The following is a 57671-nucleotide window of genomic DNA, read 5'->3' on the forward strand; positions in this document are numbered from 1 at the left end:
CTACGCTGTGGCACACGGCCACCGCACGATCTTCGGTTGTCCTCACAAACCATCGATGATCAACGCGGTGGCCGTCCTCATGCCCACGCCACGCCCATGGCCGAAGCCAAGTGACGTTGGAGTACTAGGAGACCACCCGGCCCGCTAGCCACCCGGCGGCCTCGATCAGCTCCCTTTCCCTCGATCGGCTCGACGAGCCCCCGCAGCATTCGCAGCGACCGACCCCGAGGTCGGTGCGACCGAGCGCCAGGTTTCCCCGTTTTGGACGGCGACCGTGACCTCGACTCCAGGAGACGGCAACAGACGGTTGCCGAGCAGCCCGGGATTCGGCTCGATGCGCTGGCCGGCGACGAGGTCGAGCCGGAAGCGCTGGACTATGCCGCCGACCACGGACCGGAACGCGTGCCGTGCCAGCGACTTGCCGATGCAGGACCGCTCGCCGGTGCCCCAGGGCTGGAAGGCGCCGGGCCGGTAGGCCGACCCGCCGAGGAAGCGCCGCGGGCGGAACTCGAGCGGGTCCTCGAACGACCGGACGCTGCGCTGCGTCACCCAGGGCACCAGGAGCAGAGGCGCGCCGACCGGCAGTAGATGACCACCGACCTCGAGCGGGCTGATGGTCCCCTTGAACTCCCAGGCCGCCGCCGGATACAGCCGCATCGCCTCGTTGAGCACCGCCTCCAGGTACGGCAGGCGGCGGGCGTCCTCGGGGCGAGGTATCCGGCCGTCGAGCGTTGCGTTTAGCTCGTCGACCAGTTCGCGGGCCGGCCCGGGATTGAGCGAGAGCAGCAGCAGCGCCCACACCATCGCCGACGCCAGCGAGGTCAGGCCCGCGAAGTGCAGTTGCAGCACGAAGTCGCGGACCAGCGCAGGCTCCGGGGACAGGCCCGCATTCTCGACCTCCGCCAGCACCGCCTGAGCCAGCGAGTAGCGAGTCGGCTGGACCCGGCCGGTCGCGATCGCGGTGATCCGGGCGTCGATCGCCGCTCGGCCGGCCTGCAGCTCGGCACGCCGCGCGAGCCCCGGCACCGGAAACGGCAGGTAGGTGGTGGCGATGCGCTGGGGAGTCGACTCCAGGACGTCGATGTAGGTGTCGACCGCAGCGTCGACCTCCGGTGCGGCGGCCGCGATGTCCACACCGAACATGTACGTCTTGAAGATGCGGCGGGTGAGCGCCGTGATCTCCGGCAGCAGGTCGAGCCGGGTGCCGGGCCGCCAGGTGTCGACCAGCCGCTGGGTCTCGTCGATCGCGATCGTGACATAGGAGGCAAGGGAGTGCTGGCCGAGGGCGCGGTGACAGATGCGACGGTACCGCGCATGCTCCTCCCCCGTCGAGTTGAGCGGCCCGCGGCCCTGGATGTCGTCGCGCGGTTGCATTTCGACGCCGGCGGCGCCGGTAATCTCGACCCCTCCGCCGAGGGCCCTGTGGACCGCCTCGACCTCGTCCGGGCCGAACACCGCGATCACCCGGCGGCCGTTGAGCGGCAGCGCCACGAGGTCGCCATAATCGCGGTGTGCCCGTTCGAGAGACCGCAGGGGACGGCGCAGGAACGACCATTGCTGGCGCGGCAACATCATGGGGTGCGGGCCTGGAATCTGCACTACGGCCATTCTTCACGTCCACTCCACCGGTTGAAACAACGAATTCTGTCACGGGTCGGCGATCGGCATCCCTCATAACGGCACACGCGGTCGGTGACCCCACTATGGAAAGCGACCGGGTCGGGCCTGCGTAGTTCCATGGTGACGCGCCGGCATGCGCCTGTCGAGTCCTCGCGTGCGCGGCGCGGCGACTGCAACGATTAACTTTACTCATTGGCGAATCTCAGATATGTGAGCGCGCTATCACAGACCGCATACGGCCGGTTGACGCGCCGTTTGGATGCTGCTATTCTTCGAGTGAAGTCGATCTCTCTAGGGGATCGATTAACCCCAATGCAGAAACACCAACGTCATCACCGGGGGTCTCCGTGTCCAACGTGAAGTTGACAAACGCAGCCCGCCTCAATGGCTCAGCCAGAATGAGAGCCGACGACACCGCGCCCGAGGCAAAGGCCATTCCACAGCTGCATCGGCGACAGATACTCGTGACTCGGGTGGGCCTCGAGATTCCGTCGGACACGACATTTGACGGCTGGAAAGCCGCCGGACAGCAGCTGTCCCGGATCGTCGACTCGTCCGCGTGGTGCCTCGGCGACTGGCTGGTCTACGGCAAGAACCGGTATGCCGACCGCTACCTGCACGTCATTCAGCTCGCCAACCTCGACTACCAGACGCTGCGGAACTACGCGTGGGTGGCCCGGCGGTTCAGCATCGAGCGCAGGCGTCCGTCGCTCAGCTTCCAGCACCACGCGGAGGCGGCCTCGCTGCCCCAGCCCGAGCAGGACCAGTGGCTGGACCAGGCGGAGGAGCACGGCTGGTCGCGCAACCAGCTGCGCCGGCAGATCCGGGTGAGCCGCGCCGGCGAGCTGCCGTCGACGCCGAGCAACGCGGTGCTGCCGCGACTGTACGTTCCGGGCGAGCGGTTCCGGCGCTGGCGGGCAGCGGCCGACCAGTCCCGCATCGAATTCGAGGCGTGGATCCTCGACGCCCTGGACACGGCCGCCACCCAGACGCTCGCCGCCGACGATTCCGACGCCGGCGAGGAGCCCGCAAGCGCGTGAACTTGGCGCCGGGCGGCCGGTGCGCCACGACGGCAATCCATGTGTCGCCAGCCATGTCTCGCCAGCGAGACAGGAGCGCGCCCGCCCAAAGATCAGGCCCGGAGGTGTGCTTTGCCCGACACGATCGACGACACGGCCGGCGTACCGCAGATGCGTGCCGGCTTGAGCCCGGCCCGAGCCGCGCTGCTTCGGCGCTGGACGCAGGGCCGCTCCGCGACGGAGGTGGTGGTGCCCCGCCGCCGCGGCACCGGGCCCGCCCCGCTGTCCTTCTCTCAGGAGCGGCTCTGGATCCTGGACCGGTTGCTCGGCGCCGGTCATGCGTACAACACGATCCCGCTGGTCGCCCGGCTCCGCGGGCCGCTCGACGTGACGCTCTTCGAGCGGAGCCTGGCCGCCGTCGCCGCCCGTCACGAGGTGATGCGCAGCCGGATCGAGCTGGTCGACGGCGAACCGGTGCAGGTCGTGCTGCCCAACGTGCCGATCGTCGTGGACGCGGTCGACCTGCGCGCGGTGCCCGACCCGGCCGCCGAGGCGCTGCGGCTGGCCCGCGCCCAGCGCGGCGAGTCCTTCGACCTGGCCACCGGCCCGCTGTTTCGCACCCGGCTCTTTCGGGTGGCGGACGACGAGCACATTCTGCTGCACCTGATGCACCACACCATCTCCGACGGCTGGTCGGACGACGTCCTGATCCGGGAGATCGCCGCGGTGTACCGGGCGCTGGCCGACGGCCGGAGTCCGGATCTTCCCGCGTTGCCCATCCAGTACGCCGATTATGCGGTGTGGCAACGGCAACGGCTGACGGGTGAGCACCTCGACCGGCTGCTCGGCTACTGGCGCGATCGGCTCGAGGACGCGCCTCGCGCGCTGGACCTGCCCACCGACCGTCCCCGGCCGGCCGTTCAGCGCCTGATCTCCGACACCCGGACGGTACGGGTGCCGGCCGGCGTCACCGGGCGGCTGAAGGCGCTCGCCCGCGAGGCGGACGCGACGCTGTTCATGGTCGTGCTCGCCGCGGTGGACGTGTTGCTGGCCCGCTACAGCGGGCAGACCGACATCGTCGTCGGCTCGCCGGTGGCCAATCGCACCCAGTCTCAGACCGAACGCCTGATCGGCTGCTTCGTCAATACCCTGGTGCTGCGCTGCGACCTGGACGGCAACCCCACGTTCCGCCGGCTGCTGGGCCGGGTCCGGCAGGTGGCGCTGGGCGCGTACCACCATCAGGAGTTGCCCTTCGAGCGCCTCGTGGAGGAGCTGCAGCCCGACCGGGACAGCAGCCGCAACCCGCTGTTCCAGGTGATGGTCGCGCTGCAGAACAGCCCGCCGGCCGACCTGACGTTCGGCTCCTTCCGGCTCAGCCCGATCGAGCTGGACAACGGCGTGGCGAAGTTCGACATCACGGTCGACCTGCGGGAATTCGAGGGCGAGCTGGTCGGGCGCATCCAGTTCGACGCCGACCTGTTCGACCCGCAGACCTGCGACCGGATGTCCGCGCACCTCGGCACGCTCCTGGCCGGTATCGCGGCGGCGCCGGACACGGCGATCGCCGACCTGCCTCTGTTGGACGAGGCGCAGCTGGACCTGTTGACCCGGCAGTGGAACGACACCGCCGCCGACCACGACCTGGAGCCGTTGCACCGCACCATCGAGCGATGGGCGGCCACCCGGCCCGACGCGATCGCGGTGACCGCCCCGGACGGCCAGCTGACCTACCGGGAGCTGAACGCGCGCGCGGAGCGGCTGGCCGCGCGGCTGCACCGGGCCGGTGCCGGCCCGGACGTGCTGATCGGGCTCTGCGTGCAGCGGTCGGTGCTGCTGCCGCTCGGCATCCTCGGCATCCTCAAGGCCGGAGCGGCGTACCTGCCGCTGGATCCCGCCCATCCCGCCGAGCGCATCGAGTACATGCTGCGGGACGCCGCCGTGCCGCTGGTGGTGAGCACCACCGGGAACGCCGGCCTCCTGCCCCGGTCGGGCCCGCCGGCGATCCTGCTGGACGAGGTGCCCGAGCAGCCGCTGCCGGCCGTGCCGGTCGCGCCCGCCGGCGGTCCGGCCGGGCTGGACAACCTCGCCTACGTCATCTACACCTCGGGCTCGACCGGGCGCCCGAAGGGCGTGATGATCTCGCATCGCGCGGTGGCGAACATGATCCGTTCGACGCTGGACGAGATCGGCACGGTCGACGGCGATGCCGTGCTGCAGTTCGCCACGGTGTGCTTCGACGTGTCCGTGCTGGAGATCTTCGGCGCACTCTGTTCCGGCGCCCGGCTGGTCGTCCCAGACGGCGAGACGGTGCTCGATCCGGCGGCGCTCACCGGGCTGACCCGGCGCGAGCAGGTCACCGTCGCCGACATTCCACCGGCCGTCCTGCACATGCTCGACCCGGCCGCGATGCCGTCGCTACGCATCCAGTTCATCGGCTGCGAGGCCTTCGGCGGCCCGCTGGCCACCCGATGGCAGCAACCGGGACGGCGGCTCATCAACGGGTACGGGCCGACCGAGGCGACCGTGATGATGACGCTGATGGAGCTCGACCAGCCGTACGAGCGGATGCCGCCGATCGGTCGTCCCATGCCGAACCATCAGGTTCACCTGCTCGACCAGGGGCTGCGTCCGGTGCCGGTCGGCGTGCCGGGCGAGCTGTACATCGGCGGAACGGGTCTGGCCCGCGGTTACCTGAACCGGCCCGGCCTGACCGCCGACCGCTTCGTCCCGGACGGTTACGGCGGCACGCCCGGCGCACGCCTGTATCGCACCGGCGACCTGGCGCGGCACCGGGCGGACGGGATCCTCGAGTTCGTCGGCCGGGCCGACCGACAGGTGAAGATCCGCGGCCTGCGCATCGAGGTCGGCGAGATCGAGGCCGTGCTTGAGCAGCACCCCGCGGTGTCCCGGGCCGTGGTCGTGGTCCGCGAGACGCCGGCCGAGTCCAAGCACCTGGTGGCGTACGCCCAGCCGGAAGCCGGCGAGCCGGCAGGGCCGGACGAGCTGCGCGACTGGCTACGCCGGCGCCTGCCCAGCTACATGGAACCCAGGCTCATCGTGCCGGTCGACGAGCTGCCGCTGATGCCCAGCGGCAAGGTGGACCGGGCGGCCCTGCCCGACCCGGACAAGCTGGCCGCACCGGCCGACCGGCCGCACACGCCGCCGCGCACCGACCTGGAACGCACCCTGCTGGAGCAAGTCTTCGGGGTCGTCCTGGGCACTCGGGACATCGACGTGAACGAGAGCTTCTTCCAGCTCGGCGGCAACTCGCTGCAGCTCGCGCACCTGCAGTCGCGCATCGTCGAGACGCTCGGCGTGGAGATCCCGTTGCGTACGCTGTTCGCGACCCCGACCGTGGCCGCGCTCGCCGGCCACCTCGCCGATCTGGTGCCGGCGGACCCTACGGCGCCGGCGCGGGACCTGGCCGACGGCGAACGGGTTCCGCTCACCGCACAGCAGCGGTGGTGGTGGCGCACGGCGGGGCGCTACAACAAGCCGATGGCTGCCCGGCTGCGCGGCTTCGTCGATCCCGAGGCGGTGACCGGGGCCGTACGCCAGGTGGTGGCCCGGCACGAGACGCTGCGCACCACGTTCGACACCGACGGACCGGAGCCGGTCGGCGTGGTGCACGCCGACCTTCCCCCCGACGTCGCCGAGGTGGATCTGTCGGACGCCGGCTGGAGCGCCGTCGCCGAGGCATTCGCGGCGGAGGTCGCACACATCTTCGATCTGCGGCACGGCCCACTGGTGCGGCTGCGGCTGCTCCGCCTGGCCCCCTACGACCAGCTGATCGTGGTCACCGTGCACCCGCTGCTGTGGGACGGCTGGTCCCGTGCCGTGCTCGCGCACGAGCTGCTGTCCTTCGCCGACGCGGTCGCGGTGGACGAGCCACCTGCCGCGCTACCGATCCAGTACCGGCATTGCGCTTACGGGCAGGCGGACGAGACGGCGAACGCCGAGTCCCTGGCGTACTGGACCGGCGTTCTGGCCGGTGCGCCCGCTCCCCTGGCGCTGCCCGGGCGCGAAACCGCGACGCCGGCCGCCGCCCCCCGGCCCGGCGCGACACACCGGTTCGCCGTCGACGAGAAGGTGACCGCCGCGCTGGACGGCGTGCAGCGCGAGACCGGCGCGTCGATGTTCGTGCTCACGTTCACCGCCTTCGTCGTGACCCTCTCGGCGATGACCGGTGAGCAGGACGTGGTGGTCGGCGTGCCCCTCGCCAACCGGGTCCGGCCCGGCACGGCGGGACTCGTCGGCAACTTCGTCAGCACCATGCCGCTGCGGATCCGGCTGACCGGGCTCGTCAGCCTTCGCGACGTGCTCGACCAGGTACGCGAGCGAGTGGTCGAGGCGTACGCCCACCAGGAGGTCCCGGCCGAGGCGTTGTGCCTTGCCCTCGACCCGGACGGCGCCCGCCTCCCGTTCGGGATCACCTTCGATCTGCTGACCGAGGCGACCCGGTTGCGGCCCGCGCCCGGCATCGACCTGACACCGGTAGAGCTGGACACGGCGTATGCGGACTTCGACCTAACGCTCGCCATGGAGCGGCGGCCGGACGGTTTGCACGGCACGGTGAGCCATGCGACGGACGCCTACCCGGCCGCCACCGCGGTGGAGCTGGCCGACCGGTACGGCACGGTGCTCAGCGCGCTCGCCCGCGATCCGCGTACCGGTATCGCGGAGCTGCACGGCGCCGCGCGAGCCGTCGTGCCGGAGCTGTCCACATGAAAGACTCGCCGCATGGCAGAACTGCACGATGTCGTCGTCGACTGCGAACACCCTGCCGCGCAGGCCCGCTTCTGGGCCGCCGCCCTGAACGGGTACCGGGTGGCCCCGTACGACGAGGCCGAGCTGAAGCGACTGCGGGAGAACGGCATCGACGACCCCGAGGACGATCCGAGCGTGCTGGTGGAGTCGGACCCGGGAGTGCGCCCGCGCTTCTGGTTCCAGCTCGTTCCGGAGAAGAAGACCACGAAGAACCGGGTTCACGTCGACCTGCGGGCCGACGACCGGGCGGCCGAGGTGGCCCGCCTGGTCGGCCTTGGCGCGTCGGTGATCAGCGAGTTCGACGTCTGGACGTTGCTGGCCGATCCGGAAGGCAACGAGTTCTGCGTGCGCGACTGATCGTCACCGGCTGCCGGTCCGTCCGCCGCGCGTATGCACAGCGGCATCCGAGGAGGAAGCGATGGACGAGCAGGTGGAGCACGAGTCCTACCAGGTCGTGCGCAACGACGAGGAGCAGCACTCGATCTGGCCCGAGCAGCGCCCGCTGCCGGACGGCTGGCATCAGGTCGGGTTCGCCGGCGGCAAGGACGCCTGCCTGGCCCACATCGAGCAGGTTTGGACCGACATGCGGCCGCTGAGCCTGCGCCGGGCCATGGCCGCGGCGCCGGCGCTGCCCGCCGGGGAGCCCGCCGACGACGGGCCGGACCTGCTCGACCGGCTCTCCGCGGGCGAGCACCCGGTGGAGGTGGTGCTCCGGCCGCGGGCCGACCCGGCCCGCCTGCGCGACGCGATCGACGCCCGATACGTACACCTGCGGTTCTCCGGCACGAACGGCGGCACCGAGCTGGGCGTGCGGCTCACTCCGGAGACCGACGCGTCCGCGGCGGACTTCGCGGCCGGCACCGGCACCGTCACCCTCGTCGGCACGCTGACGCTCGATTTCCGGGCGGCCACCTGCCGGGCGCTGGTCGACGTCGGTACGCTCGCCGGGCGGGGAAGTCTGCAGGCTGCCTGATCCGCGACGCGCGACGGCGCCCCGGCCGCATCGGCCGGGGCGCCGCTTCGTGCATGCCGGTCAGGCGGACGGTGAACCGGCAGTGGCGCGACGCACCGCGGCCGCGAACGACAGCAGCCGGTCGTCGTCGAAGATGAGGCGCAGCGAGAGGTCGACGCCGTACCGCTCGCTGAGCCTTCTGGTCATTCTCGCCGCGAGCAGCGAGTCGCCGCCGAGCTCGAAGAACCGGTCGTGGCGGGCGATCGGATGCACGCCGATCAGGTCCTGCCACACCTGGGCCACCGCTGTCTCCGTCGCACCGTGCGGTGGCTCGCCGGCATCCGGGATCACCTCGGGCACCGGCACCGCTGCGAGCCCGACGCGGTCCACCTTGCCGCTCGCCGTCCGTGGGAACGCATCCAGCGTGACGAACGCGGCCGGCACCATGTATTCCGGCAGCCGGCGGCGCAGGGCCGCGCGGAGGGCGCCGGTGTCCGGGTCGGCCTCCCCGGGCCGCCATCGCAGGTACGCCACGAGCCGCCGGTCGGGTGCGTCGCCGTGCCCGGTCAGATGGACGACCGCCTCGGCGATCCCGGGCACGGCCAGCAGGGCGGACTCGATCTCGCCCGGCTCCACCCGATGTCCACGGATCTTGACCTGCTGGTCCAGCCGCCCCAGCACGTCCAGCCCGTACGGCGTCCACCGGCCCCGGTCCCCGGTGCGGTACTGGCGTTCTCCCGGCCGGCCCGCCGGGTCGGGGACGAAGACCGAGGCGGTGAGGCCGGGCCGGCCCAGGTATCCCCGGGACACTCCGACGCCGGGGGACACGATCTCGCCGACGACGTCCGGCGGCACGGGTACGAGGTCACGGGCGAGCACCACGATGCGTGAGCCGGGCAGCGGATAGCCGGCGGTCACCACGGACACCTCGCGGTCGAGCTCCGTCCAGGTCGAGCAGAAGCTGTCCTCGGTCGTGCCGTACAGGTTGATGACCCGTCCCGGCCCGCGGGTCCAGACGCGCCGGGCCAGCGGCGCGGAGAGCGGCTCGCCGCCGAGGGCCACGCTGCGTACCCCGCCGGGCCACCCGTCGATGTCGAGCAGTGCGGCCATCGCGGACGGCACCGTCGTCACCAGAGTCACCCTGTCCCGGTCCGGCAACGTGGGCAGCTCGAGCACCGACTCGGCCAGAACCACGGTGCCACCGGCCGTCAGCGGGGCGAACAGCTCGAACAACGACAGGTCGAAGACGAGCGAGGTTGCGCCGAGGACGCCGGCCATCTCGTCCGCGCCGAACGCCTGCCGGCCCCACGCGATCCTGGCGAGCGCCCCGCGGTGGGTCACCCCGACGCCCTTCGGCCGGCCGGTGGAGCCCGACGTGTACAGCACGTACGCCAGCTGGTCGACGCTGAGCAGGGCGGGATCGTCGAGCGCCAGACAGGTGCGGCCCGCCGCGGCCACCGCGTCGTCGATCGTCACCACCGGCACGTCGTAGGCGTCGAGCCAGGTCGCCGTGTCGGCGTCGGTGAGCAGCAGCCGGGCGCCGGCGTCGGCGAGCATCTCGGCGCGGCGTTCAGCCGGGTCGCTGTCGCGAAGCGGCAGGTAGGCGGCCCCGGCGGCGAGAACGCCGAGCATGGCGACCGGCAGGTCGACGGTGCGCCGGTGGCAGATGGCCACGCGGTCCTCGACGCCCACCCCGAGGCTGCGCAGCCCGGCCGCCAACCGGCGCACCCGGCGCTCCAGCGCCCCGTAGCTGAGCGATTCCTCGGGCGCCGCGACCGCGATCCGATCGGGGTAGCGGGACGCCCCCGTCAGAATCGCCCCGTGCAGCCAGGGCGAGCCGAGATCGGGCACCTCACCGCCGTCGCACCAGCCGGCCAGCAGCGCGCGGTCGGCCGCGTCCATCAGGTCGAGGCGCTCCAGCGGAACGTCCGGGGCGGCGACCCCGGCGGCGCAGAGCCGGAGCAGCTGGTCGGCGAGGCGGTCCATGGTGGACGCATCGAAGAGGTCCGCGTCGTATTCGAAGGCGACCTCCAGCGGGCCGGGCCGGGCCGCAGCGCCGATCAGCACGCTGAGATCGAACTTCGCGACACCGGTCGGTATCGGCGTGACCTCGGCGCGCACGCCGTCCAGCCAGAACTCGGCGGTGGCCGGCTGCTCGCCGAGCATCACCTGGAACAGCGGGTTGGCCAGGGCCGGGTGACCGGCCCCGGTGGCCTGGACGACCTCGGCGAACGGGACGTCATCGTGCGCGATCGCCTCGAACAGCTCGGCCCTGGTGCGGGTGAGCATGGCGCGCAGCGACGGCATGCCGGTCAGATCGGCCCGGAAGACGACGGTGTTCACCAGGGCGCCGAACACCTCGGCGGTGCCGCTCGCCCCGCGGCCGGCCACGGCGACGCCGAGGCCGAAACGGTGCTGGCCGGCGCGCCGGCCGAGCACCGCGCTCACCAGCACGGTCACCGCCATGGAACGGGTCGCGCCGGTCTCGGTGCACAATGCGTCGAGCCCGGCGAGCGCTTCACCCGCCAGGGTACGGCGCACGGTTGCGGCGCGACGGGACGCGACCGCCGGCCGGGGGCGGTCGGTGGGCAGCGCAAGCTCGGGCAGACCGGCCAGCCGGTCCCGCCACCAGTCCAGCTCAGCCCCGGCTTTGCCGCGCGCGGTCGATTCGGCGTGCTGCCCCGCCGCGATGGCGACGCTCGAGCCGGCCGGCGGCAGCGGACGGTCCGTGGCGTACGCCCGGCCCAGGTCGCGGGCGAGCAGATCGAGCGACCAGCCGTCGCAGATCGCATGGTGCGCCACGAAGATCAGGTGGTGGTCGCCGGTGGGCGCGCGCAGCAGCCGTGCCCGCCACGGCGACGCGGCCGTCAGGTCGAACGGGGCGGTCGCCGCCTCCGCCGCCAGCCGGGGGATATCCGCCTCGTTCGCCTCCTCGACGGGAAGGTGCACCGGCGCCGCCGGACCGACCCGCTGCCTGAGGTTCCCCTCCCGGGTCTCCAACCGCACCCGCAGGCCGTCGTGCCGGTCGACGACCGCCCGCAGCGCCCGCTCCAGCCGACCGGGGTCGAGCGGCCCGCGCAGGCGCACCTGCCCGGCGATGTGGTAGGCCGGGCTGTCGGGAGCCAGCGCCTGCAACAGGCACAGCCGCTCCTGGGTCGGCGACAGCGGGTAGAAGGCGTCGTCCGTGGCCGGTGCGGGGGCGACCGGCGACGCGCCCGCCTCGTCCAGTCGCGCGGCCAGCCCGGCGATGGTCGGTTGGTCCAGCAACCGGCCCAGCGGAAGGCGCACCGCCGTCCGTTCCTCGACGGCGGTCAGCAGCCGCATCGCGAGCAGGGAGTGCCCACCCGTCATGAAGAAGTCCGCGTCCGGGTCCGGGTCGGTGACGCCGAGCAGGTTGGCCCAGATCTCGGCGACGGTCCGCTCGGTCGGCGTGCGGGGGGTCCGCCGCGCCGGAACGTGCTCCGCCGGCACCGGAACCCGGGCCAGCGCTTCCCGGTCGAGCTTGCCGCGGGCGTTGCGGGGCAGCGCGTCCAGCGCCAGCCACCGAACCGGCACCATGGCCGCCGGCAGCGCAGCGGCCACGTGGGCGCGCAGTACGGCGGCGTCGGCGTCGCCGACGACGTACGCGGCCAGCGCGGCATCCGGCTCGCCGGCCCGGTGCACGACGACGGCGGCCTCGCGCACGCTGGGATGGGCGCCGAGAACCGCCTCGATCTCGTCGAGCTCGATCCGCACCCCGCGCACCTTGACCTGCCGGTCACCGCGGCCGAGATAGATCAGGTGACCGTCGTGCCGCCGGCGGACCAGGTCGCCGGTGCGATAGGCGCGGGTGCCCGGCGCGCCGGCCGGGTCGGGGCCGAACCGGTCGGCGGTCGCAGCGGCGTCGGCCAGGTAGCCACGAGCCACCTGGGCGCCGCCGAGATACAGCTCGCCGGGCTCGCCCGTGCCGGCCGCCCGGCCGCCGGCCGCCCGCACCCGGGCGCCGACCGCGGGCAGACCGGTGCCGATGGTGACCAGCCGGCGATCGGCCGGGTCCTGTTCGGCGACGGTGGCGTAGGTGGTGGCCTCGGTCGGGCCGTACAGGTTGACGATCCGGCCGACATCGGCGTGTGCCAGGTCGCGGACCAGGGCGGCGGGCAGCGGCTCGCCCGCCAGGTTCACCGCGCCGACGCCCGCCGGCAGGCCGTCGGCGACCAGCTGGGCGGCGATGGAGGGCACCGTGTTGAGCAGGGTCACGTGTTCCCGCTCGGGCAGGCGCGATAGTTGCAGGGCATCCTCCGCGATGATCACGGTGCCGCCCGCCGCCACCGTAACGAGGAGCTCGAATACGGAGAGGTCGAACGTGAGCGGGGTGCCGGCCAGGACGCCGGCGAGCTGGCCGGCCGGGTATGCCCGCACACCCCAGCCGATGAACGCGGCGAGGTTGCGCCGGGTCATCGCGACGCTCTTTGGCCGGCCCGTCGACCCGGAGGTGAACAGCACGTGGGCCAGTTGCTCGGGGTGCGGGGCCGACCCGGCCGGGGACCCGCCGCCCGCGGCGTCGCCGTCGTCGAGCAGCAGCACGGGCCAGCCGGCCGGCACCTGGCCCACGGTGGCCCGGGTGGCGAGGGCGAGTGCGAGGCGCGCGTCACGCCGGATCGCGTCCAGCCGGGCGGGCGGCAGCGTGAGGTCGACGGGGCAGTACGCGCCACCGGCCCGCAGGATGCCGAGCAGCGCGACGAGCAGCTGCGGCGTGCGCGGCACGGCCACGCCGACGCAGACCTCGGGACCCACCCCGCGCGCGGCAAGGCGGGCGGCAAGACCGGTGGCCTGCCGCCAGAGCCCACGGTAGGTGAGCGCCGACGGTCCCTGCCGCACGGCGACCGCGTCCGATCGGGAGTGCTCCCGGATGCGGTCCAGCACGTCACGGAAGGGCCCGGCGGCCGGCAGCGGCTCGGTGCCGGCGCGCGCTACGGTCACCGGCGCAGACGGGTCGGCCAAGGCGCTCCGGAGCGTGGCGACGTACTCGTCGAGCATCGCCGCGGCCGTCGCCTCGTCGAACCGGTCGGCGTCGTACCGCAGCGCCACGACGGTGCCCGCCTCGGTTTCCCCGACCTCCACTGTGAGTTCGACCGCGCTGCCCGTCGACGGCAACGGCAGCGTCTCGGCCCGCAAACCGCCCAGGTCGAGCAGCACGCCGGGCAGGCCGAGGGCGAGGCCCACGGTGCCCGCCGGGGCGAAGGCGGGCGGGCGGTGGTAGACGAACAGCACGTCGAAAAGCGGGTTCCGCCCGTCCCGGCGGGAGGCGCCCGCAGCCTCCACGATCTCGGCGAACGGCAGCGCCTGGTGGTCGAGGGCGGCGGTCACCGCCCGGTGCGCACGGCGCACCAGCTCGGCGAGGCTGCCCGCCGCCCCGTCGAGGCGCAACGGCACGGAGTTCGCCAGGAAGCCGACCACGCCGCGCAGGGCCGGTGTCCCCCGGCCCGCGACCGGCGTGCCGAGCACGACGTCACCGCCGCCGGCATAGCGCGCCAGCTGCGCGGCCAGCGCGGCGACCAGCACGGTGTACGCGGTGGTGCCCAGCCTCGTGGCCGCGGCGGCGAGCGCGTCGCCCGGCAGGTCGCCGGCCGTACGTCGGACGACGCCGACGTGCTCGGCCGACATTCCGCTCGCCGGGTAGTCCGCCGGGAGGGTGGCGTGCCCGGCCTCGTAGCCGTGGAAGGCAGCGGCCCACCATTCGCGCAGCCGCTCCCACGCCTCGACGTCGCCCGGACCGGGCAGCCGGCCCGGCTCGGGCAGCACCGGCTCGGCACCGGAGCGCAGCGCGCGGTAGATCTCGGCGAACTCGGCGAGCAGCAGCGCGGCCGACCAGAGGTCCACCGCCGCGTGGTGCACCGCGACGGCGAGAATCCGGCCGGCGTCGGTCTCGACGAGCGCGGCACGCAACAGCCCTGCGGCGGCCGGGTCGAAGGGGGCGTTGGTGACCTGGTGGACCGCCGCGTCGACCGCTTCGGCCCGGCGCCCGCGCAGGTCGATACGTCTCAGCACCGGTGACGGCGGCGGCTCGCCGGCCGCTCCGGCGGTCGTGGCGCGCAGGGCGGGATGCCGGTCGAACAGCAGGCGCAGCGTCTGCTCCAAGGCGTCCGGATCCACGTCGCCGCCGAGCCGGAACGCGCGGCCGAGCACGTGCATCGTGGTGCCGGCGTGGTACCGCTCGAGGTAGCGGATGCCGTCCCCGTTGGCCTCGGCCATCGCGCCGCCGCTGGCGGTGCCCGTCGCGGCCGCCCCGCCCTGCCCTTCGGCGATCAGCGTGGCCAGTGCGATAACCGACGGCGCGGCCATGAGGTCGGCCACCAGCACCTCGACACCCCAGTGGGTGGCGATGTCGCCCTGAAGCTGCAGGAGCGCGAGCGAGTCGAGGCCGAGTTCGAGCAGGGAGACGTCGCCGCGCGGCTCCGCGACCCCGCCCACGGCCGCGACCCGGGCACACAGGTCGGCCACGATCCCGGCGAGCCCCTCGGGCGCGTCGGCGGATGCCTCGAAGGTTCCGCCGGCGGGCCGGTCCTCGTGCAGTACCGGAAGCTCCTTGCGCCGGTACCGGTCCCGGGCGACGGACCTGCGGACCTTGCCGCTGGTAGTCCGCGGGAGACCGCCCCGGCGAACCAGCAGCAGCGCCGCCGGGCTCGCCTCGGTGGCCGCGAGGATCGCGGCCCGCGCCCGCGAGAAGAAATCGGCCGGCAGCTCCACACCGCGGGCCGGAGCCTCTATCGCGGCGACCAACTGCTCCCCCGCCGACCCGTCGGCCGGCTCGACCGCGAACGCAGCGGCCGCGGACCCGCACAGCACCGGATCGACGCCGCGCAGGATCTCCTCGACGTCCTCCGCGTGGATGTTGCGGCCTCGCACCACGACGATGTCCTTGAGCCTGCCGGTGATGAACACCTCGCCGTTGACGATCCGGCCGATGTCGCCGGTCCGCAGCCCGTCCGTCCGATACACGGCGGCGGTCTCGGCGGGCCGCCGCCAATAGCCGGCGGTCACGCTCGGACCCCGCAGGACCAGCTCGCCGGTCTCGCCGGGGTCGGCCGGGACGCCGGTCTCCGGGTCGAGCACAGTGAGCGTCTGGCCGCCCAGCACCGAGCCGTTGGACACCCGCTCCGGCACATCGGGCGCGTCGTCCGCCCGGAAACGCAGGCCGCCGAGGCGCGCGCCGCCGCTGACGATGAGGGTCGCCTCGGCCATGCCGTAGCAGGGGTAGAACGCCTCGGGCCGGAAGCCGGCGACCGCGAACGCCTCGGCGAACCGGCGCAGCGTACCGGCCCGGACCGGTTCCGCACCGGTGAACGCGACAGCCCACGCCGAGAGGTCGAGGGCGGCCCGCTCGTCGGCCGGGATGCGCTCGACGCACAGGTCGAACGCGAAGTTCGGGCCGCCGGACACCGTCACCCGGCCCTCGCTGACCAGCCGCAGCCAGGCCAGTGGCCGACGGACGAACGCCTCGGCCGGCATCAGGGTCATCGACATGCCCGACCACAGGGGCGACAGCATGCCGCCGACCAGACCCATGTCGTGGTAGGGCGGCAGCCAGACCAGGGCCCGGTCCGCCGGCGTGAGCGTCATTCCGTCGGTGATGGCGGCGGTGTTGTGCGCAAGGTTCGCGTGGGTCACCATGACGCCCTTGGGGACCCCGGTCGAGCCCGAGGTGTACTGCAGCACGGCGAGTTCCGACCCGGCGGGCTCGGTGCCCGCTTCGGTCGGCCGGGCCAGGCCGGCCAGGCCGTCCGGCCCGAACGCGGCCACGGCGCCGGCGTCGCGCACGATCGGGTGGTCGGCCAGCTCGGCCGTCTGCAGCGGCCGGCCGCCCCGGGGCGGCAGCGGCACGGCCACCAGTCCCGCCGCCAGAATGCCGAGGAAATTCACCAGGTAGTCGAGGCCGCCCGGGATGGCGAGCGCCACCCGTTGACCGGGCGCCCAGGACTCACGCAGCCGCGCGGCGACCTCCGCCACGCGGGTGGCCGCGTCGGCATAGGTGAGATCGCGCAGCGCCCCGGTGGCGGTGTCGAGGTCGCGGTATCCCACCCTCGCCGGCTCGCGCTCCGCACGCCGTAGCAGGGCGTCGATCAGCGGGCGGCTGTCGCCGGTCACGACGCGCCCAGCGGCCGCGCGCCGGCGGCGGTCAACGGGCGCGGATCGCCCGGCGGCTCGTCGAGCCGGCGGATTGCGGCGGTGAGCCGGTCCAGCACGTCCTCGTGGTCGGCGAGCAGCAGGCGGGTCCGGCGGCTCAGCTCCGCGGCGTAGTTGTCGCCGGTGGTGGAACTGTGCGCGCCGAAGATGCGCAGCCCGGTCCACTGGTGGGCCAGCCGGTCGACCTGTCGCCCGGCATGCACCAACGCATCGCAGCGCAACCGGTTCCCCGTCACCCGCAGGAAGTCCGCGTGCAGTGCCGCCGCTCCCTGCGCCGCCCAGCCGACGCCGTACAGCTCCGCCAGTGCGCCGGCCCGGTCGTCCCGCCCAGCCACGTCGGCCAGCCAGTGGCGCAGGCCCGCCAGCCCACCGCGGCGCGGGTCGCCGGGCTCCAGCCAGCCACGGACGTTGTGCGCCACGACCCCGCCCACCCAGGCCGCGGTGGCCTTCGGCGCCGTTCCGGTGAACTCGACGTCGATCCAGCGGTGCCGGATCCGGTGGCCGGCGAAAAAGTAGTCCCTGGTGTTGGGCCGGGCCTCGTTCGCCGAGCCCCGGGCGCGCAGGAAGTCGTCAAGCGCGAGGGGCCCGGTGAACAGCGGCGGTGTGGCCTCCAGCAGGTAGACCTCCCGTGCCTCGTCGTCGAAGCCCCACACCACGACCAGATGCGCGGCGTGCACGTCACCGAACGCCGGCCGGATGGGCATGTAGAAGTTGTCCACCGCGGCGAGCACCGGACGGCCGTCCTGGATGGACGCCCGGATGCCGGCCCAGGCCTCCTGCGCGTCCGCCGGCTCCTGCCACCGCGCCCGCACCGGATGGAACGGGAAGAGGTTCTCCCCCAGGGTCGGCCGGGGCGCCGGGTGGTAGTACTCCTCGCCACTCACCCGCGCCGGGTCGTGGTGGAACTCCCATCCCGCGCCGAGCGCCTCCACCGGGTCGAAGCCCTGGCGCAGCAGCAGCGTGCCGAAGCAGTCGTGCAGGCAGTTGCCGAGGTCGTGGAACCAGAACGGGACGTCCTTCAACAGCACCTTCATCGGCTAGTTCCATCCGTTGGCGGCGAGCGTCATCGCGAAGACGTGGATCGCGATGTTGTGTGGCAGACGCAGGTATGCCAGCTCCTGCTGGCGCGAGACGGCCAGGCGCTGTTGCCAGATGCGCGGTCCGACTCCCGCCTGCACGTGCCGGGGAAAGTGGATCCGACGGCAGGTGATCGCCTCGATCTCGCCGAAGTGCGGCGGCGAGGCGGGCCAGAAGTCGGACACCCGCAGCCACTCCTGGTCCGCCACGCCGTCGCGGTAGTGCAGGTGGACGACGTCCTCAGCCCGCCGTTCCGAACAGGCGAGCAGGTAGATCCAGTCCCATCGGCCGGGCGGCAGGTCGATGCGCTGTCCGGCGCAGACCACGTTGTCGAGACGGCCCGGTCCGGTGCGCGGAAACCTGAACGGCACCTGAGTACGCCGGAACAGCTCCGTCCCGTCGGGCAGCTCCTCGGCGGGGAACGAGTTTCTCCAGACGTTGAGCCGGCCGTCGGCGAGACGGTCCTGGGTGGTGGCGCCGGTATTGTTGAAATAGGCCGTCAAATCAATGGGAACGGCACAGAAACCGGCTGCCTGAATGACGTTTTCCATGGATGTCCCGATTCATCTTCGAGAGTCGTGGAAATGACGGTGATTCGAGTCTCGGCAAGTTCCGCGAACCCGTCAAGAGCACTTGAGAGTCCTGCACCCGGCGTTGTCCCGCCGGCGGGACAACGCCGGCGGGACGGCACGTGAGTGCCGCCGGACAATGTCTTTCCGGCCCGCCGGGAATCGCTAGACTAGCGCCGACAAACGACCGGGAGGTGACTTTCCGGTGCGACCCTCCACCGCGCCACGCGGCATCATTCCTGCGGGATTGGCACAAGAACGCTTCTGGTACATCGACCAGCTGCTGCCGGGCACCGCCGTCCACAATCTCGCGTTCGCCGCCGACATCGACGGCGACCTAAACGTCGCGGCCGTCGAGCACGCCGTGCACACCATCGCCCGGCGGCACGAGATCCTTCGCACCCGCTTCGTGGTGCGCGACGGCACGCTGTGCCTCGGCGCGGTCGAGCAGACGGGCCCGGAACTGGCCGTCTCCGACTGCCCGACCGACGACCTCGATGCGGCCACCCGGACGCTGGCGACCGCGCCGTTCGGCTACGAGGCCGGGCCGATGGTGCGGACCGCGCTGTTGAAAGCCGCCGGTCCGGATGCCCCGGCGCGGCATCGCCTGGTGCTGGTGACGCATCACGCGATCTTCGACGGATGGTCGTTCGGCGTGTTCCTGGCCGAGTTCGGCGCCCTTTACCGGGCGCATGCCACCGGCACAGATCCCGAGCTGCCGCCGATCGATCGCCAGTACCGCGACTACGCCGCGGCGCAGCGCGAACGGCTGGCGTCGGACGGCTTCGCCGGCGACCTCGCCTACTGGAGTGGGGCGCTGGTCGGGCTCGCCGACACCGAGCCGGTTACGCTGCCGCCGGACCTGGCGCGGCCGGCCCGGCTCCGGTTCCGCGGCGGAACGCACCGCTTCCGGGTGGCCGCGGACGACCTCGCACGGCTTCGCACGGTCGCCGACCAGGAGTCCACCACCGCGTTCGTGACTTGCCTGGCCGCCCTGCAGGCGGTGCTGAGCCACCGCACCGGCCGCACCGACGTCGTCGTGGGCGCGCCCGTCGCCGGACGGCCGGACGCCGCGGCCGAACGGTTGATCGGTCCGTTCCTCAATGTGGTCGTGCTTCGCGGCGACGTCTCCGGTGACCCCACGTTCCGGCAGCTGCTGGTGCGCGGCCGAGCCGTTACCGGCGACGCGTTCGCGCACGCCGACCCGCCGCTGCAGTACGTCGCCGAGCGGCTCAGCGCCCGCCGCGGGCCGGCGGCGGCGCCGTTCCGCGTCGCACTCGCCCTGCAGAACACGCCCGCCACGGCGCTGGACCTCGGCGCCGGCCTGCGGCAGCGGCCCGTGCGCCTCGATCCGGAAACCGCGCAGAACGACCTGTCGCTGTTCCTCACGCCCACGGCGGACGGCATGGATGCGATGCTGGTCTACGACCGCGACCTGTTCCGCCCGGAGACCGTCGAAGCGTTCGCCGCCGACCTGCTCGACGTGCTACGGCGGGCCGGCCGGTCGCCCGACACCCCGGTCTCGCGGTGGCTTCGCCGGGCACCCTCGGCGGCCGGGCCCACACTGCCGGCGGTCCTCGACGGCCTGACCGGTCATGCCGGCCCGGGACCCGATGCCACCCTGGTGGCACGGTTCCGCCGGTGGGCCGCAGCGCAGCCCGAGCGGGACGCCCTGGTTCACCACGATCGGCGGGTCAGCTACGGCGAGCTGGACACGTCGAGCGACCGGATCGCCGACGCCCTGGTGGCCCACGGCGTGCCCGCCGGCGCGCCGGTGGCCCTGATCGCGGACAACCACCCGGCGGCCATCGCCGCGCTACTCGGCATTCTCAAGGCCGGCGCGGCATTCGCCTGCCTGGACCCGCGCCAGCCTCCGGCCCGGCACGCCGAGATCCTGGCCGACCTGGCGCCCGCCCTGCTGATCGTCGACGACCCGGAGCGCCGCACCGGCCCGGTCCCGGTCCTGGTGCTCGATGAGCTGATCCGTACCGGCCGGGCGGACCGCCCGGCGCAACGACCGATCGACCCGGAGACGCCGGCCTATGTCGCGTACACCTCGGGCTCCACCGGGCGTCCCAAGGGGATCCCGCACCGCCACCGGGACCTGGCGCAGTTCGTGGCCTGGCAGAGCGAGGCGTTCGAGATCGGACCGGGACTGCGGGTGGGTCAGCTCGCCTCGCTCACCTTCGACGTCGCCTACTGCGAGATCTTCGGGGCGCTCTGCCACGGCGCCACGCTCTGCCTGCGGCCGCCCGGCGCCACCGCCGACCCGGCGCTCCTGTCCGCCTGGCTGAGCAACGACCGGGTTCAGCTGCTCCAGGTCATCCCGCGGCTCTTCGACGAGATCCTCGCCGCGGCCGGCGCCGCCGGCCTGCCGGAGCTGCGCACCGTCATGTTCGTCGGCGAGGCGCTGCACACGGAGCGGGTCGATCGGGTACGGGGCTGCCTCGGCGATGACGTCCGGCTGGTCAACGTGTACGGACCCACCGAGGTCGTGGCCGCTACCTTCCACGTGGTGCCGGCGACGGCGGCCGGACCGCCGGATGCCGTGGTGCCGATCGGCCGTCCGATCCCCGGGCGGCACCTGGTGTTGCTCGACGAGACCGGCGTGCCCTGCCGGCCGGGCACGGTCGGCGAGATCTGCATCTTCAGCCCGTACCTGGCCGACGGTTACCATCGCGACGCGCGAGAGAGCGCCCGCCGGTTCGTGCCGAGCCCGCTGCCGGATCGCCCGGGCGTCATGTACCGGACCGGCGACCTGGGCCGCCTGCGCGGCGGCGCGCCACTTCTGGAGTTCGCCGGGCGGCTGGACAACCAGGTCAAGATCAACGGCATCCGCCTCGAGCTGGAGGAGGTCGAGGCCTCGGCCGTCGGCCACCCGCAGGTGCGCGAGTGCGCCGCCGCGGTGCGTACGGCCGGCGCCGGGCAGCGGCTCGTCGCGTACGTGACGACGGTCGACGGGTCGCCAGTGCCGGACCTCCGCGACCACCTGCGGCACAGCGTCCCGGCACACCTCGTGCCGGCCGAGGTGATCGTGCTGGCGGCGCTGCCCCGTACGGTCAGCGGAAAGATCGACCGGGGCGCCTTGCCGGCGCCGCCCACCCGGCCGGCGCCGGCCGGCCACGTCGCCCCCCGCACGTTCCTGGAACGAACCCTGGCGGCGCTGGTCGCCGAGGTGCTCGAAGTCGAGCAGGTCGGCGCGCACGACGACTTCTTCGACATCGGCGGCAACTCGCTGCAGGCGGCCCGCCTGGTCAACCGGGTACGCGACGAGCTCGGCCTCGACCTCGGGCTGCAGGCGCTGCTGGACGCGCCCACCGTGGCGGGAGCCGCAGCCGCCGTGCAGGCCGCCGCCGGCGACATCGACTACGACGAGCAACTCGCCGCCATCGAGCGCGAGCTCGACCGTATGACTGCCGACGAGCTTTCCACGCTCGTTCGTCAGCACCAGCCCTCGACCGAGAACCAGGGGAGCCATGACGACCGAGACAGTTGAGATCACGTTCGCCGACCACACCCTGGAGGACCTGCACGAGATCGCCACGGCCCGGCCGCGGCTCGCGCTCGCCGCGGACGTGGCCGAGAAGATCGCCGAGGGCGCTCGGTACATCGAGAAGATCCAGTTCCAGGACCGGCACATCTACGGCGTCAACACCGGCTTCGGCTCCCTCTGCGAGACTCGCATCGACCCGTCGGCCATGTCGGCGTTGCAGCACAAGCACCTGGTGTCGCACGCCTGCGGCATCGGCGAGGTGGTGCCCGAGCGGATCTCCCGCCTGGCCATGCTGGTCAAGCTGCTGACCTTCCGGGCCGGCTACTGCGGCATCTCGCTTGACGTGGTGGGGCGGCTGCTCGACCTCTGGAACGCCGGCGTCATCCCCGCGATCCCGCAGAAGGGCTCGGTCGGCGCCAGCGGCGACCTTGCACCCCTGGCCCACCTGGCGCTGCCCGTCATCGGTCTGGGCCGGGTGTACCGCGACGGCGAGCTCGTCGACGCGGCGCCGGTGCTCGCCGAGCTCGGCTGGAAGCCGATCACTCTGCGCCCCAAGGAGGGACTGGCGCTGACCAACGGCGTGCAGTACATCAACGCCATCGCCGCTGACTGCGTCGTGCGCGCCGGCCGGCTCGTCCGCACCGCCGACGTCGTGGCGGCCTTGAGCCTCCAGGCGTTCAGCTGCGCCGAGACGTTCTACGAAAGGATCCTGCACGAGACCTCGCGGCACCCCGAGCGCGGCGTGGTGGCGGCGAACCTGCGCACCATGGTCGAGGGCAGCAACCACTTCACCCTGCCGGGCAGCAACGTCGCCAAGGAGGACCCGTACTCGTTCCGCTGCGTGCCGCAGGTGCACGGCGCGGTGCGGCAGACGTACGGCTTCGCCCGCACCATCGTCGAGCGGGAATGCAACAGCGTCTCGGACAACCCGCTGTTCTTCCCCGAGCACGACCGCGTGATCCTCGGCGGCAACCTGCACGGCGAGTCCACGGCGTTCGCGCTGGACTTCCTCGCCATCGCGATGAGCGAGCTCGCCAACATCTCCGAGCGGCGCACCTACCAGCTGCTGTCCGGTCAGCACAACCTGCCGGACTACCTGGTTCCGGTGCCGGGACTGGACTCGGGCCTGATGATCCCGCAGTACACCTCGGCCGCCCTGGTCAACGAAAACAAGGTGCTGTGCACCCCGGCCAGCGTCGACACCATTCCCACCTGCCAGCTGCAGGAGGACCACGTCAGCATGGGCGGCACCAGCGCGTACAAGCTCATGCAGATCCTCGACAACTGCGAGTACGTGCTCGGCATCGAGCTGATCACCGCGGCGCAGGCCGTGGACCTCAACAAGGAGCTGCGGCTGGGTCCGGCCTCCCAGCGGGTCTACGACGAGTTCCGGTCGGTCGTCCCGTTCCTGGACGTCGACCGGCAGCAGTCGCTGGACATCGAGGCGGCCCGGACGCACGTCCGGGCGCAGAGCCCGGCCTGGGCCGCAGGACTCGCCTGATGCCGGCCGACCCGGCGCCGGAGGTTACGTCCCGGCGCGCGCTCGCCGAGGAGCTGCTGCGAGCCCGGCTGCGGCCCGGCGCGGATCGGGCGGCTGCCCCGGTCCGGCACCGGGACCCGGCGCCGCTCACGTACCCCCAGGAGCGGCTCTGGCTGCTGGAGCAGATGTATCCGGGGCGCGGCGCGTACTACGAGGTGTTCGCCGTACGGTTGGACGGGCCACTGGACGCCGGCCGGCTCGAGCGCGCACTCGCTGCGGTGGTTCGCCGGCACGAGGCGCTGCGGACCGCGATCCGCTGCCGCGACGGGCGGCCGGTGCAGGTGGTGACGGACGACGTCACCGTGCCGCTGGAGACCCAGTCGTTCCCGCAGCCCGGCGCGTCCGCCCGGGAGGAGGCCGCGCTCACCGCGGTGCGGACCCGCGCCGAGCGCCCCTTCGACCTCACGGTCGCACCGCTGATGCGCGCATACCTGGCCCGTCTGGACGCCGAGCGGCACATCCTGGCGCTGGTGATGCACCACATCGTCACCGACGGCTGGTCGCTGCGGATCCTGCTGGACGAGATGCTCGCGCACTACGTCGCCGAGGCCACCGGTGTGGCTCCGGCGCTGCCGGCGCTGCCGTTGCGGTACAGCGACTACGCGCACGAGCAGCGAGCCCGGCCGCCGGAGGAACGGTTCGCCGAAGGGCTCCGGTACTGGGCCGAGCACCTGCGCGGCGCACCCGGCGCGCTGCAACTGCCGACCGATCGTGACCATCCGGCCGTGCCGACGTACGCCGGCGGTGAGCATGTGTTCACCGTGCCGCCTCCGCTGGCAGCAGCCCTGCGGCAGCTGGCCCGCCGGGAACGGGCCACCCTCTTCACGGTGCTGCTCGGTGCCTACGCCACGCTGTTGTCCCGCCTCGGCGGCCAGGAGGACGTCGTCGTCGGCACGCCGGTGGCCAACCGGGAGTCCGCGGCCACCGAGCGCCTCGTCGGCCTGCTCATGAACACGATCGCGCTCCGCACGTCGCTGGCCGGCGAGCCCACGTTCCGGCAGCTGCTAAGGCGGGTGCGCGAGGTGGTGGCCGCCGGGCTGCAGCATGGCGACGTGCCGTTCGAGAAGGTGGTCGAGGCAGTCGGCACCGACCGCGAGGTCCTGCGCAATCCCCTGTTCCAAGCGATGTTCGTGCTGCACAACACCCCGTTCGCCAGCCCGGACCTGCCGGGCGTCACGGTTACCGCCCTGTCCGGGTTGACCGGCACCGCCAAGTTCGACCTGACGCTCGGCGTCGTCGAGGCGGGCGACGCGCTGGAGTGCCAGCTCGAGTTCAACGCGGACGTCTTCGACCCGGCGACCGCCGCCCGGCTGGCCGGCCACTACCGGTCGCTGCTGGCCGGCGCCGTGGCGGACCCCGACCGTACGATATGGGACCTCAACCTGCTCGATCCCGGGCAACGGGCGGCGATCGAGGCGGACTGGTACCAGCCTACGGCCGCCCCGGGGCCGGTCGCCTGCCTGCACGATGCCTTCGCCGCCCAGGCCACACGCACACCCGGGGCGCCGGCGGTCGTCGACGGCGCACGCCGGGTCACCTACGGTGAGCTCAAGTCGCGGGTGGACGCCCTGGCAGCCCGGTTGCGGCGGCACGGCGTGCGCCGCGGCACGCTGGTCGCCCTGCAACTCGAGCGCGGCCTGGAGCTGGTGACCGGCATTCTCGGCGTGCTGAACGCCGGCGGCGCCTACGTTCCGGTCGATCCCGGCGAACCGCCGGAGCGGCTGCACTACATCCTGGCGGAGACGAGCCCCGTGGTCCTGCTCGTCCGGCGGGTGCCGGACGCGGCGCCGCACCACGACGGCACCGTGATCCTGGCCGTCGACGGCGACACCACCGAGCCGGCCGTCGACGGTGACGCCACCGAGCCGGCCGAACCCGGGGACCTGGCCTACGTCATCTACACCTCGGGTTCGACGGGCCGGCCCAAGGGCGTGCCGATCGAGCATCGCAACGTGATCGGGCTGTTTCGCGCCGTCCGCGAACGGGTCCGGTTCGGCCCCGGTGACGTATGGACGATGTTCCACTCCTACACCTTCGACGTGTCCGTCTGGGAGCTGTTCGGCGCGCTGCTGCACGGCGGCACGCTGGTGATCGTGCCGCGGGAGGTGAGCCGCTCCCCCGAGGAGTTGCGCCGGCTCCTGGCCGAGCAGCGGGTGACCGTCCTCTGCCAGACACCGACCGCGTTCTACGGTCTCGCCGACGCCGACGCCGACGCCCGCGCGGACGGCGCCGCACTGGACGCCCTCCGCATGGTCGTCCTCGGCGGGGAACGGCTGGAGTTCGGGCGGTTGGCCGGCTGGTTCTCCCGGTACGGCGACGAAGTGCCGCGGGTCGTCAACGCGTACGGCCCGACGGAGGCCACCGTGTGGACGACCTGGCGCGACCTCACCGCGGCCGACACGGGCATCGCCCGCAGCCGCATCGGCAGGCCCCTGCCCGGGGCGGGAGTCCTCGTGGTCGACCACCGGCTGCGGCCGGTGCCACCCGGCGTGCCGGGGGAACTCGTGATCGGCGGACCCTCGCTGACCCGGGGCTACCTGAACCGGCCGGAGCTGACCGCCGAGCGGTTCGTCGTCGACCCGCTCGGTGGCGACCGCCGCGGCTACCGCACGGGGGACGTGGTGCGCCGGCTGGCCGACGGGGACCTGGAATACCTCGGCCGGACCGACTTCCAGGTGAAGATCCGCGGGCACCGGGTGGAACCCGGCGAGGTGGAGTCGGCGATGCGCGAACACTCCCAGGTCGCCGAGGCGGTCGTCGTCGCCGGGCCCGACCCGGCCGGCGGCGAGAGGCTCATCGGATACGTGGTGGCCGCCGGCGTCGCCGCACCCCCGGCCGGCGAACTGCGCGACTTCCTGCGCCGGCGTCTTCCCGCCTACATGGTGCCGTCGGCGTTCGTGGCGATCCCCGCCGTTCCGCTGACCACCAGTGGCAAGACGGACCGCCGGGCTTTGCCGCCGCCGCCCGGCGCGGAGACGGTGCGGACCGAGCCGTACGTCGCCCCGCGCACGCCGGCCGAGCGCGTCCTCGCGGCGATCTTCGCGGAGCTGCTCGGCGCCTCCCGAATCGGCATCGACGACAACTTCTTCGATCTGGGCGGCCACTCGGTGCTCGCGCTGCACCTGCACCAGCGGATGCGGGCGGAGGCGCTGCCCGTCGAGGTCATCAGCATCTTCCAACACCCGACTGTGCGCACCCTGGCCGGCCTGCTCGATCGTGAACCGGCGGGAGCGGCCGCGCTGGGCCGGGCCCGCGACCGGGGAGCCGAGCGCCGGGCCGCCCGGGCGGGGCGCGCGGTCGCCGGGCTGCCGACCGGCGGCACGATGAGCGAAGGGCGCGAACCATGACACCATTTCCCGGCGCCGACGACATACCGGTACCGGAGACCGCCGTCGCGATAGTGGGCATGGCCGGTCGGTTCCCGGGCGCCTCCTCGGTCGCGCAGCTCTGGCGCAACCTGTGCGACGGCGTCGAGAGCGTCACCTTCTTCACTCCCGAGCAGCTCGCCGCGGCGGGAGTGCCCGAGCAGGAGTACGCCGACCCGGCGTACGTGCCCGCCCGCGCCGTCGTCGAGGATGTCGAGCTGTTCGACGCGGAGTTCTTCGGGTACAGCGTGCGGGACGCGGAGATCCTCGACCCGCAGCAACGGCTGTTCCTGGAATGTGCCTGGCACGCGCTCGAGGACGCCGGGTACGACCCCGAGCGGTACGACGGCCACATCGGCGTGTTCGGCGGCTCGGCGATCAGCATGTACCTGCTGGGCCTGCTGGCGCACCCGGAGCTGGTGCGCACCGTCGGCGGGTACCGCCTGCTGCTCGCCAACGACAAGGACCATCTGACCACCCGGGTGGCGCACAAGCTCAACCTGCGCGGTCCGGCCGTGACCGTGCAGACCGCCTGCTCCACCTCGCTGGTCGCCGTGCACCTCGCCGTGGACTCGCTGCTCTCCCGTCAGTGCGACCTGGCCCTCGCCGGCGGGGTCACGCTCAGCCTGCCGCAGGTGGCCGGATACCGGTTCGAGGAGCAGGGCATCATGTCGCCGGACGGGCACTGCCGGCCGCTGGACGCCGCGGCCGCCGGCACCGTGCCCGGCAACGGCGCCGGAATCGTGGTTCTCAGGCGCCTGGCCGACGCGCTCGCCGACGGGGACACCGTGCACGCGCTGATCCTCGGCTCGGCGGTGAACAACGACGGCGGCCGGAAGGCCGGGTACACGGCGCCGAGCGCACAGGGCCAGGCCGAGGTGGTCGCCGAAGCCGTGGACGCGGCCGGCGTCAGCCCGCACAGCATCGGGTACGTCGAGGCGCACGGCACGGGCACCGGGCTCGGCGACCCGATCGAGGTGGCGGCCCTGGCCGAGGCCCTCGGCCGGGACGAGACGTCCGCGAGCTGCATCGTCGGCTCGGTGAAGTCGAACGTCGGCCACCTGGACGTGGCGGCCGGTGTCGTCGGCGTCATCAAGACGGCCCTGGCGCTGCGGCACGGCGTGCTGCCGCCGACGCTGCACTTCCGGGCGCCGAACCCACGCAGCCGGCTGAGCGAGGCCGGCTTCGTGGTGAACTCCGCCGTTCGCGACTGGCCGGCCGGCGACGGCCCGCGCCGGGCCGGGGTCAGCTCGTTCGGCATGGGCGGCACGAACGCCCACGTGATCCTGCAGGAGCCGCCCGCGCCGCCGCCACACGTCCCCGGCCGCACCCGGCACGTGCTGACCCTGTCGGCGACTAGCCCGGCGGCCCTGACCGAGCTGAGCGCCGTGCTCGCCCACCACCTGAGCGAGGAGCCGGGGGCGCCGCTTGCCGACGTCGCCTACACCACCCAGGTGGGCCGCCGGGTGCACCGCTACCGGCGGGCGGTGAGCGGTGCGGACGCGGCCGAGCTGTGCGCCGCGCTCAAGGCCCGGCCGTCTGCGGGCGACGGCACCGCTGGCGGTCAGGAGGTGGCTTTCCTCTTCCCCGGCCAGGGTTCCCAGCGCCGGGGCATGGCCGCAGTGCTGTACCGCGAGGAGCCGGTCTTCCGGGCCGCGGTCGATCGCTGCCTGCGATTCGTCCCGGCCGCGCTCGGCACCGGCCTGCGCATGGCGCTGCTGGACGACCCGGGCGCGCCGGACCTGCGCGACACCGCGCTCGCCCAGCCCGCGCTCTTCGTCGTCGAGTTCGCGCTGACCGAGCTCTGGGCGGCCTGGGGCGTACGGCCGGCGGCGATGATCGGCCACAGCGTCGGTGAATACGTCGCCGCCTGCGTGGCCGGCGTCTTCTCGCTGGAGGACGCCCTGGCGGTGGTCACCGCTCGCGGCCGGCTGGTGAGCGGCGTGCCGGCCGCCGCGATGCTGAGCACCGGCTGCTCCGAGGACGAGCTGGCCGAGCTGATCGACGGCATCGGCCGGCCCGGCGTCGCCGCCGAGGTTTCGGTGGCGGCGATCAACGGACCCCGCCTCACCGTGCTTTCCGGAACGAGCGAAGCGATCACGGCCGTCGAAGGGCAGGCGGCCGCCCGGGGTGTCCCGGCCCGGCGCCTGTTCGTCTCGCACGCGTTCCACTCCTGGCTGCTCGATCCGGTGCTGGCCGAGTTCGAGGCGGTGGTGGCGGGCGTGCGGCGGAACGCGCCGCGGATCCCCTACCTGTCCAACGTGACCGGCCGCTGGATCACGGCCGACGAGGCGACCAGCCCTCAGTACTGGGCCGCCCACCTGCGCGGCACGGTGCGCTTCGCCGACGGCGTACGGAATCTGCTGGCCGGCGGTCCGCGGGTGCTGCTGGAGGTGGGGCCCGGATCCGGGCTGGCCGGCCCGGCGGTCGTGTCGGGCGGGACGGACCGGCCGGTGCTGATCAGCACCCTGCCGGCCACCGGTCCCGGCGGGCTCGCCGGTGCGGCCGTGCCCGACGCGGCCGGCGGACTCTGGGCCGCCGGTGTCGACATCGACTGGTCCGCATACCACGACGGCCCCGGGCGCCGGCGGGTGCCGCTGCCCGGCTATCCGTTCCAGCGCCGCCGGCTGTGGATCGACGGGGGCCCCGGCCTCGGCGGCTACCGCGCCGCCGGCAGCGAGGCGCCCACCCGGGCGCCGGCACAGGCGCCCGCCGGCCCGGACGGCGATCCCGCCGCCACCGACGTGGAACGGGTGCTGCTCGGCCTCTGGACCGAGATGCTCGGCGAGCAGCCGATCGGGCTGCACGACGAGTTCCTCACGCTGGGCGGCCACTCGTTGCTCGCGACGCAGCTCACCACGCGGATCCGGGAGACCTTCGACGTTCCGCTGACCATCGAGCAGCTCTTCGAGCTGCGCACCGTCGCACGGATCGGCGACCACATCGAAAACCTGCTCCTCGAAAGGCTGGCGGCGCTGGACGACGACGAGGTGGAGCGTCTGGTGTCCGAGGAGGCGCTGTGATCGCTCTGCGCGACGAGCAGCGGGTCTTCGAGCACGAGCTGCGCGAGTTCTTCGCCACTTCGGAGATGGCTGCGGCGGTCGCGGCGGCCGCGGTCGCCGGCCCGGGCGCAGGGGAGCCGCTGCATCTTGTGCACCGGCTGCTGGGCCGGCGGGGCTGGCTCGCCGCGGGTTGGCCGGTGCGGTACGGCGGCGCCGGCCGGGGCCCCGTCGAGGCGGCGCTGGTGCACCGCGAGCTGGTCCGCCACGGCGTGCCCGACCTGCTGTTCGTGGTGTCCATCTGCTATGTGGGCAACCTGCTGCTGGCGGCCGCCGGCGAGGTCGTGCGCGAGGCGTTCCTACCGCGCCTGGCTCGCGGCGAGCTCACCTCGTGCACGCTGTACAGCGAGCCGTCGACCGGGTCCGACCTCGCGTCGCTGAGCTGCCGGGCCGAGGAGGTACCGGGCGGCTTCCGGCTCTCCGGAACCAAGGTGTACAGCCAGGCGACCGAGCACGCCGGGTACGGCGTGGTCGCGGCGCGCACCGCGGGCCCTGCGGACGCGCCGCACGACGGGATCACGCTGTTCTGGATGCCGCTGGACGCGTCCGGCGTGACCGTGCGCACCACGCCGTGCCTCTCGGCGAACCCGTTCAGCCGGGTGACGCTGGACGGCGTCGAGGTGTCCGCCGACAACGTGATCGGCACGGTCGGCGAGGGCTGGCCGTTGCTCAACGAGGCACTGTCGATGGAGCGCACCGGCCTGGAGGCTCACCTCAAGGTGCGCCGCTGGCTCGACGACATCGCTGCGCATGCCCGGACCGGCGGCGCGGGCTCCGACCCGGCCGTGGCGCAGGCGCTCGCCGCGCTCGAGAGCGAGGTCTCGGCCGGCGGGGAGCTGGCCTGGGAGATGATCGGCAAGCAGGCGCAGGGGCGCCTCGACGGCGTAGGCGCGGCCATGTCCAAGTGGTACAACACCGAGGTCGGCCGGCCGTTGGCTCGGCTCGCCCTCGACGTGGGCCTGCCGGACGCCGGTTCGTTGCTGGGCGAGGCGCCCGGCCTCACCCTCTCCGCGGGCACCTCCGAGATCATGCTGTACGCGATCGCGGGCGGCCACCTGCGGGTACAGATTCCCGATGCGGCCGCCGAACCGCTCGACGACCCTGACGCCCGGCTGCGCCGGAGGCTGCGGCGCTTCGTGGAGGCCACCTTCCCCGGCCCCCTGCTGGCCGCCGGTGACGATCCCATCCGTACCGAGCCGGTGGACGGCAGCCCCGGACCGGACGAGGTCTGGCGGGCACTGGTCGACAGTGGCACGGCGGGCCTGACCCTGCCCCGGGCCGCCGGTGGCTCCGCCGCGGGACTGGCCGACTCCGTGGTGCTGATGCACGAGCTGGGCCGGCTGCTGATCGCCGGACCGCTGGCGCCCACGCTCGCCGTCGCGGAGCAGGACGGGCCGGCGGCGGGCGACCTGACCCGGACGGTGGCGGTCGCGCCGCCGGCCGTCGGCCACCACCGGCCGGCGCTGGCCGACGGCCGGCTGACGGGTGACGCCGGGCCCGTCGTCGGCGCTGAGCAGGCCGACCGGCTGCTGGTGCTCGCCTCGGCGCCGGCCGGGCCGGCGCTGGTGGTGGTCGACCGGGACGCGGACGGCGTAAAGATCGTCTCGCGCGGGGAACTCCGGATTGCCGAAGTCGGCTTCGCCGACGCGGCGGTGCCCCAGCAGAACGTGGTGTGTGCGGCCGGGTCGCCGGCGTACTGGCGCCTGCTCGACCGCCTGTACCTGCGGCAGAGCGGGTACCTGCTGGGCCTGGCGGGGCACGCGTTCGAGCTGACCCTGCGGTACGCCAAGGGCCGCCGCCAGTTCGGTCGTCCCGTGGCGACGTTCCAGCACGTGTCGTTCCGGCTCGCGGCCCTGGCGACCCGCCTGCACGCTGCGGGCCGTCTGGTGCGCGCCCTGGCGGTCACGCACGACGCGGGCGGGGCCGCCGGGAGCGCGGCCGCCCTCGCCCTGGTGTCGGAGCTCGCCCGGGACGTGACCGCGGAGGGGGTTCAACTGCACGGCGCGTACGGCTACACGCTCGCCGCACCGGTGGCCCGGTATTACCGCCGGGCGGCCGTGGAGACGATCCGCTACGGCACCCCGGCCGCGCTGCGTGCGCAGGCCGCAGCGCGGCTACCGGTCTGACGTCACCAGGGTGGACCGGGCCGCGGCGACCACCGCCTCCGCCGTGATGCCGGCCTGCTCCAGCAGGTGTGCGTGGTCGCCGATCAGGGTGAAGAACCGGTCCGGTGCGCCGATCCGGCGCACCGGCCGCGGGTCGGTCGCGCTCAGCCACTCGGCCACCGCCGAGCCCAGACCACCGCTCATCCAATGCTCCTCGACCGTCACCACTACCCTGGCCGCCCGCGCCGCCCGGCTCAGGGTCGCGGTGTCCAGCGGCTTGACCGTGTGCATGTCGAGCACGGTCACTCCGGCGCCGGCCGCCGCCAGCGTGTCGGCCGCCGCGAGGGCCGCACACACCGGCCGCGGGCCGCACGCGACGATGAGCACCTCGCCGCCGAGCGGGCGCAGCACCCGGCAGCTCCCCCAGCGCACCGGCCCCTTCCCGCCGGGCAGTGGCGGGGTGGCGTCGCGCCCGAGCCGCAGATAGCTCGGGCCGTCAAGGGCCGGCGCCCGGCGCAGCAGGGCGAGCGCGGCGTCCGTGTCGGCCGGCACCGCTACACGCATGCCCGGCAGCATGCGCATGATCGCCACGTCCTCCAGCGCGTGGTGAGTGGGACCCAGCGACGCCGCGGACAGGCCGGCGTGGGAGGCCACGATGTGCACCGGCAGGCCGGCGTACGCGAGGTCCACCTTCACCGCCTCCAGGGCGCGGGTCGCCGCGAACGTGGCCATGGTGTGCACGAACGGGATCAGCCCGGTGCGGGCCAGCCCCGCGGCCACCCCCATCATGTTCTGCTCGGCTATGCCGAGGTTGAGGTAACGCGCCGCGGCCGGGCCGAAGTCCACCCGGGCGAAGGCCCCCGTGTCACTGTCGAGACAGACCACCCGGTCGTCGGCGCGCATCAGGTCGGCCAGCTGGTGTGCGCACGCCTCTCGGGCCGTCCGGCCGCCGGCAGCGGCGGTCACGACGGATCCCGCGGTTCCGCCAGGTCGAGCGTGGACATGGCGCGTCGCAGCTGCGCCCCACCCAGCCGCGCGAAGTGGCTGTGCACCTTGTTCTCCACGTAGGGCAGGCCCTTTCCCTTGATCGTGGCGGCAAGCACCACGGTGGGCCGACCCGGCGTGGTGGAGCCCAGCACCGCGCGCAGGCTCGCCGGATCGTGCCCGTCCGCCGTGACCACCCGCCAGCCGAAGCTCTCCCACTTGCCGGCCAGCGGTTCCAGACCCACCACCGACTCGGTAGCTCCGGTGATTTGCAGGCCGTTGCGGTCGACCACGGCGGTCAGCCGGTCCAGGCCGTAGCCGCCGGCGGCCATGGCCGCCTCCCACACCGAGCCCTCCTGCAGCTCCCCGTCGCCCAGGATCACGAAGCAGCGGCGGGCCGAGCCGGTCAGCCGCAGGCCGAGCGCGACGCCCACGCCCAGCGGCAGGCCGTGGCCGAGCGCACCGGTGGGCGCCTCGATGCCGGGCACGCCGGGGGGCGGATGCGCCATCAGCCGGCTTCCGGGCAGCCCGTACGAATCCACCAGCGCCTCGGGCAGGAACCCGCACTCGGCGAGCACCGCGTACAGTCCGATCGCCCCGTGGCCCTTGCTGAGCAGCAACACGTCCCGGTCCGGTCCGCCGGGCCGCGCCGGGTCGACCAGCATGACTTCGCGGTACAGGACGAGCAGGATCTCGACGAGCGACATCGAGCCGCCCAGATGGCCGCCGGACGGCGACGCGCACATCGCCACGATTCGCCGCCGCACCCGCAGGGCGGCGGCGGCGAAGTCCGTCGCGGCGGTCACGGCCGGTGTCCCGCGGCCAGCCGCTCGCCGAGCCGGTCGAGCGCATTGATGAGCACCGCGATGGCACGCAGATAGTCGTCCAGCGGTAGATGCTCGTCGCCACTGTGATCCAGCCGGCTGTCGCCCGGCCCGTAGCAGGCCATCGGCACCGACCAGTAGCCGGCGAGCGTGTTCATGTCAGAGGTGGCCGTCTTGACCTTCAGCGTCGGCCGTGTGCCCTGCCCGCCGATGGCGCCGCTCAGGGCGCGTACCACCGGGTCGCGGCGGCCGACCCGGCACGCCGGCACCGAACTCACCAGCGTGATCTCTCCCTCGGGCAGCCGGTCGCGGAGCACGGCGAGCAGGTCGTCCGGGTCGAAGCCGAGCGGGCTGCGCACGCTGAACACCGCCTCGGCGACGTCGAGATCGCCGCGGATATCGTGCAGCCTGGTGCCCGGCAGGTCGAAGGCGGCGTGGCTGAGCCGGGGGCCAACCGCGTCCTGGAAGGTCCGCCACGCCGCCGCGGTGAGCTCGGCCGCCCGCGGGGTGGGCCGGGTGGAATGGCCGGGCGCGCACCGCACCCGGTAGTGGAAGTCCGTCCGCCCCTTGTAGCCGAGCACCACCGAGGACCAGCCGCTGGGCTCGCCGATCAACAGCGCGTCCGGCGCCGGGTAGGTCCGCCCGAGATGGTGTGCCCCACGGGAGCTGGGCACCTCCTCCTCGACGGCGCCGGCCACCACCAGGCGGCCCGGAAACCGGCTCGCCGCGGCCGCGCAGACCATGGCGGCGAGCGCACCCTTGGCGTCGACCGAGCCGCGCCCGTACAGCCGGCCGTCGCGCACCGCCACCGGAAGGGTGGCGCCCTCGGTGTCGAGGTGGCCGACGAGCATCACCGTCGGGCCGCCTGGCGGCCCGATCTCGCCGACCGCGTTGCCGGCCGCGTCCACCCGCGCCTGGTAGCGACGCGCGGTCATCTCAGCGACCAGGAGCCGGGCGAGGCCGCGCTCGCCGCCCGAGGGCGAGGGCGTCTCCACCATCCGGCGCAGCAGCCCGACGGGATCCATGGCGCTCACCGCGCCGCCGCGAACAGCACCGGCACGATCCGGCTGCCGGCGCCGGCGAGGGCTGCGGTGACCGGCGCCGGGACGCGGGCGTCGGCTATCTGCACCGACGGGATCCCCGCCTCGACCGCCGAGCGGGCGGCCAGCAGCTTCACCGCCATCCCGTCGGTGGCGCCCGGCGGCGGCGGGCCCGCGCCGACCGGTACGACGCGGCGCAGCGTGCTCTCGTCGGCCGCGTCGGCGAGCACCCCGGGCGCGCCGGTGAGCAGCACCAGGGCACTGGCCCGCAAGGCCACCGCGATGGCCGCGGCGGCCCGGTCGGCGTTGACGTTCAGCGGCTGGCCGTCCTCGCCCAGGGCCGGCGGCGACACCACCGGCACATAACCGGCGTGCACCAGATGCGTGAGCAACTCGGGCCGGGCACCGACCAGCCGGCCGGCGTGGTCGTCGCGCACCACGACTCTCCGTCCGTCCAGGATTGCCCGATGCGCCGCCACCCGCCGGGCCCGCAGCAGGCCCGCGTCGAGGCCGGTCAGGCCCACCGCCGGCACACCCGCGCGCAGGAGGCCCACCAGCAGGCGTGGCTTCGCCGCCCCGGCCAGGGCGAGCACGGTCACTTCCAGGGTGGCCGCGTCCGTGTACCGGCCGACCGACCCGTCCGGCGCCAGCAGTTGCCGCTGCGGCACCCCGAGCCGGCCCGCCAGCCCGGCGATGTCGACGGATCCGCCGTGCACGAGCACCACCCGCCGGCCGGCCCCGGTCAGGGCGCCGACGTCGGCACAGATCGCGGCCACGTCCGCCGTGCCGTTACCGGCGCACTTGACCACCACGATGTCCGGCATGGCCCTCCCTCAGTTCGGATGCAGACCGGTGAACTCCAGCCCACGCATCTCCGGCAGCCCGAAGCGGATGTTCATGCACTGCACCGCGTTGCCGGCGCCGCCCTTGACCAGGTTGTCCAGGGCCGCGACGAACATTCCGGTACGCCGCGGCTCGTCGACGGCGAAGCCGACGTCGCAGAAGTTGGAACCGGTCAGCAGCTTCGGCTCCGGGAGCCGGTACAGCCCCCGCCGCTCGGCCACCACCCGGACGAACGGCTCGTCGGCGTAACGGGTGCGGTACGCGGCTCGCACGGCTTGCAGGTCGACGCCGTCGACCAGCGCGGCCCGGCACACCACCTGAACCCCGCGCACCGCCTCGACCCCGGTCACCGTCATCCGCACCGGGCAGCCGATCGCCTGCTCGATCTCCGCCTCGTGCCGGTGCCCGAACGGCGCGACGACCCGGATCGCCCCGGAACGCTCGGCGTGCACATTGGCCTCGCTCGGCAGCCGGCCCGAGCCGCTCGATCCGGTGCGGGCGTCGACCCAGACCTCACCGGCGACCAGGCCGGCCCGCAGCACCGGATGGAGCGCGAGGATCCCGGCGGTCGCCATGCATCCCGGCACGCTGATTCGGGCGGCGTCGACCAGCTGCTTGCGGTGCGTCTCGGGCAGCCCGGTGACGAATTCGGCGAGCAGGTCCGGACGCAGCTGCGGCTCCCCGTAGTAGTGGGCGTACTGCAGCGGATCGGCGAGGCGGAAGTCCCCGGACAGGTCGATCGCCGTGGTGCCCGCGCGGAGCAGGGCCGGCAGCTCCCGCATGGCACGGCGATGACCCCACGCGCCGAACAGAACCTCGCAGCGGTCCGGGTCGGCCGCACCGGCGAAGATCAGGTCGGTCACGCCGCGCAGGTTGGGGTGCACTCCGTCCACCCGCCGGCCGGCCGAGCCGGCCGACACGGCTGCGGTGACGTCGACGTCCGGGTGCCCGAGCAGCAGCCGCAGCAGCTCGCCGCCGATGTAGCCGGCCGCACCGACGACCGTGGCCCGGATCACGCCCCGACCTGCCGCATCAGGTGGTCGGCGATGCACTCGGCTACGTTCACCCGGTCGGCGTGCGCGGCCTGGAAGCCGGCGAACTCCACGCGGTGGTTCACCTCGATGATTCGCAGCTCGCCGGCGGCGTCCTCGATCAGGTCGACGCCGGCGATCTCGGCGCCGACCGCCTCCGCAGCCGCGACGGAGAGCTCGGCCACGTCGCTGGTGAGGGCGCAGCGCACGCTCGTGGCGCCGGTCGCCACGTTGGCCCGCCAGCCCTGCGCCTGCCGCCAGGTCACCCCGAGCGCCTGGTCGCCGACCACGACCACACGCAGGTCCCGTTTCGCGTCGGCGATGAACTGCTGCACGTAGACCAGCCGGGCCAGCGGCGCTGGCAGGGCGGCCACGTAGTCCAGCACCGTGACAGCGGTAGCGCGGTCCGGCAGCAGGCTGACCAGCCGGCCCCAGGACCCGACCAGCGGCTTGATCACCGCCGGGTAGCCGATCTCGTCCAGGGCCGCCAGCGCGGCCGCCGGCGTGAGGGCGAGCGCCGTGCGGGCCGTGGGCAGGCTCCGCTCGTCCAGGGCGAGCGAGGTGAGCCACTTGTCGCCGCAGGTCGCGGCGGTGGCCGCAGTGTTCACCACGAGGATTCCCCAGGCCTCGAGGCAGCGGGCCGCGTACACCGCCCGGGTCAGGCTGATCTCCCGGTTCAGCACGAGCGACCACGGGGCGGGTACGCCGTCGATCGGGAAGTAGAGCGCGGCGGCATCGACGGGCGCGGCCTCGATACCGCGACGGCGCAGCGCGGTCAGGATGTCCCGCTCCTCGGCCCGGATCCGGGCCGCGAGCAGGCCGACGCGGGGTCCGCCGGCGACGTCGTCACCGGTCACGGCCGGCCCGCCGTCGCGATCGGCCCGGTCGGGCAGTGCCGGCGCAGCCGCCGGTAGACCGGTGTGTGGTGGTCGAGGTAAGCCCGTAGGTGGGGGACGTCATCCAGCGCTACCCCGTGGCGCGGCGACCGGTTCTCGAACCCGGTGGTGCGCGCGACGTCGAGGTGCCACCGCCCGGTGGCGCGCCATTCCGGCCGGTCGCCCGCGGCCCAGGACATCGCCGCGGGTACGAACGCGATGCCGGCGTCCGCACAATAGCGTGCGGCCGTGCCGCTTGGGTCGGCCACCAGGTCGGCGGCGTCGATCACCAGCGGCGTACGGCCGGTCAGCTCCCGCACCCGCAGGAAGAGCCGCTCCAGGTGATCGAAGCCGATCTGGTCGCGGCGCACCCGCGGATTCACCGCGTAGTACGACGGAATGGTCTCGGCCGGGTCCCGGACGAGAAACGCGCTGTGCGCCCGCGACCGGAGGAATTCCGGATCGGCCAGCACCACCGGGTACTCCTCGTCGGTGGTGTCCTTGACGAACACCCGCCGATGCGGCGGCAGCGCGGTCAGGGCGTCGATCACCGCTTGCTCGGTGCAAACCCTGCGCCCGGCGACCTCCGCGGCGCCGTGCTCGGCGAGGGTGGAGAACGGCTCGTGGACCGCGACGACGTCACCACGCTGGATCATCATCCTGAAGAAGGCCGTCGAGCGAGCCCGCGGCACGCTCCACAGCAGCAGTATTTTCCCGGCGGCCGCGATCATTCCGGCTCCCTCTCCTCGTTGGTCTCAGTGCCCGAGCGGGTCGGTGTGCGCGAGCGACGGGACCGGCGCGTCCGTCCGCGACGAGCGGGCCATCGCCACAAGCACGTCGCGGTTGGCCCACAGCTTCTCGAACGCGTCGGCGAACCGCCGCAGCAGCGCGCCCGTGCCGGGATTGAGCTGGGCGCGCTGGATGACGAACGAGTCGTCCACGACCGCCCGGCACACGCTCACGTCCGTGGCCCGATGCGCGACCCCGCCGTCGCGGAAGACCGGCTGCTCGGGCAGCGGCACGGACTGGTACCGCGAGACCGGCACGCCTTCGCCGCGCAACACCCGGGTCGCCGCGGGCCGCAACGCCGGCGCGTACTCGCCGGGAAGGCCGAACGCCTCGGCACGCACCCGGAACCGCAGGATGTGCCATCCGTGCTCACGATCCTCGGGGCATACCGGCACGGTGAAGCCCGGCAGCGCCGCCACCCGGTCCAGGAACGGCCGGACGGCGCGGTCGCGCGCCCGGCTCGCCTCGTCGAGCCGGGCGAGCTGACGGCGGGTGAACGCGGCCTGGATCGCGCCGAGCTTGGCGTTCCATCCGATGCTCCGGGAGAGGTAGGGCCGCTCGCCGCGGGCCGGGATGTCCTCGCCGAACTGCCGCATCCGGCCGACCTGCGCCGCCAGCTCGTCGTCGTCGGTGGTGACGAGGCCGCCCTCGCCACACGTCGGCAGGTTCTTGGAGGCGTTGAGGCTGAACGCTCCCAGCGTGCCGATTGAGCCGGTCACCCGGCCGCGGTAGGCGACGCCGTGCGACTGTGCGGCATCCTCCACCACGGCCAGGCCGTGCCGCCGGGCGAACGCACAGATCTCGTCCATCTCGGCGGGCAGGCCGTGCAGGTGCACGGGCAGCACGGCGGCGGTTCTCGCCGACCGCGCCGCCGCCAGCGCGTGCGGTGCGAGGTTGAAGGTGACCGGGTCGATGTCGGCGAAGACCGGCACGGCGCCTAGGTGCGCCACCGCGAGAGCGCTGCCGACGAAGCTGAGGGCCGGGACGATGACCTCGTCGCCCGCCGCCACACCGGCCGCGCAGAGCGCGAGGGACAGCGCCACGGTGCCGTTGGCCACGGCGAGGCAGTGCGCTGTGCCGACCCGGCCGGCCCACTCCCGTTCCAAAGCCGGTATCTCCTGTTCCCCGGCGGCGACGCCGGTGAACCGGCCGGAGCGCAGCACCTCGGCCACCGCCGCGCGCTCGGCATTGGTCACCACCGGCCACTCGGGCGCCGGCGTGCCGGCCGGCACCGCCGGCTCACCGCCGAGCATGGCAAGTCTGGACACGACATCCACTCTCCGACCAGCCGCCGCTACTCGCCCCAGTCCTCCTCCACCTCCGGCGCCAGGGCGAGCACCACCGGCGCGGTGGCCACCACCTCCAGCTCGCCGCGACACTCTCCACACTCGACGATCTCGGTGACCATGACCGTCGACCGAACCGAGACCTTGCCATCGCACCCTGGGCAAACCACGTCCAGCGTCGTGCTCATCAGGCTCTCCTCTGATGGCGGATTCGGGGGGATGCTGCCTTTCTACCGACCGCCTGAGCGGGGCGACAAGGGCGATGAACGCGGCCGGAGCACCGGTGTCTCGCCGGCGAGACAGGCGCCGGCACGGCCGTTCTGCCGGCTGTTGCGCCTGCCCGAAACGCGCCGACACACTCAATCGATGCACTGGATCGCATCGCCCGACGAAGGAGACCACGTGCACAGATCTCTGCGGAGCGCGGTGGTGCTCGGCTCGGTGACCGCGATGCTGGCGGCCACGGCCGCCGTGATGCCGGCGGCCGCGGAGGCCGCAGCCGTCGCGGTTCCCACCGGCGCCGCAACGAGCGACGGCCGGCTGGGCTGCGCGACACCCGCCGACCCCACCGATTTCCGCTGCTTCGGCCACCGGCGCACCGCGTCGGCAACGCCGAGTTCCGGCGGCAAGCCGGCCGGCTTCGGCCCGGCCGACCTGCGCTGGGCATACCGGCTGCCGCGCTCGCCGACCCACGCGACGGTCGCAATCGTCGCCGCCTACGACAACCCGAACGCCGAGTCCGACCTCGCGGTCTACCGCGCGACCTTCGGCCTGCCGCCCTGCACCTCGGCGAACGGCTGCTTCCGCAAGGTCAACCAGCAGGGCATGCCGGCTCCGCTCCCGGCCGCCGACGCGGGCTGGGCCGGCGAGATCTCGCTCGACCTCGCCATGGTCTCCGCCGCGTGCGCCACCTGCCGCATTCTGCTCGTCGAGGCCGACGACGCGTCGATGAACCTGCTCACGGCGGTCGGTACCGCAGTCGGGCTGGGCGCGCGTTACGTGTCGATGAGCTGGGGCACCGCCGAGGAACCGCTCGAGGCGGTGATCGACGGGCCGGTGTTCGACCATCCCGGGGTCGTGTTCACCGCGGCCAGCGGCGACAGCGGCTACGCCGCCGGCCCCGTCTACCCGGCATCCTCGCCCTGGGTCACCGCCGTCGGTGGCACCACCCTGGCACGCTCGCCCACGCCGCGCGGCTGGACGGAGATCGCCTGGCCGGGCAGTGGCAGCGGCTGCTCGGCGTACCTGGCCCGTCCGTCGTTCCAGCATGGACGCACACCGTGCGCAAGCCGGGCCACCGCCGACGTGGCGGCGATCGGCGACCCGGACGCGGGCGTGGCGGTCTATCAGACATACGGCGACACCGGCTGGGGTACCGACGGCGGCACGAGTGCCGGCGCGCCCTTCATCGCGGGCGTCTACGCACTTGCCGGGGCGGCCGGCCACGCCGGAACCGCCAACAGCTACCCGTACCAGGCGCGGGCCGGCCTCTTCGACGTGGTGAGGGGTAGCACCGGCAGCTGCGCCGAGACCCGGCTCTGCACGGCGGTTCGCGGGTGGGACGGGCCGACCGGCCTCGGCACCCCGAACGGCATCGCAGCGTTCGCGCCGCATCGCTGAGCCGGCCGAAGCACCAGGCCGCCCCGGCCATCCCGGGGCGGCCCGCACATTCCCACGATCAGGAATCTCCCCGCGCATGGAGGCGAGCATGTCCGTCGACACTCCGTTGGTGAGCGTCATCGTGCCCTGCTACAACGCCGGCAGGTGGGTGCGCCACGCCGTGAACAGCGCGCTGCACCAGACCCACCCGAACATCGAAGTGATCGTGGTCGACGACGGCTCGACCGACGACAGCCTGGCCGTACTGGCGGAATTCGGCGACCGGATCGACGTCACGACCATTCCCAACGGCGGAGCCTGTCACGCCCGCAACGTGGCACTGGGCCGGGCACATGGCGAGTTCATCCAGTTCCTGGACGCCGACAACGTCCTCATGCCGACGAAGATCGAGCGGTCGCTGGAGAAGTTTCGCGCCGAGCCCGGCCTCGACCTCGTCTTCACCGCCCTGCACTACCCCGATGAGTACGAGTTCACCCACGAGCCGGAGTTTCCCGAGGACGAGCTGAAACGCAGCGTCGAGGGCATGAACGACTGGGTCTACTCACTGGTCCTGCCCGGCACCGGTGTGCCGTCCCTGGAGACGTCCCAGCCGCTGTACCGCCGGTCGACGCTGGACCGGTTCGGCACCTGGGACGAGAACCTACGCTGCATGGAGGACATCGAGCTGTCCGCCCGGCACGCGCTGGCCGGCGCGAAGGCCGCACCACTCGAGATGATCGGGGTAATCTACCGCAACCACCCGGGCGAGCGGGCCACCCAGCAGATGCGATTCGACAACGAGCAGTACTTCATCTCGGTGCTGAAGATGCTCGAGGTCGCCCGCACCCACGACCGGATGGACGGGGCCATCGAGGAGTTCGCGGTCAACTTCCTGGTCTGGATCGCCGCCCGGGTGTGCATCGCGGAGCACCGCTACGGCAAGGCGCGCACGTATCTCGCTCTGGCCCGGGACATCCGGCCCGAGCTGCCCGGCCCGCTGCCGTTCCGGCTGCTGGCGAGGACAATCGGGGCGTTCCCCGCGCTCATCGGCGTCCAGGTCGCGCTCACGCTGAACCGCCGGGTATTCCGGATCCCACTGGAGAGCGCGGAGAACCTGGAAGCCACCACCCGGATGTCCGACCTGCTGCGGCCGCTGCGCGGCGGCCGCGGCTGATCCCTCAGTGTCCGCTGCTCTGGTACCGCCGAAGCTCCCGGACCCAGATCGCGTACGCGCCCACGAGCAGCAGACAGCCGACCACCGGCGAGCCGGCCGCGAGCCATCCGGGCACGCGCAGTTCGCCGGTTCGGTTCATCAGCACCGTGCCCGGCAGATAGGCCACGAACGCGAGCGGCAGCACGAAAGTCGACACGAACTGCGCCGTGCCCGAGAAGATGTGCATCGGGTACCCGCCGAAGGTGTTGAAGACGGTGTCGATGGTCGACCGCAGCGCCTGCGTCGAGAGTGTGCGGAAGGTCAGCGCGGCCAGCCCGAGCTGGATGCCGAGCTCCAGGCAGGCGCCGCCGAGCACGGCGAGCACGACATACGCGACGGCGGCCACCGACCAGTCGATCGGCGCGACCGCCGACGCGACGGCCAGCAGCACCAGGCCGCCGAGCAGGTCGCCGGTCGGCATCAGCGACACCCGGTAGGTCAGGAAGTACAGCAACGGGTTGCCCGGCCGTACCAGGAAGCGGTCGAAGTGCCCCTCACGCACGATCTCGTCGATCGAGAGCAGCTGGTTGAACGGCGCCACCCACACGCCGTGCGCGGTGAGCCGGAGCGCGTACAGGAACGTCACCTCGGCGACGCTCCACGTGCCCAGGTCACCGAACTGGTGGAGCACCACCGCGATGGACGCGAGCCCGACGCCCTGGTAGACGGCGCCGGCCAGGACGGTGACGACGACGTTGACCCGGTACTGTGCCTGCGCCCGGACCGCGGCTCGCGTCAGCAACCACCACGCGCGTACCGGAGACATCGGCACCTCCTGGGGATCAACCACCCTGAATGACGACCCGGTGCATCGCCCGCGACCAGAGCAGCCGCCCGCCGAGCCACAGCAGGACGACCCAGAGCGCCTGCAGGGCGAGGAGGCGCGGCACGTCGGCGGTGGCGGCGTGGCCGAGGTAGATGGCCAGCGGAACGTACGTCACCGCCTGGAACGGCAGCGCCTCGGCGACCAGGCGCAGCCCGTCCGGCATGAACCACAGCGGAACGATCGCACCGGAGAAGAACATGAAGACGACGCGGTAGATGACGAAGATGCCGGTCGTCTCCATCGTCCAGAACGCGATCATGCCGACCAGCACGGAGAGCATGGCGCTGACGAGATAGGCCAGCACCATGCTCAGCACGTAGCCGAGCGCCGCCGCGAGGCTCGCCGGCGCCCGTCCTCCGCCGACCAGCACGGCCAGCGGCAGCGTCGCGACCACGAACGGGGCGGTGGCGAGCGCCCGGCCGACCTGGCGCGCATGGATCTGCGTGGTGAAGCTCATCGGCCGGGTGAGGTCCCCGGCGATCTGACCCTCCCGCACGCGCGGCGGTATCAGCGAGAACTCCCAGGGAGAGGTGACCCAGGTCTGCACGTTGGCGAAGGTGGCGTACGTGATCATCATGCCGAGGCTGACCCCGGCGACCTCGGGACGGCCCTGATAGACGGCGGTCCAGAGGATCCGCAACAGGTACACCTGAAAAATCACCGCGACCACGTTCATCAGGTAGTTGGCGCGATACACCAGCGAGGTGCGGGCCTGAATCGCCATCATGCATCGGTACCGGCGCACGGCGCTCGGCATGCGGACACCAAGCACAGCACTCCCAACTGAGCTGGTCGGTGGGGACTGGGCGGTGGCGAAATGGCCGAGAGGCGTCACCATTGTCGCGTGGGGCCGGAACCGCACGGAACACCTGTCACGCGGGTTGCGTCTCGCCGGCGGGACGCACGTCCGGGCTTGCCGACCCGTACAGCCGGTGCACGACGTCCTCCAGGCTGGGCTCAAGGATCGACAGGTCCGTGACCGGATACCGGCTGAGCACCGTGCCGACGAGCTCGGCCACGTTCACCGCGGCCGGATCGAACCGCAGGACCCAGTTGCCGTCACCGCGCGGCGAGACCTCGACGCCCGCCAGGTCCGGGGCCCGGGCGCACTCGGGCATCCGCACCACCAGCTGTCGGTAGGCGGGGAAGGCCGCCTTCAGCGAGGCGAGATCACCGTCGTGCAGCAGGCGGCCGTTGTCGATCAGCAGGAGCCGGTGGCACAGGCGCTCTACGTCCGTGAGGTCGTGCGTGGTGAGGATGACCGTCACGCCGCGGTCGCGGTTCAGCTCGCGGATGAACGTCCGGATCCGGTCGCGCGCCAGCACGTCGAGCCCGATGGTCGGCTCGTCCAGGTACAGGATGCGCGGCTCGTGCATCATCGCGGCGGCGAGCTCGCCGCGCATCCGCTGGCCGAGGGACAGCTGGCGCACGGGCGTGTCCAGGAAGGCGGACATCTGCAGCAGCTCGGTGAACCGGCGCAGGTTCTCCCGGTACCGGGCCGGGTGCACTTCGTAGAGACGGCCCACCAGCTCCAGCGAATCGCGCAACGGCAGGTCCCACCACAGCTGCGAGCGCTGGCCGAAGACCACGCCGATCTGCCGGGCGTTGCGCACCCGGTCGAACCACGGGCGGGCGCCGGCCACCACGACGGTGCCGGAGGTCGGCGTCAGGATCCCACAGAGCAGCTTCACCGTCGTCGACTTCCCGGCGCCGTTGGGGCCCAGGTAGGCCACCATCTCGCCGGGTTCGATGTCGAAGCCGATGCCGTCGACGGCGCACACCACCTCGTGCTGGCGAGTGAGCAGAGTGCGCAGGGCGCCCCAGCGCCCGGTGATCCGCTTGCTCCGGTGGTACCGCTTGACCAGGTCACGAACGACGATGACGGGCATGGCCGCGACGATTCCAGCCACGGTCACGGCGCGACAAGCTCCGCACCCGGGCCACCGGTGCACTCCGCGCTCAACTGTTGTGCGCCGTCCCGCGTCGTGGTGCTCTGGTGATCGGTCGACGTGGCCCTTTGTCCGATGTAGACGGCTCGGTCCACTGCCTCAACGGAGGAAGGCGATGGCATCCACCAACCCCATGGCAGGCGAACACGTAATCCTCGGTGCCGGCCCCTGCGGCCTGGCGGCCGCACGCGAGCTGTGCCGCGGCGGCGGTACGCCGATCGTCGTGGAGCGCGAAGAGTCGGCCGGCGGGCTCGCCTCGTCGTTCGCGGACGATCGCGGCTTCATCTGGGATCTGGGCGCGCACGTGGCCTTCAGTCCGTTCGGCGACTTCGACGATCTGCTCGACGACATGATGGGCGACGACGTGCTGCGGCACGAGCGCTCTTCCTACGTCGTGTACGGGGACCGCTGGGTGCCCTATCCGTTCCAACACAATCTCGCGATGCTGCCGACGGACGAGGCCGTGGAGTGCATGGTGGACCTCATCGAGCGGCCCCGGCAGGCGGTCCGGACGTTCGACGACTGGATCATGACGAACTTCGGGCCCGGGATCGCCGACCGGTTCATGCGTCCCTACAACGCCAAGGTGTGGACGGTTCCCTGCACCGAGATGTCCGCGGACTGGATCGCCGAGCGCGTGGCCACCGTAAACTGGCGCACCGCGCTCGCCAACCTGGTGCACGGAAGGGTGGTGCCCGGCTGGGGGCCCAACAGCACGTTCAGCTATCCGGGCAGCGGCGGCATCGGCGAGCCGTTCCGCCGGCTGGCCGATCAACTGCCCGACGTCCGGTACGGGCGCACGGTGACCCAGGTGAATCCGCACGCGCACACGCTGACCCTCGGCAACGGTGACCGCCTCGGCTTCCACCAGCTGATCTCCACGATCCCGCTGACTGCTCTGGTCGCCGCGCTGACCGACTGCCCGGCCGAGGTGCGGGACGCGGCCCGGGCGCTGCGGCACAACCAGGTTCTCGTGGTCGGCGTGGGCGCCACGGGCACCGTGCAGACCAACTGGCACTGGCTGTACTTCCCCGAGCAGGTGTACCCGTTCTACCGGATCACCAACATCGGGTTGTGCTCGGCACGGAACCTGCCCGAGCCGCACGACGGTCACGTCTCGTTCATGGCCGAGATCGCACAGCCGGCTGGCGCCCCGTGGCCGGACGCCGGCGACGCCACCCGGGACACGATTCGCGGGCTCGTCCGCTCCGGGCTGCTGCCCGACGGGAACAGCGTGGTATCCACGTTCGTTCGCCGGGTGCCGCTGGCCTATCCGATACCCACCCTGGACCGCACCGAGGCCGTCGCGACGATCCTGGGATACCTGGAGAGCCACCAAATCTACTCGCGCGGCCGGTTCGGCGTGTGGATGTACGAGCACGGCAACATGGACCACGCGGTGCGCATGGGCAAGGACGTCGCCCGCCACCTGCTGTCGGGGGCGGAGGAACTGGTCCGCCTGCCGCACATGGGCGCGCCCGTGCCGACGGAGCCGGCCGGCCTCACCGGGACCCGTCGATGAGGGTCCTGGTCACCGGCGCCACGGGGTTCATCGGCGGCCATGTCGCGCGGGTGCTGCTCGGCGAGGGCTTCGAGGTCGCGGTGCTCGACGACCTGTCGAGCGGCCGGCTGGTCACGCTCACCGAGCTGGCCCGCCTGGGCCTGCGCGAGGAGAACGTCTTCGTGACCGACGCCGCCACCGACGAGGCCGCCCGCGCGGTGCGGCGCTGGTCGCCTGACGTCCTCATCCACCTCGCGGCCCAGCCGCGCGTGATCGCGTCGGTGCAGGACCCAGTGCGGGACGCGCGGGCCAACGTGCTCGGCACGGTCACCATGCTGGACGCGGCAGCCCGTTCCGGGCAGTGCCGCGTGGTCCTGGCCTCGAGCGGGGGCGCCGTGTACGGCGAGCAGGCCGGGGCCGCCGCGCCGACCAGCGAGCGGGTGCGGCCCCGGCCGATCAGCCCGTACGGGCTCAGCAAGGCGACCACCGAGTCGTACGCCGGCGTGTACGGCGCGTTGACCGGGCTGCCGGTCTCCATCCTCCGACTGGGCAACGTGTACGGCCGCCACCTCGACGGCAGCCCAGGGCCCGGTGTGCTCACCGTGTTCGCCCGGGCCGTGGCCGCGGGCGAGGCGCAGCAGGTGATAGGCGACGGCCGGCAGACGCGCGATTTCGTCCACGTCCACGACGTCGCGGAGGCCTTCCGGCTGACGGTGACGACGGCTGCGCCGGTCGTGCTCAACATCGGCTCGGGGCGGGAGACGAGCGTGCTGGCCGCCCTGCAGGCCGTGTGCGAGGCGCTGAACGCCCCGGCCAAGCCCGTGCACGTCGCGGCGATCAGCGGCGAGGTGGGGCGGGTGTGCCTGGACGTGTCGGCCGCCCGAACCAAGCTGGGCTGGCAGGCCACGGTGCCACTGGACGCCGGGATCCGCGAGCTCGTCAAGAGCCCGGCGGGCGCCGTCCCAGGCTGACGCCCGGCGTCAGTCCCCGCCGGCTCTCCGCATGCCTGCCACGATCATTTCGATCATCTGCCGCACCGCGTCCGAGCCGAAGAAATGTCCGCCGTCGAGGACGTTCAGGACGAACGGCCCGGTCGTCTCCGCGCCCCACGGCTCCATCCGGCGCGCCGGCGATTCCTCGTCGGCCGCTCCGGCGAAGGCGGTGATCGGGATGTCGAGGAGCACACCCGGCTGATAAGTGTGGGTGCTGAGCACGGTCAGATCGGCCCGCAGCGTCGCGACCATCTCGCCCAGCAGCCCCTGGTCCTCGAAGAGTTGGGACGGAGTGCCGCCCATCTCCCGCATGTACCGCACCAGACCCTCGTCCGGGCCGTTCCAGCCGCGGATCTGGCGGTCCAGGCTCGGCGCCACGCTCGCGGAGACGTACAGCGCCCGCGGCATCGGCATCGCGCGCTCGCGGAGGGCGTGCGCGAGCGACCAGCCGACCCGTGCGCCCATGCTGGCGCCGAAGAACGCGACCGGCTGCTGGTCCAGCAGTGGCTCGACCGCCGCGACGAGGTCGTCCACCAGCTTGTCCATCTCGTGGTAGCGCGGCTCGGCGAAGCGGTCGGCGCGACCGGGCAGTTGCACGGCGACCGGATCGATTGACGGCGGCAGCAGCTGTGGCCACTGGCGGAACGTGGCCGCGTTGCCACCGGCGTGGTGCAGGCAGAGCAGTATCGTGGCGCCTGGCGCCGGACGCCGGAACCGCTTGAACCAGCGTCGTCCGTCGGACATGGCGGGCTTCCTCTCCTTGGCGGTGCTATCCGCCGGCATCCAGTCGTCAGTACACGTGGTGCATCCACCGCAGATCGTCGGGGACGCGGCCGTACTGGATGCCGAGCAGCTCGTCGCGGAGCCGCATGGTGTCCGGGCCGGGCTGACCGCCGTCGATCGTCCATCCGCCGGCGACGCCGCGCACGTGTCCGACCGGCGCGATGACGCCGCGGTGCCGCACGCGAACACCTCGGTGATCAGACCCGTGTCGCACTGCCTGCGCCACTGGTCCACAGAGATGCGCCCTTCCTCGCAACGGAACCCGAGCCGCCCGGCGAGCTGAAGCAGGGCTGTGCTTGCCGATCAATCCATCCGCGCTGGTCAGGGGAGCTTTCGGATCAGCCGACAGATCTTGGCCTGTTCGAGGCAGTAGCCCGTGTCCATCATTGTCGGCGACTGCGATGATACCGCCTCGTGCTGTTTCGACTGGCCTACCTGGCGTCACGGGACCGTGCACGACGTGCCAGCCGGCCGGCATGTCGGCGAAGACGGGCCACAGCGAGTGCTGGCCCTCGTCGTTGACCAGGACTGTGAACTCAGCGTCGTCGTCATCGAACGGATTGGTCACGGCGTCCACGCCGGCCCGAGCGAGTACCAGCGAGTCCGAACGATATGACCTCATCAGACCCAGTGTCAACAGTCTCGCCCCTTTCCATCTCGACGGAACTCGGGCATGCTAACGGGTCGGCGGTAGCGACGATCGACAATTCGTGTTCGACGGGGGAGTTCGAGAACAGTGAAGACTGTTGCGTTGGTCGAGCTGGCGACGTTCGCGAACATCGTTACCCTGGCCCCCGGATGCCTCTGGGCCTACGCTCGCGAGGTTCCGGAGATCGTGGACAATGTCGAGTTGCGGCTCTACGACGGGCCGGTGATCGCCGATCGCCAGCAGATCCTGGCCGACCTCGTCGCGCACGAGAACCGGGAGCGGTTCGGCATCACGGTCCGCCGGGTGCCCAACCCGGCCGCCGAGGCGGACGTGGTGGTCGCCACCAAGTGGGTGACCGAGGAGCAGTACCGCAGAGGGCGTGGCCTTCTACTACGCGGTCCACGGCCTACAAGTCTGCGTGGCTTCGACGACCTGGCCAATTACCTCGACCGCACCGAAGCGATGAGTTTCGACGGGTTGTTCCGCCGCGGTCGCACGGTACCTCGCCCGTCACCAGGAGGGCTCGCCGATCAGCCGGTTCTTCGCCGACTCGGTCCGCGACCTGGGCAACTACTATCTGCTCAACAGCGGCGGCACCTACCTGAACATGCTGCTGCACGGCGAGCGGGCCGACCATGCGTTCACCGAGCTGCGGGTCGAGCCACGGCCGGACGGTTCACGGCTCCGCCGGCGGCCGTGGCGGCCCTCGCCGATATGGACAGCGTTCCACTGTCCGGGAACGGGCCACTGCTGCGCCACCCGTACCGGCGCAAGATGCCGTTCCATGCCGGCCAGCCGTTGCAGGACAACATCGCCTACTGCGACGGCATGACCACCCGGATTCGGTCGATCCTGGCGGAGTGGACGGCCGTTCCGGCCACCATTGGAGCATAGATGCGCGCCTACCGGGAACTATTCGCCATCCGCGAGGTCCGCTCGATGGCGCTCATTCTGCTGTTGACCAGGTTGGCCGCACCCATGCTGGCCCTCAGCCTCCTGCTTGCCGTGGTCGCCGCGACCGGCTCGTACGCCTCCGGCGGCCTCGTTCTCACCGGCTACGCCGGCGCCCTGGCGATCTTCGTACCGATCGCCGCCCGCCTGGTCGACCGCCTCCCCGCCGCCCGGCGGGTGCTGCTCATCTGGCTCGCCGGCAACGTCGTGGGGTACGCCGCGATGATCGTCTCGTTGCAGGCGAAGGCGCCGGTCGGCGTGTTGATCGCGTTTGCCGTCCTGCTCGGTGCGACCACGCCGCCCGCAGGGCCGGTCACCCGGGGCCTGTGGCCGTCGCTGGTCCCGGCCGAGCGGCTGCAGACCGCCTACGCCATGGACGCGGTGCTCAACGAATCACTCTTTGTCGGCGGCCCGCTCCTCGTCTCCGGGCTGTTGCTGATCGCTTCCCCCACCGTCATCGTCGCGATCGTCGGCCTGTCCCTCCTGTGCGGTGTCCTGCTCCTGGTCAATGTGCCCAGCCTGCGGGACCGCCGCCCGCCGGACCAGTCCGAGCCACGCAACTACCTCGGCCCGCTCGCCCAGCCGCAGGTGCTCATCCTCCTCGGCATCGTCGTGTGCGACACGTTCGCGTTCGGGTCCATGGTGGTCAGCGTGCCGGCCGCAGCGGCCGACCTCAGCACGAAGACGCTGGGCGGGGCGCTGCTCAGCCTCGGCTCCCTGGGCGCGGTCATCAGCGGCGTGATCTACGGCGCCCGGCCACGGGCCGGCGCACCGGGCCGCCAGCTGGCCGTGTTCCACCTGGCCGGCGCGATCCTCCTGGCGTTCGCCGGCCAGGTCAGCCTGATCGCGCTGTTCGCGCTCATCATCCTGTGCGTCGGGCTGGTTGGCGGCCCGCGGGACACGCTGCACCAGGTGGTCCTGGGCGAGGCGGCGCCGAAGCGGTACCGGGCCGAGGCGTTCGCCTGGCTCGGCACGTTCATGTGGGTCGGCTACGGCGCCGGCACCGCCACGACCGGGCAGTTCGTGCAGCGGGCCGGCGGCGAGACGACCGTCGCGTTCGTGGTGGCCGGCTGTGCCGCCGCCCTCGGCGCCGCGCTGTCGCTGCTCGTCCGGCCGACCCCGCCGGATCCGGAGACGGCCGAGGCGGACGCACCGGCCGTGGCCGGGACGCAGGCGGCGGACACGACGGTCGCGCCCGGGCAGGACCCGGCGGAGGCCGCGGACGCCCGCCGGACCGGGGAGCCCGCCGTAACCGGAGGGGCCGACGCCGACAGGTGACCAGCGCAGCGGGCAGAGCTGACCGGTACGGTCCAGATGGTTGGCCAAGAATGCAGGCCGCGCAGGCTGTACAGGCTCTGCATCGCGTAGTACAGGGCGTCGCCTCGTCGTACTCTCCTCGTTGACCCACTCGGTGCCCACCATGGATCCAGCAGCTACAACTCCGGCGCGCTGGAAAGAGTTCGTCAATGTCTGTCAGCCGATCGTTGCCAGCGAATCCGGCCGCGGCATAGATTCACCGAAGACGATCAACCGGGCGGGGAGGGCGATGTCGGCGCAGGACGGGGGCGACATGCTCCGCTGGTTCCTCGGTGGGCCGCAGACCCGGCCCGACCGGATTTCGCTACTCTGCCTGCCCCATGCCGGCGGAGCGGCATCCAGCTACCGCGCCTGGCTATGCGACCTGACCCCGCACGTGGACGTGCTGCCGATCCAGTTGCCCGGCCGGGAGAACCGGATGAGCGTGCCGTTCGCGGAGAGCCTCGACGCGCTGATCGCGGACCTCACCGCGGTGATCGCACGGGCCGAGCTGACCGACCTCGCGCTGTTCGGCCACAGCATGGGGGCGGTCCTCGCGACCCGCCTGTGCACCGCGCTGGAGCAGTCCGGCCGCCCCGTCCGCCACCTGTTCGTCTCCGGTCACTTCGGCACCGGGCCGTGGCCGGCCGACGCCCGACTGAGCGTGTCGCCGACCGCGACCGACGAGGAGCTGCTCGGGTCACTCGCGGTGCTCGACCCGGCGGCCGCGCCCCGGTACGGCCACGCCGAACTGGCCGCCATGATCCTGCCGATCCTCCGGGCGGACCTGCGGCTGCTGCACGGCATCTCGCTGGCCGGAGTCACGGTGGACGCACCGGTAACGGCGCTGGCCGGCACCGACGATCCGGTGGTCGTCGACCTCGCGGGCTGGGCCGGCGTCTCGCGGACCGACCACGCGCTCTACCGCCTGCCGGGAAACCACTTCTATCTCGCCAGCCAGGGGCCGGAGCTGAGCCGGATCGTGTGCCACCGGCTGGGTCTGCCGGTCGGTGTGCCGTGAACGAGACGCCCGGCTGGTCGTACGCGACTCCGTCGTTCTCCCAGCAGCGCGTGTTCGCCGAGGAGAACCTCCAGGACATCGGCCCGACGACCAGCTGAAGATCCGCGGCATCCGAGCGAGCCGGGCGAGACCGAGGCCGCGCTGCACGCGCACCCGCTGGTGCGGGCCAACCCACCGGAACCGGCCCCGAAGACGAGGCGGCCGCCGCTGAGCCGGTCGAGGGTCGCGTACTACCGGGCCGCCTTCGCCGGGCGACGCCGGGACAGCGGCACGACCAGCGGACCGAAGCGGATGCGCGCGGTCCGCAGCGCGATCGCGGTGAGCGCGATCGCGGTGTCGACGATGTCGTCGGCCCAGGGCCAGATCAGCTGGTCACCAGATGAAGCACCCGCCCCAGCCGGCCGCCTCGGCCTCGGCCGCCAGCTCGGCGAGCAGGCGAACGTCGGCGCACTCCTCGAACGTCTCGACATAGACCCGGGTATACATCTGCCGGACTTAGAACCCGTTCGGGCCGGGGGGCAAGGCCGGTCGTACCACGGTTCCGGCGCCGCGCACCGTCGGCAGCAGGCGCTCGCCGACCGACACCGACGCGACGCCGCCGGCCAGGGCCTCTGCCGCCGCGACCAACTTGATCCGCATCCCGCCACCGATGCCGGCGCCGGGTCGGTCCCCCGACGCCGGCAGCCGGTACCGGGCGAGGACGCTGTCCGGGTCGTCCGGGTCGGCCCGTACGCCGCCGGACGCGGTGAGGAAAACGAGCCGGCGGGCGCCGAGCGCGATCGCGATCGCTGCGGCGACCCGGTCGGCGTTGGCGTTGACCGGGGTGTCGTCGTCGGCCAGGACCGGCGGCGAGACCACCGGAACGAGGCCGGCGCCAAGCAGGGTACGCAGCACAACGCCGTCGACGCCGGTGATCCGCCCGCTGTGGTCGCCGCGCAGCAGGACGGTCCTGCCGTCCACGGTGGCTCGGACCGCGCTGCGGCGACGCGCCCGGACCAGACCGGCGTCCAGCCCGGTGAGCCCGACCGCCCGCACGCCGTGCCGGACCAGCTCGACCACCAGGGCCGGCTTGACGCCGCCGGCCAGGGCCAGGGTCAGCACCTCCAGCGTCGCCGCGTCGGTCCGCCGGGTGACCACGCCGTCGGGCGACACGATCTCGCGCAGGGTGACGCCGAGCCGCCCGGCCAGCCGGGCCATTGCCGCGGCGCCGCCGTGCACGACCACCACCCGCGCACCGGTCGCGGTGAGCGCTGCCACGTCGACGCCCAACGGGCCGGCCGGCACCTCTCCGCCGATCTTCACCACGGTCACGTCCATCGCGGGGCCGCTCAAACCGGGTGCAGGCCGGCGAAGGCCAGGCCGAGCCGCTCCGGCCAGCCCATCCGGATGTTGAGGCACTGCACGGCGTTGCCGGCGCCACCCTTCATGAGGTTGTCCAGGGCGGCCACCGCGACCAGGTCACGGCCGTCGACGCCGAGTGCGAAGCCGACATCGCAGAAGTTGGAGCCCAGCAGGATCTTCGGCTCGGGCAGCCGGTGCGGCCCCCGTCGTTCGGCGACCACCCGCACGAACGGCTCGTCCCGGTAGCGGCTGCGGTACAGCCGCCGCACGTCGACCTCGCGCACCGGGACGGTCAACCCGACGCGGCACACCACCTGCACGCCGCGCACGGTTGGCATGCCGGACGCGCTCATCGCCACCGACAGGCCGGTGGCCTGTGCGATCTCCGTCTCGTGCCGGTGCGACACGGGTGCGAAGACCCGCATCGCGCCGCTCCGCTCGGCGTGCGTGTTGACGGCCCCCGCGGCCGCGCCGGCACCGCTGGAGCCCACCCGGCCGTCGACCGTGACGGGGCCGGCCACCAGCCCGGCGTCGACCAGCGGCAGTAACGCCAGCACGGCCGCGTTGGCCATGCAGCCGGGCACGCTGATCCGGTCCGCGCCGCCCAGTTCGTCGCGGCACCGTTCCGGGTATCCGGGCACGAACGCGCCGAGCAGCTCCGGCGACGTGTGCGGGACGCCGTAGTAGTGCTCGTACCGGGCCGGGTCGGCCAGCCGGAAGTCGCCGCTGAGGTCGATCAGGATGGGAGCCCGGTCGACGAACTCGGGCAGCAGCTTCATCGTCTCCCGGTGCGGCGTGGCCAGGAACACCACGTCGCAGGCCGGCAGTCGAGCCGAATCGACGAAGGTGAGGTCGGTCAGCCCCCGCAGGTTGGGGTGCGGGCCGTCGACCCGTCGCCCGGTCAGGCGCCGGGACACCGCGCCAGTCACGGCCACCCGGGGATGGTCGAGCAGCAGCCGCAGGAGCTCGCCCCCCAGATAGCCGGATGCGCCGACGATCCCGATCCGCAGGTCACCGCCCGTCACTCTCCCCAGTCCTCCTCGATCTCCGGGGCCTGCGCGAGCACCAGCGGCGCCACGCTCAGCACCTCCAGCTCCGACCGGCACTCCGCGCACTCGACTATCTCGTTGGGCACCACCGAATCCTGCAGCACGATGTCGCTCTCGCAGGTCGGGCACGTGGTACGCGCCATGATCGTTGCTCCTTCCACCCGTGGGGGCTCCTGATTCCGGTGGTCCTCATCGCAGGGCGACCGATCGGGCCCGGTGCCCGAGCAGCTCGCGGGCCGCCTCGGTGACCCGCTCGACGGTGATGCCGGCCACGGCCAGCAGCGTTTCCTCGTCGGCGACCGCGTCCAGATAGGATTCCGCCGCGCCGATCCGGGTCACCCGACAGGGCTGTTCGGCGCAGACGACCTCACACACCGCGCCGCCGAGCCCGCCGGTCGTCAGGTGATCCTCGACGGTGACGATGCCGGCGGTCTGTCGGGCGGCGCGCACGACCGCCGCGCGGTCGACGGGCTTGACGGTGTGCATGTTCAGCACCCGTGCGGCGACGCCCGCCCGCGCGAGTTCGTCGCGGGCGGCGAGCGCGACACCGACCGGCCGTGGGGCCGCCGCGATGATCGCGACGTCGTCGCCGGTGGCGAGTTCGACCGCCACACCCAGCTCGAACCGGTACGGTCGGGAGTGGACGGCGGGGGTGGCGACCCGGCCGAGCCGGATGAACACCGGCCCGGGATGGTCGACCGCGGCCCGGACGGCGTGCTCCGTCTCCACCGCGTCGGCCGGCGCCACCAGCGTGAGGTTCGGCAGCGTGCGGGCGACCGCGAGGTCGTCCAGCGCGTGGTGCGACGGGCCGTAGTGGCCGGCCGACAGCCCGGCGTGGGTGACCACCACCCGCACCGGCAGATTGTTGGCCGCGATGTCGCTACGCAACTGCTCACCAGCGCGCCACAGGGCGAATCCGCTCATCGTGTTGGCGAACGGAATGAGCCCGGCTGCGGCCAAACCGGCGCAGACGCCCATCAGATTGGCCTCGGCGATGCCGACATTGACATATTGCCCGGGCAACTCGGCGCCGAACGTGTCCTCGAGCCCGCCCATGTCGGAGTCCACGCAGAAGATCCGCGGATCGCGGCGGGCCAGGTCAAGCAGCGTCCGACGGTACACGTCCCGGGTGGCTGGTGCCGTCGTGGTCACGAGGTTTCCCGCTCCCGGGACCGCAGCCCGGCCAGGGCCCGCTGGTACAACGCTGGGGTCAGCCGGACGTAGTGGCTTCTCCCCCGGTCCTCGAAGATCGGTACGCCACGGCCCTTGACGGTCCGGGCGATGAGCACGGTCGGTCGTGCCGTCATTCGGGGAACGCCGGCAATGGCCTCCCGCAGCGCACCGAAGTCGTGGCCGTCGACCTCCTCGCAGGTCCAGCCGAAGCTGCGCCAGCGCTCGGCCAGCGGCTCCAGCGGGATGCGGTCCTCGGTGCGGCCGGTGATCTGCCAGTGATTGCGGTCCACGATCGCCACCAGGTTGTCCAGGCCGAACGCGGGCGCGGACATGATCGCCTCCCAGTTCGAACCCTCCTGCAGCTCGCCGTCGCCGAGCAGGACGAACGCCCGGGCCGGCCGATTGGTCCGCTTGGCGGCGAGCGCCACGCCGGTGGCCAGTGACAGCCCGTGTCCGAGCGAACCGGTCGGGAAGTCCACACCCGGCACCTTGGCCAGCGGATGCCCGGCCAGCCGGCTGCCCGGCCGCCCGTAGGTCAGGCACTCCTCCGGTGGGAAGTACCCGCGCTCGGCCAGCACCGCGTACAGCGCGGCGCTGGCGTGCCCCTTGCTCAGAACAAACCAGTCCCGGTCCGGCCAGTCCGGCTCCTCCGGCCGCACCCGCAGCACCTCGGCGTACAGGAGGACGAGCAGGTCCACGGCGGACAGACTGCCACCGACGTGCGTGCCGTGCTCGGTGGCGGCGATGTCCAGCACGGTCCGGCGGACCCGCGCGGCCACCGCCGGCAGCGGGTCGGGCGCCGCGGTCACCGGGCTCCCTCGACCGCGCGCCGCGACGCGGCAACCGTGGCCAGCCGGTCGAGGTGGTGCCACACCTTCTCGAACGCGTCCGCGCAGCGTCGCAGCACCGGCCCTGCCGCCGGGTTGAGGTGCCAGCGCTGCAGCGTGACCGACTGGTCGATGACCGCGACGGTCGCCGGGTAGTCCTCGGCGCGGTACGGTCGCGGCGACACCCCGGGCAGTCGCCACGGGTAGCCGCCCGGCCCGGCGTGGTCCCGCAGTGCGGGCTGGCCGGGCAGCGGCACCGACTGGTAGGGCTGGACCGGCACGCCCTCGGCCCGCAACGCTCGCTGCAGGATCGCCCGCAGCGCGCCGGCATCCAGCCCTGCGTGGCCGGCCGCCGCCGGGTCGATCCGGAGCCGCAGCATGTGCCACGCGTGGGTCCGGTCCGGTGGGCACTCCGGAACCACCAGCCCAGGAAGCGCAGCCAGCCGGTCCAGCAGCGCCGCTACCTGTGCCGCTCGCGCGGCCCGCCGCTCGGCGAACCGGGCGAGTTGGCACCGGACGAACGCGGCCTGCACGGCCGCCAGCTTCGCGTTGCCGGCGATCTCCTCGGAGGTGTACCGCCGGGGCCCGCCGCCGGCCGGCCGCTCGCCGAACTGGCGCAGCCGTCCGAGCCGCTCGTTCAGCACGGGGTCGTCCGTGGTGACCAGGCCACCTTCGCCGCAGGTCGGCAGGTTCTTGCTGGCGTTGAGGCTGAACGCGGCGGCGTCGCCGAGCGTGCCGACGTTCCGGCCGGCCCACGTCGCGCCGTGCGCCTGCGCGGCGTCCTCCAGCAGAAAGAGTCCGTGCCGGTCGGCCAGCGCACGCAGCGCGGCCATGTCGCAGGGCAGCCCGTGCAGGTGGACTGCGACGATCGCGGCCGTCCGCGGGGTGATCGCGGCCGCCACCGCGGCCGGGTCGAGCGTGTAGGTCACCGGATCGATGTCGGCGAACACCGGCACCAGCAGCCGCTGAGCCGGCGCAGACGCGGTGGCGACGAATGACAGCGCGGGGACCACCACCTCGGCGCCGGGCGTCAGGTCCGCTGCGGCCAAGGCGAGTTCCAGGGCGGCGGTACCGGAGGAGACCGCCGCGCAGTATCCGGC

General features: G+C 72.9%; 39 protein-coding genes and 2 pseudogenes (1 of these 41 running past the window's edge). 16 read left to right on the forward strand and 25 right to left on the reverse strand.

The window, feature by feature from the left end; genetic code table 11:
- Positions 1-165: 165 nt before the first annotated feature.
- Positions 166-1608 carry a cytochrome P450 gene (locus tag ABNF97_RS23690; RefSeq protein WP_349339830.1) on the reverse strand — a complete coding sequence of 481 codons (1443 nt, stop codon included), beginning with the start codon at positions 1606-1608 and terminating at the stop codon, positions 166-168.
- A gap of 485 nt (positions 1609-2093) precedes the next feature.
- Between ABNF97_RS23690 and ABNF97_RS23695 the strand changes: the two genes are divergently transcribed.
- From ABNF97_RS23695 to ABNF97_RS23710, 4 genes and pseudogenes are all read left to right on the forward strand, one after another.
- Positions 2094-2660 carry an LmbU family transcriptional regulator gene (locus ABNF97_RS23695; RefSeq protein ID WP_130465912.1) on the forward strand — a complete coding sequence of 189 codons (567 nt, stop codon included), beginning with the start codon at positions 2094-2096 and terminating at the stop codon, positions 2658-2660.
- Positions 2661-2771: 111 nt separating this feature from the next.
- Positions 2772-7367 (forward strand): non-ribosomal peptide synthetase, encoded by a 4596-nt coding sequence (locus ABNF97_RS23700; RefSeq protein ID WP_349339831.1) that lies wholly within the window; start codon positions 2772-2774, stop codon positions 7365-7367.
- 12 nt (positions 7368-7379) lie between these two features.
- A complete protein-coding gene (locus tag ABNF97_RS23705; RefSeq protein WP_349339833.1) occupies positions 7380-7763 on the forward strand; it encodes a VOC family protein in 384 nt (127 codons plus the stop codon).
- A gap of 61 nt (positions 7764-7824) precedes the next feature.
- Positions 7825-8025, forward strand: a pseudogene (locus ABNF97_RS23710) (MbtH family protein); the annotation flags it as partial.
- 414 nt (positions 8026-8439) lie between these two features.
- Here the strand turns inward: ABNF97_RS23710 and ABNF97_RS23715 are convergent.
- The 3 genes from ABNF97_RS23715 to ABNF97_RS23725 are packed head-to-tail and all read right to left on the reverse strand — an operon-like array spanning position 8440 to position 18149.
- Entirely contained in the window at positions 8440-16482 is an 8043-nt protein-coding gene (locus ABNF97_RS23715) for a non-ribosomal peptide synthetase (protein ID WP_349339834.1), read from the reverse strand.
- The gene (locus tag ABNF97_RS23720; RefSeq protein ID WP_130462488.1) at positions 16479-17555 is read right to left on the reverse strand and encodes a BtrH N-terminal domain-containing protein; all 1077 of its coding nucleotides are present in this window, start codon (positions 17553-17555) and stop codon (positions 16479-16481) included. The genes ABNF97_RS23715 and ABNF97_RS23720 overlap by 4 nt, the downstream gene beginning before the upstream one ends.
- Positions 17556-17558: 3 nt before the next feature.
- Positions 17559-18149: a beta-sandwich domain-containing protein gene (locus tag ABNF97_RS23725; RefSeq protein WP_349339835.1), complete on the reverse strand. Its 591-nt coding sequence runs from the start codon at positions 18147-18149 to the stop codon at positions 17559-17561.
- Between the two features lie 223 nt (positions 18150-18372).
- Between ABNF97_RS23725 and ABNF97_RS23730 the strand changes: the two genes are divergently transcribed.
- From ABNF97_RS23730 to ABNF97_RS23750, 5 genes are read left to right on the forward strand one after another with little or no spacing between them, the layout of a single operon-like run.
- Complete coding sequence (locus ABNF97_RS23730; RefSeq protein WP_349339836.1) at positions 18373-21663, forward strand: non-ribosomal peptide synthetase; 3291 nt, start codon at positions 18373-18375, stop codon at positions 21661-21663.
- Positions 21644-23161, forward strand: a complete 1518-nt coding sequence (gene hutH / locus ABNF97_RS23735) for a histidine ammonia-lyase (protein WP_349339837.1) — start codon at positions 21644-21646, stop codon at positions 23159-23161. The genes ABNF97_RS23730 and hutH overlap by 20 nt, the downstream gene beginning before the upstream one ends.
- On the forward strand, positions 23161-26547 hold the full coding sequence (locus ABNF97_RS23740; protein WP_349339838.1) for a non-ribosomal peptide synthetase: 3387 nt from the start codon (positions 23161-23163) through the stop codon (positions 26545-26547). Before hutH ends, ABNF97_RS23740 begins: the two co-directional genes overlap by 1 nt.
- Positions 26544-29588: a type I polyketide synthase gene (locus ABNF97_RS23745; protein ID WP_349339839.1), complete on the forward strand. Its 3045-nt coding sequence runs from the start codon at positions 26544-26546 to the stop codon at positions 29586-29588. Before ABNF97_RS23740 ends, ABNF97_RS23745 begins: the two co-directional genes overlap by 4 nt.
- Complete coding sequence (locus ABNF97_RS23750) at positions 29585-31750, forward strand: acyl-CoA dehydrogenase family protein (protein WP_349339840.1); 2166 nt, start codon at positions 29585-29587, stop codon at positions 31748-31750. Before ABNF97_RS23745 ends, ABNF97_RS23750 begins: the two co-directional genes overlap by 4 nt.
- Here the strand turns inward: ABNF97_RS23750 and ABNF97_RS23755 are convergent.
- From ABNF97_RS23755 to ABNF97_RS23795, 9 genes are read right to left on the reverse strand one after another with little or no spacing between them, the layout of a single operon-like run.
- Positions 31739-32695: a transketolase family protein gene (locus ABNF97_RS23755; RefSeq protein ID WP_349339841.1), complete on the reverse strand. Its 957-nt coding sequence runs from the start codon at positions 32693-32695 to the stop codon at positions 31739-31741. The genes ABNF97_RS23750 and ABNF97_RS23755 overlap by 12 nt on opposite strands.
- A complete protein-coding gene (locus ABNF97_RS23760) occupies positions 32692-33519 on the reverse strand; it encodes a transketolase (protein WP_349339842.1) in 828 nt (275 codons plus the stop codon). Before ABNF97_RS23760 ends, ABNF97_RS23755 begins: the two co-directional genes overlap by 4 nt.
- Positions 33516-34562, reverse strand: a complete 1047-nt coding sequence (locus ABNF97_RS23765) for a M20/M25/M40 family metallo-hydrolase (protein WP_349339843.1) — start codon at positions 34560-34562, stop codon at positions 33516-33518. Before ABNF97_RS23765 ends, ABNF97_RS23760 begins: the two co-directional genes overlap by 4 nt.
- 5 nt (positions 34563-34567) lie before the next feature.
- The gene (argB, locus tag ABNF97_RS23770) at positions 34568-35401 is read right to left on the reverse strand and encodes an acetylglutamate kinase (protein WP_130462480.1); all 834 of its coding nucleotides are present in this window, start codon (positions 35399-35401) and stop codon (positions 34568-34570) included.
- A 9-nt stretch (positions 35402-35410) separates the two neighbouring features.
- On the reverse strand, positions 35411-36436 hold the full coding sequence (gene argC, locus ABNF97_RS23775) for an N-acetyl-gamma-glutamyl-phosphate reductase (RefSeq protein WP_349339844.1): 1026 nt from the start codon (positions 36434-36436) through the stop codon (positions 35411-35413).
- A complete protein-coding gene (locus tag ABNF97_RS23780; RefSeq protein ID WP_349339845.1) occupies positions 36433-37308 on the reverse strand; it encodes a RimK family alpha-L-glutamate ligase in 876 nt (291 codons plus the stop codon). Before ABNF97_RS23780 ends, argC (ABNF97_RS23775) begins: the two co-directional genes overlap by 4 nt.
- The gene (locus ABNF97_RS23785) at positions 37305-38057 is read right to left on the reverse strand and encodes a sulfotransferase-like domain-containing protein (protein WP_349339846.1); all 753 of its coding nucleotides are present in this window, start codon (positions 38055-38057) and stop codon (positions 37305-37307) included. The genes ABNF97_RS23780 and ABNF97_RS23785 overlap by 4 nt, the downstream gene beginning before the upstream one ends.
- A 24-nt stretch (positions 38058-38081) precedes the next feature.
- Positions 38082-39383 (reverse strand): DegT/DnrJ/EryC1/StrS family aminotransferase, encoded by a 1302-nt coding sequence (locus tag ABNF97_RS23790; RefSeq protein WP_349339847.1) that lies wholly within the window; start codon positions 39381-39383, stop codon positions 38082-38084.
- A gap of 26 nt (positions 39384-39409) precedes the next feature.
- Positions 39410-39589: a lysine biosynthesis protein LysW gene (locus tag ABNF97_RS23795; RefSeq protein ID WP_207230487.1), complete on the reverse strand. Its 180-nt coding sequence runs from the start codon at positions 39587-39589 to the stop codon at positions 39410-39412.
- Positions 39590-39803: 214 nt separating this feature from the next.
- Between ABNF97_RS23795 and ABNF97_RS23800 the strand changes: the two genes are divergently transcribed.
- Complete coding sequence (locus tag ABNF97_RS23800) at positions 39804-41021, forward strand: S53 family peptidase (RefSeq protein ID WP_349339848.1); 1218 nt, start codon at positions 39804-39806, stop codon at positions 41019-41021.
- Positions 41022-41109: 88 nt separating this feature from the next.
- Positions 41110-42174 (forward strand): glycosyltransferase family 2 protein, encoded by a 1065-nt coding sequence (locus ABNF97_RS23805; RefSeq protein WP_349339849.1) that lies wholly within the window; start codon positions 41110-41112, stop codon positions 42172-42174.
- Between the two features lie 4 nt (positions 42175-42178).
- Here ABNF97_RS23805 and ABNF97_RS23810 read toward each other — a convergent pair whose 3' ends face one another.
- The 3 genes from ABNF97_RS23810 to ABNF97_RS23820 all read right to left on the reverse strand — a co-directional run bounded on the left by ABNF97_RS23810 (position 42179) and on the right by ABNF97_RS23820 (position 44991).
- Positions 42179-42979: an ABC-2 family transporter protein gene (locus ABNF97_RS23810; RefSeq protein WP_130462474.1), complete on the reverse strand. Its 801-nt coding sequence runs from the start codon at positions 42977-42979 to the stop codon at positions 42179-42181.
- Between the two features lie 16 nt (positions 42980-42995).
- A complete protein-coding gene (locus ABNF97_RS23815) occupies positions 42996-43796 on the reverse strand; it encodes an ABC transporter permease (RefSeq protein WP_349339850.1) in 801 nt (266 codons plus the stop codon).
- A 115-nt stretch (positions 43797-43911) separates the two neighbouring features.
- Complete coding sequence (locus ABNF97_RS23820) at positions 43912-44991, reverse strand: ABC transporter ATP-binding protein (RefSeq protein WP_349339851.1); 1080 nt, start codon at positions 44989-44991, stop codon at positions 43912-43914.
- A gap of 16 nt (positions 44992-45007) precedes the next feature.
- Between ABNF97_RS23820 and ABNF97_RS23825 the strand changes: the two genes are divergently transcribed.
- The gene (locus tag ABNF97_RS23825) at positions 45008-46510 is read left to right on the forward strand and encodes a protoporphyrinogen/coproporphyrinogen oxidase (protein ID WP_349339852.1); all 1503 of its coding nucleotides are present in this window, start codon (positions 45008-45010) and stop codon (positions 46508-46510) included.
- Positions 46507-47460, forward strand: coding sequence for an NAD-dependent epimerase/dehydratase family protein (locus ABNF97_RS23830; protein WP_130462470.1), 954 nt, complete (start codon positions 46507-46509; stop codon positions 47458-47460). The genes ABNF97_RS23825 and ABNF97_RS23830 overlap by 4 nt, the downstream gene beginning before the upstream one ends.
- Positions 47461-47469: 9 nt before the next feature.
- Here ABNF97_RS23830 and ABNF97_RS23835 read toward each other — a convergent pair whose 3' ends face one another.
- The 3 genes and pseudogenes from ABNF97_RS23835 to ABNF97_RS23845 all read right to left on the reverse strand — a co-directional run.
- A complete protein-coding gene (locus tag ABNF97_RS23835) occupies positions 47470-48225 on the reverse strand; it encodes a thioesterase II family protein (protein WP_349339853.1) in 756 nt (251 codons plus the stop codon).
- Positions 48226-48271: 46 nt separating this feature from the next.
- The gene (locus ABNF97_RS23840) at positions 48272-48445 is read right to left on the reverse strand and encodes a hypothetical protein (protein ID WP_349339901.1); all 174 of its coding nucleotides are present in this window, start codon (positions 48443-48445) and stop codon (positions 48272-48274) included.
- A 276-nt stretch (positions 48446-48721) separates the two neighbouring features.
- Positions 48722-48886: pseudogene (locus ABNF97_RS23845) on the reverse strand (MbtH family protein); the annotation flags it as partial.
- 114 nt (positions 48887-49000) lie between these two features.
- Between ABNF97_RS23845 and ABNF97_RS23850 the strand changes: the two are divergent.
- The 3 genes from ABNF97_RS23850 to ABNF97_RS23860 all read left to right on the forward strand — a co-directional run bounded on the left by ABNF97_RS23850 (position 49001) and on the right by ABNF97_RS23860 (position 52181).
- Entirely contained in the window at positions 49001-49807 is an 807-nt protein-coding gene (locus tag ABNF97_RS23850; RefSeq protein ID WP_349339854.1) for a hypothetical protein, read from the forward strand.
- Entirely contained in the window at positions 49808-51142 is a 1335-nt protein-coding gene (locus ABNF97_RS23855; protein WP_349339855.1) for an MFS transporter, read from the forward strand.
- 268 nt (positions 51143-51410) lie between these two features.
- Positions 51411-52181 (forward strand): thioesterase II family protein, encoded by a 771-nt coding sequence (locus ABNF97_RS23860; RefSeq protein ID WP_349339856.1) that lies wholly within the window; start codon positions 51411-51413, stop codon positions 52179-52181.
- Positions 52182-52676: 495 nt separating this feature from the next.
- On the opposite strand, the gene ABNF97_RS23865 is transcribed toward ABNF97_RS23860, so the two are convergent.
- The 6 genes in view from ABNF97_RS23865 to ABNF97_RS23890 are tightly spaced (at most 46 nt apart) and all read right to left on the reverse strand, a layout consistent with a single transcriptional unit that may run on beyond the window.
- The gene (locus tag ABNF97_RS23865; protein ID WP_349339857.1) at positions 52677-53498 is read right to left on the reverse strand and encodes an amino acid kinase family protein; all 822 of its coding nucleotides are present in this window, start codon (positions 53496-53498) and stop codon (positions 52677-52679) included.
- Between the two features lie 11 nt (positions 53499-53509).
- Positions 53510-54547, reverse strand: coding sequence for an N-acetyl-gamma-glutamyl-phosphate reductase (gene argC, locus ABNF97_RS23870; protein ID WP_349339858.1), 1038 nt, complete (start codon positions 54545-54547; stop codon positions 53510-53512).
- Positions 54544-54714, reverse strand: a complete 171-nt coding sequence (gene lysW, locus ABNF97_RS23875) for a lysine biosynthesis protein LysW (protein WP_349339859.1) — start codon at positions 54712-54714, stop codon at positions 54544-54546. The genes argC (ABNF97_RS23870) and lysW overlap by 4 nt, the downstream gene beginning before the upstream one ends.
- Before the next feature lie 46 nt (positions 54715-54760).
- The gene (locus ABNF97_RS23880) at positions 54761-55723 is read right to left on the reverse strand and encodes a transketolase family protein (RefSeq protein WP_349339860.1); all 963 of its coding nucleotides are present in this window, start codon (positions 55721-55723) and stop codon (positions 54761-54763) included.
- On the reverse strand, positions 55720-56553 hold the full coding sequence (locus ABNF97_RS23885) for a transketolase (RefSeq protein ID WP_349339861.1): 834 nt from the start codon (positions 56551-56553) through the stop codon (positions 55720-55722). The genes ABNF97_RS23880 and ABNF97_RS23885 overlap by 4 nt, the downstream gene beginning before the upstream one ends.
- Positions 56550-57671, reverse strand: the 3' portion of a protein-coding gene (locus ABNF97_RS23890) for a DegT/DnrJ/EryC1/StrS family aminotransferase (RefSeq protein ID WP_349339862.1). The gene runs 201 nt beyond the window's last position; 1122 of the gene's 1323 nt are visible here — the last part of the coding sequence; its start codon lies beyond the right edge, outside the window; it ends in the stop codon at positions 56550-56552. The genes ABNF97_RS23885 and ABNF97_RS23890 overlap by 4 nt, the downstream gene beginning before the upstream one ends.

This window comes from Plantactinospora sp. B6F1, from assembly GCF_040120695.1.
Lineage (GTDB): Bacteria > Actinomycetota > Actinomycetes > Mycobacteriales > Micromonosporaceae > Plantactinospora.

Bases quoted from the DNA above. Each gene is read 5' to 3' on its own strand.
- hutH (WP_349339837.1), top strand. From the start codon at position 21,644: ATGACGACCGAGACAGTTGAGATCACGTTCGCCGACCACACCCTGGAG.
- ABNF97_RS23830 (WP_130462470.1), top strand. From the start codon at position 46,507: ATGAGGGTCCTGGTCACCGGCGCCACGGGGTTCATCGGCGGCCATGTC.
- ABNF97_RS23745 (WP_349339839.1), top strand. From the start codon at position 26,544: ATGACACCATTTCCCGGCGCCGACGACATACCGGTACCGGAGACCGCC.
- ABNF97_RS23810 (WP_130462474.1), bottom strand. From the start codon at position 42,979: ATGTCTCCGGTACGCGCGTGGTGGTTGCTGACGCGAGCCGCGGTCCGG.
- ABNF97_RS23720 (WP_130462488.1), bottom strand. From the start codon at position 17,555: ATGAAGGTGCTGTTGAAGGACGTCCCGTTCTGGTTCCACGACCTCGGC.
- ABNF97_RS23725 (WP_349339835.1), bottom strand. From the start codon at position 18,149: ATGGAAAACGTCATTCAGGCAGCCGGTTTCTGTGCCGTTCCCATTGAT.
- ABNF97_RS23795 (WP_207230487.1), bottom strand. From the start codon at position 39,589: ATGAGCACGACGCTGGACGTGGTTTGCCCAGGGTGCGATGGCAAGGTC.
- ABNF97_RS23705 (WP_349339833.1), top strand. From the start codon at position 7,380: ATGGCAGAACTGCACGATGTCGTCGTCGACTGCGAACACCCTGCCGCG.
- ABNF97_RS23815 (WP_349339850.1), bottom strand. From the start codon at position 43,796: ATGCCGAGCGCCGTGCGCCGGTACCGATGCATGATGGCGATTCAGGCC.
- ABNF97_RS23860 (WP_349339856.1), top strand. From the start codon at position 51,411: ATGTCGGCGCAGGACGGGGGCGACATGCTCCGCTGGTTCCTCGGTGGG.
- ABNF97_RS23865 (WP_349339857.1), bottom strand. From the start codon at position 53,498: ATGGACGTGACCGTGGTGAAGATCGGCGGAGAGGTGCCGGCCGGCCCG.
- lysW (WP_349339859.1), bottom strand. From the start codon at position 54,714: ATGGCGCGTACCACGTGCCCGACCTGCGAGAGCGACATCGTGCTGCAG.
- ABNF97_RS23740 (WP_349339838.1), top strand. From the start codon at position 23,161: ATGCCGGCCGACCCGGCGCCGGAGGTTACGTCCCGGCGCGCGCTCGCC.
- ABNF97_RS23690 (WP_349339830.1), bottom strand. From the start codon at position 1,608: ATGGCCGTAGTGCAGATTCCAGGCCCGCACCCCATGATGTTGCCGCGC.
- ABNF97_RS23785 (WP_349339846.1), bottom strand. From the start codon at position 38,057: ATGATCGCGGCCGCCGGGAAAATACTGCTGCTGTGGAGCGTGCCGCGG.
- argB (WP_130462480.1), bottom strand. From the start codon at position 35,401: ATGCCGGACATCGTGGTGGTCAAGTGCGCCGGTAACGGCACGGCGGAC.
- ABNF97_RS23855 (WP_349339855.1), top strand. From the start codon at position 49,808: ATGCGCGCCTACCGGGAACTATTCGCCATCCGCGAGGTCCGCTCGATG.
- ABNF97_RS23835 (WP_349339853.1), bottom strand. From the start codon at position 48,225: ATGTCCGACGGACGACGCTGGTTCAAGCGGTTCCGGCGTCCGGCGCCA.
- ABNF97_RS23765 (WP_349339843.1), bottom strand. From the start codon at position 34,562: ATGGATCCCGTCGGGCTGCTGCGCCGGATGGTGGAGACGCCCTCGCCC.
- ABNF97_RS23805 (WP_349339849.1), top strand. From the start codon at position 41,110: ATGTCCGTCGACACTCCGTTGGTGAGCGTCATCGTGCCCTGCTACAAC.